Annotated in this window: 53 protein-coding genes and 1 tRNA gene (2 of these 54 only partly in view); 45 read left to right on the forward strand and 9 right to left on the reverse strand. The window is 54.4% G+C overall.

All coding sequences use genetic code 11. The annotated features are described in order from the left end of the window. Positions 1-261 carry the 3' portion of a deoxycytidylate deaminase gene (locus BQ2657_RS05955; RefSeq protein WP_075579803.1) on the forward strand. 192 nt of this gene lie to the left of the window's left edge, so 261 of the gene's 453 nt are visible here — the last part of the coding sequence; its start codon lies beyond the left edge, outside the window; it ends in the stop codon at positions 259-261. Between the two features lie 41 nt (positions 262-302). Here BQ2657_RS05955 and fliB read toward each other — a convergent pair whose 3' ends face one another. After that, positions 303-1172: a flagellin lysine-N-methylase gene (gene fliB, locus BQ2657_RS05960; protein ID WP_075579804.1), complete on the reverse strand. Its 870-nt coding sequence runs from the start codon at positions 1170-1172 to the stop codon at positions 303-305. A 163-nt stretch (positions 1173-1335) separates the two neighbouring features. On the opposite strand from fliB, the gene BQ2657_RS05965 reads away from it, so the two are divergent. From BQ2657_RS05965 to BQ2657_RS06010, 10 genes are all read left to right on the forward strand, one after another. Beyond that, on the forward strand, positions 1336-2316 hold the full coding sequence (locus BQ2657_RS05965; protein WP_075579805.1) for a 4Fe-4S cluster-binding domain-containing protein: 981 nt from the start codon (positions 1336-1338) through the stop codon (positions 2314-2316). Between the two features lie 84 nt (positions 2317-2400). Next, positions 2401-2967, forward strand: coding sequence for a chorismate mutase (locus BQ2657_RS05970; RefSeq protein WP_075579806.1), 567 nt, complete (start codon positions 2401-2403; stop codon positions 2965-2967). A gap of 9 nt (positions 2968-2976) precedes the next feature. Continuing rightward, on the forward strand, positions 2977-4434 hold the full coding sequence (locus BQ2657_RS05975; protein WP_075579807.1) for an SLC13 family permease: 1458 nt from the start codon (positions 2977-2979) through the stop codon (positions 4432-4434). 81 nt (positions 4435-4515) lie between these two features. Further along, the gene (locus BQ2657_RS05980; protein ID WP_075579808.1) at positions 4516-5337 is read left to right on the forward strand and encodes a zinc-ribbon domain-containing protein; all 822 of its coding nucleotides are present in this window, start codon (positions 4516-4518) and stop codon (positions 5335-5337) included. Between the two features lie 32 nt (positions 5338-5369). Continuing rightward, the gene (locus BQ2657_RS05985; protein ID WP_075579809.1) at positions 5370-8801 is read left to right on the forward strand and encodes a zinc-ribbon domain-containing protein; all 3432 of its coding nucleotides are present in this window, start codon (positions 5370-5372) and stop codon (positions 8799-8801) included. A 65-nt stretch (positions 8802-8866) separates the two neighbouring features. Then, positions 8867-9217: a hypothetical protein gene (locus BQ2657_RS05990; protein WP_075579810.1), complete on the forward strand. Its 351-nt coding sequence runs from the start codon at positions 8867-8869 to the stop codon at positions 9215-9217. A gap of 59 nt (positions 9218-9276) precedes the next feature. After that, positions 9277-9720 (forward strand): universal stress protein, encoded by a 444-nt coding sequence (locus BQ2657_RS05995; RefSeq protein WP_075579811.1) that lies wholly within the window; start codon positions 9277-9279, stop codon positions 9718-9720. A 13-nt stretch (positions 9721-9733) separates the two neighbouring features. After that, the gene (locus tag BQ2657_RS06000; protein WP_075579812.1) at positions 9734-10171 is read left to right on the forward strand and encodes a universal stress protein; all 438 of its coding nucleotides are present in this window, start codon (positions 9734-9736) and stop codon (positions 10169-10171) included. A 113-nt stretch (positions 10172-10284) separates the two neighbouring features. Continuing rightward, the gene (locus tag BQ2657_RS06005) at positions 10285-10722 is read left to right on the forward strand and encodes a universal stress protein (protein ID WP_075579813.1); all 438 of its coding nucleotides are present in this window, start codon (positions 10285-10287) and stop codon (positions 10720-10722) included. Positions 10723-10760: 38 nt separating this feature from the next. Then, on the forward strand, positions 10761-11195 hold the full coding sequence (locus BQ2657_RS06010; RefSeq protein ID WP_075579814.1) for a universal stress protein: 435 nt from the start codon (positions 10761-10763) through the stop codon (positions 11193-11195). A 121-nt stretch (positions 11196-11316) separates the two neighbouring features. On the opposite strand, the gene BQ2657_RS13610 is transcribed toward BQ2657_RS06010, so the two are convergent. The 4 genes from BQ2657_RS13610 to BQ2657_RS06030 form a co-directional block, all read right to left on the reverse strand. Further along, entirely contained in the window at positions 11317-12192 is an 876-nt protein-coding gene (locus BQ2657_RS13610) for an IS3 family transposase (protein WP_408607744.1), read from the reverse strand. Beyond that, complete coding sequence (locus BQ2657_RS13615; RefSeq protein WP_075578809.1) at positions 12159-12737, reverse strand: helix-turn-helix domain-containing protein; 579 nt, start codon at positions 12735-12737, stop codon at positions 12159-12161. The genes BQ2657_RS13610 and BQ2657_RS13615 overlap by 34 nt, the downstream gene beginning before the upstream one ends. Before the next feature lie 81 nt (positions 12738-12818). Further along, positions 12819-12904: transfer RNA gene (locus BQ2657_RS06025), tRNA-Leu, on the reverse strand. Positions 12905-12971: 67 nt separating this feature from the next. After that, positions 12972-13784, reverse strand: a complete 813-nt coding sequence (locus tag BQ2657_RS06030) for a histidine racemase CntK family protein (RefSeq protein ID WP_075579815.1) — start codon at positions 13782-13784, stop codon at positions 12972-12974. Positions 13785-14003: 219 nt separating this feature from the next. On the opposite strand from BQ2657_RS06030, the gene BQ2657_RS06035 reads away from it, so the two are divergent. After that, positions 14004-15179 (forward strand): copper amine oxidase, encoded by a 1176-nt coding sequence (locus BQ2657_RS06035; protein WP_075579816.1) that lies wholly within the window; start codon positions 14004-14006, stop codon positions 15177-15179. A 165-nt stretch (positions 15180-15344) separates the two neighbouring features. Beyond that, positions 15345-15887: a rubrerythrin gene (gene rbr / locus BQ2657_RS06040; RefSeq protein WP_075579817.1), complete on the forward strand. Its 543-nt coding sequence runs from the start codon at positions 15345-15347 to the stop codon at positions 15885-15887. A gap of 42 nt (positions 15888-15929) precedes the next feature. Here the strand turns inward: rbr and bioB are convergent, their stop codons facing one another. Then, on the reverse strand, positions 15930-16901 hold the full coding sequence (bioB, locus tag BQ2657_RS06045) for a biotin synthase BioB (RefSeq protein ID WP_198524520.1): 972 nt from the start codon (positions 16899-16901) through the stop codon (positions 15930-15932). A 115-nt stretch (positions 16902-17016) separates the two neighbouring features. Between bioB and BQ2657_RS06050 the strand changes: the two genes are divergently transcribed. After that, positions 17017-17295, forward strand: a complete 279-nt coding sequence (locus BQ2657_RS06050) for a thioredoxin family protein (RefSeq protein WP_075579819.1) — start codon at positions 17017-17019, stop codon at positions 17293-17295. A gap of 33 nt (positions 17296-17328) precedes the next feature. Here the strand turns inward: BQ2657_RS06050 and BQ2657_RS06055 are convergent, their stop codons facing one another. Both BQ2657_RS06055 and nadE read right to left on the reverse strand, forming a co-directional pair. Continuing rightward, positions 17329-17814: a QueT transporter family protein gene (locus BQ2657_RS06055; protein ID WP_075579820.1), complete on the reverse strand. Its 486-nt coding sequence runs from the start codon at positions 17812-17814 to the stop codon at positions 17329-17331. Between the two features lie 2 nt (positions 17815-17816). Next, positions 17817-19724: an NAD(+) synthase gene (gene nadE / locus BQ2657_RS06060; RefSeq protein WP_075579821.1), complete on the reverse strand. Its 1908-nt coding sequence runs from the start codon at positions 19722-19724 to the stop codon at positions 17817-17819. Positions 19725-19920: 196 nt separating this feature from the next. Here nadE and thrC point away from each other — a divergent pair, with 196 nt between their 5' ends. The 29 genes from thrC to cas2 all read left to right on the forward strand — a co-directional run bounded on the left by thrC (position 19921) and on the right by cas2 (position 54436). Continuing rightward, a complete protein-coding gene (gene thrC, locus BQ2657_RS06065) occupies positions 19921-21423 on the forward strand; it encodes a threonine synthase (protein ID WP_075579822.1) in 1503 nt (500 codons plus the stop codon). A 197-nt stretch (positions 21424-21620) separates the two neighbouring features. Then, positions 21621-23135 (forward strand): 4Fe-4S dicluster domain-containing protein, encoded by a 1515-nt coding sequence (locus tag BQ2657_RS06070; RefSeq protein ID WP_075579823.1) that lies wholly within the window; start codon positions 21621-21623, stop codon positions 23133-23135. A gap of 88 nt (positions 23136-23223) precedes the next feature. Further along, on the forward strand, positions 23224-23955 hold the full coding sequence (locus BQ2657_RS06075; protein WP_075579824.1) for a YebC/PmpR family DNA-binding transcriptional regulator: 732 nt from the start codon (positions 23224-23226) through the stop codon (positions 23953-23955). A 110-nt stretch (positions 23956-24065) separates the two neighbouring features. Further along, positions 24066-24563 (forward strand): crossover junction endodeoxyribonuclease RuvC, encoded by a 498-nt coding sequence (gene ruvC, locus BQ2657_RS06080; protein WP_075579825.1) that lies wholly within the window; start codon positions 24066-24068, stop codon positions 24561-24563. Next, the gene (gene ruvA, locus BQ2657_RS06085; protein ID WP_075579826.1) at positions 24560-25174 is read left to right on the forward strand and encodes a Holliday junction branch migration protein RuvA; all 615 of its coding nucleotides are present in this window, start codon (positions 24560-24562) and stop codon (positions 25172-25174) included. The genes ruvC and ruvA overlap by 4 nt, the downstream gene beginning before the upstream one ends. Then, positions 25175-26191 (forward strand): Holliday junction branch migration DNA helicase RuvB, encoded by a 1017-nt coding sequence (gene ruvB, locus BQ2657_RS06090; RefSeq protein ID WP_075579827.1) that lies wholly within the window; start codon positions 25175-25177, stop codon positions 26189-26191. Further along, complete coding sequence (locus BQ2657_RS06095; protein WP_075579828.1) at positions 26188-27507, forward strand: SpoIID/LytB domain-containing protein; 1320 nt, start codon at positions 26188-26190, stop codon at positions 27505-27507. Before ruvB ends, BQ2657_RS06095 begins: the two co-directional genes overlap by 4 nt. Positions 27508-27519: 12 nt before the next feature. Continuing rightward, positions 27520-28536, forward strand: coding sequence for a tRNA preQ1(34) S-adenosylmethionine ribosyltransferase-isomerase QueA (queA, locus tag BQ2657_RS06100; protein WP_075579829.1), 1017 nt, complete (start codon positions 27520-27522; stop codon positions 28534-28536). A gap of 10 nt (positions 28537-28546) precedes the next feature. Further along, complete coding sequence (gene tgt / locus BQ2657_RS06105) at positions 28547-29668, forward strand: tRNA guanosine(34) transglycosylase Tgt (protein ID WP_075579830.1); 1122 nt, start codon at positions 28547-28549, stop codon at positions 29666-29668. A 6-nt stretch (positions 29669-29674) separates the two neighbouring features. Then, a complete protein-coding gene (gene yajC / locus BQ2657_RS06110; protein WP_075579831.1) occupies positions 29675-30112 on the forward strand; it encodes a preprotein translocase subunit YajC in 438 nt (145 codons plus the stop codon). Next, positions 30112-30687 (forward strand): 5-formyltetrahydrofolate cyclo-ligase, encoded by a 576-nt coding sequence (locus tag BQ2657_RS06115; protein WP_075579832.1) that lies wholly within the window; start codon positions 30112-30114, stop codon positions 30685-30687. Before yajC ends, BQ2657_RS06115 begins: the two co-directional genes overlap by 1 nt. A 12-nt stretch (positions 30688-30699) precedes the next feature. Next, positions 30700-31953: a protein translocase subunit SecD gene (gene secD / locus BQ2657_RS06120; RefSeq protein WP_075579833.1), complete on the forward strand. Its 1254-nt coding sequence runs from the start codon at positions 30700-30702 to the stop codon at positions 31951-31953. Then, complete coding sequence (secF, locus tag BQ2657_RS06125; RefSeq protein ID WP_075579834.1) at positions 31950-32831, forward strand: protein translocase subunit SecF; 882 nt, start codon at positions 31950-31952, stop codon at positions 32829-32831. Before secD ends, secF begins: the two co-directional genes overlap by 4 nt. Positions 32832-33150: 319 nt before the next feature. Then, positions 33151-34098: a D-2-hydroxyacid dehydrogenase gene (locus BQ2657_RS06130; protein WP_075579835.1), complete on the forward strand. Its 948-nt coding sequence runs from the start codon at positions 33151-33153 to the stop codon at positions 34096-34098. A 120-nt stretch (positions 34099-34218) separates the two neighbouring features. Further along, on the forward strand, positions 34219-34608 hold the full coding sequence (locus tag BQ2657_RS06135; RefSeq protein ID WP_075579836.1) for a LapA family protein: 390 nt from the start codon (positions 34219-34221) through the stop codon (positions 34606-34608). 14 nt (positions 34609-34622) lie between these two features. After that, positions 34623-36971: a single-stranded-DNA-specific exonuclease RecJ gene (gene recJ, locus BQ2657_RS06140; protein WP_075579837.1), complete on the forward strand. Its 2349-nt coding sequence runs from the start codon at positions 34623-34625 to the stop codon at positions 36969-36971. Positions 36972-36975: 4 nt separating this feature from the next. Further along, a complete protein-coding gene (locus BQ2657_RS06145) occupies positions 36976-39198 on the forward strand; it encodes a RelA/SpoT family protein (RefSeq protein WP_075579838.1) in 2223 nt (740 codons plus the stop codon). A 7-nt stretch (positions 39199-39205) separates the two neighbouring features. Beyond that, on the forward strand, positions 39206-39655 hold the full coding sequence (dtd, locus tag BQ2657_RS06150) for a D-aminoacyl-tRNA deacylase (protein ID WP_075579839.1): 450 nt from the start codon (positions 39206-39208) through the stop codon (positions 39653-39655). A 16-nt stretch (positions 39656-39671) separates the two neighbouring features. Next, on the forward strand, positions 39672-40295 hold the full coding sequence (locus tag BQ2657_RS06155) for an MBL fold metallo-hydrolase (RefSeq protein WP_075579840.1): 624 nt from the start codon (positions 39672-39674) through the stop codon (positions 40293-40295). 12 nt (positions 40296-40307) lie between these two features. Beyond that, positions 40308-41372 carry an AI-2E family transporter gene (locus BQ2657_RS06160; protein WP_075579841.1) on the forward strand — a complete coding sequence of 355 codons (1065 nt, stop codon included), beginning with the start codon at positions 40308-40310 and terminating at the stop codon, positions 41370-41372. 53 nt (positions 41373-41425) lie between these two features. After that, complete coding sequence (gene hisS / locus BQ2657_RS06165) at positions 41426-42679, forward strand: histidine--tRNA ligase (RefSeq protein ID WP_075579842.1); 1254 nt, start codon at positions 41426-41428, stop codon at positions 42677-42679. Positions 42680-42700: 21 nt separating this feature from the next. Next, positions 42701-44497, forward strand: a complete 1797-nt coding sequence (gene aspS / locus BQ2657_RS06170) for an aspartate--tRNA ligase (RefSeq protein ID WP_075579843.1) — start codon at positions 42701-42703, stop codon at positions 44495-44497. Between the two features lie 225 nt (positions 44498-44722). Next, positions 44723-45751, forward strand: a complete 1029-nt coding sequence (locus tag BQ2657_RS06175; RefSeq protein ID WP_198524521.1) for a phosphate/phosphite/phosphonate ABC transporter substrate-binding protein — start codon at positions 44723-44725, stop codon at positions 45749-45751. Beyond that, positions 45748-46500 (forward strand): phosphonate ABC transporter ATP-binding protein, encoded by a 753-nt coding sequence (phnC, locus tag BQ2657_RS06180; RefSeq protein ID WP_075579845.1) that lies wholly within the window; start codon positions 45748-45750, stop codon positions 46498-46500. The genes BQ2657_RS06175 and phnC overlap by 4 nt, the downstream gene beginning before the upstream one ends. Next, on the forward strand, positions 46497-48014 hold the full coding sequence (locus BQ2657_RS06185; RefSeq protein WP_075579846.1) for a PhnE/PtxC family ABC transporter permease: 1518 nt from the start codon (positions 46497-46499) through the stop codon (positions 48012-48014). The genes phnC and BQ2657_RS06185 overlap by 4 nt, the downstream gene beginning before the upstream one ends. 127 nt (positions 48015-48141) lie before the next feature. Beyond that, positions 48142-49044 (forward strand): tetratricopeptide repeat protein, encoded by a 903-nt coding sequence (locus BQ2657_RS06190; RefSeq protein WP_075579847.1) that lies wholly within the window; start codon positions 48142-48144, stop codon positions 49042-49044. A 144-nt stretch (positions 49045-49188) separates the two neighbouring features. Beyond that, positions 49189-53097 (forward strand): type V CRISPR-associated protein Cas12a/Cpf1, encoded by a 3909-nt coding sequence (gene cas12a, locus BQ2657_RS06195; RefSeq protein WP_075579848.1) that lies wholly within the window; start codon positions 49189-49191, stop codon positions 53095-53097. A gap of 101 nt (positions 53098-53198) precedes the next feature. Next, positions 53199-54167: a type V CRISPR-associated endonuclease Cas1 gene (gene cas1, locus BQ2657_RS06200; RefSeq protein WP_143224844.1), complete on the forward strand. Its 969-nt coding sequence runs from the start codon at positions 53199-53201 to the stop codon at positions 54165-54167. Next, positions 54164-54436 carry a CRISPR-associated endonuclease Cas2 gene (gene cas2 / locus BQ2657_RS06205; RefSeq protein WP_075579850.1) on the forward strand — a complete coding sequence of 91 codons (273 nt, stop codon included), beginning with the start codon at positions 54164-54166 and terminating at the stop codon, positions 54434-54436. Before cas1 ends, cas2 begins: the two co-directional genes overlap by 4 nt. A gap of 457 nt (positions 54437-54893) precedes the next feature. Here the strand turns inward: cas2 and BQ2657_RS06210 are convergent, their stop codons facing one another. Beyond that, entirely contained in the window at positions 54894-55490 is a 597-nt protein-coding gene (locus BQ2657_RS06210) for a hypothetical protein (protein WP_075579851.1), read from the reverse strand. A 110-nt stretch (positions 55491-55600) separates the two neighbouring features. Between BQ2657_RS06210 and BQ2657_RS06215 the strand changes: the two genes are divergently transcribed. Both BQ2657_RS06215 and typA read left to right on the forward strand, forming a co-directional pair. Further along, entirely contained in the window at positions 55601-57208 is a 1608-nt protein-coding gene (locus tag BQ2657_RS06215) for an MBL fold metallo-hydrolase RNA specificity domain-containing protein (RefSeq protein ID WP_075579852.1), read from the forward strand. A 127-nt stretch (positions 57209-57335) separates the two neighbouring features. Further along, positions 57336-57671 carry the beginning of a translational GTPase TypA gene (typA, locus tag BQ2657_RS06220; RefSeq protein WP_075579853.1) on the forward strand. Its footprint extends 1485 nt past the window's final position, so the window shows 336 of its 1821 coding nt (coding positions 1-336); its start codon is at positions 57336-57338; its stop codon lies beyond the right edge, outside the window.

Raw genomic sequence — 57671 nt, forward strand, 5'->3', positions numbered from 1 at the left:
GTACCCAGCGGCCAGAACCACGAACTGTGCCGGGGCATCCATGCAGAGCAGAATGCGGTGATCCAGGCGGCGGTGAATGGGGTATCCACCCTGGGAGCCACCCTCTACTGCACCCATCAGCCCTGTGTGGTGTGTTCCAAGATCCTGATCAATGCCGGGATCAAACGGATCGTGTACGCCAATCCCTATCCGGACAAGCTGGCCCAAGAGATGCTCCACGCGGACACGTCCCTGGAGCTGGAAGAATTTCATAAGAAGTGAGACAAAAGGGGGTGCTGCACGTGCAGCACCCCCTTTTGTTGTCAGATCTGCTGCGACAGCAGCAGACCTACATTCTCCGTATCGTATTCAATCTGTTCGGACCAGCGGCGGGCGGCTTCCAGGGCATCTCCAGTACGGGCCGCCTGGAGGAAGATGAAACAGGTGCTTTGGCGGGCGTAGCGGGCCAAGGTTTCCATGCCATAGGCCGCTTCCTGATCCAGCTGCCGGTAGAAGATGAACTGATAGAGCCGGTCAAAGAAAGCCAGGGGAGCTTTTGCCCGGTAGCTCCGGTATTGTTCCAGGGCTTCCGGCAGGGCAGCCAGGAGTCTCTGGAGATCCTGGGTCCAGGCAGCATCGATGGGTTCTGTGACAGAAAGATCCTGAAGGATCTGGGTCAGTTCTTCCAGGGTCAGGTCCGGTGAGAAATGCAGTTCCTCTTCCGGCAATGCCTCCAGCCCCATTTCTGCCAGCAGCTCCGGAAAGGTCAGCTGGACACCGGTCTCTTCCTGGGTGAAGTGGAGAGGGCCTGGCAGGGCGGCTAGGATCTCGCAGGTCTTTTCGCAGCAGAGCCCGGTGCCACACAGGATGTATTCATACACATAAGTGAAGAAACGGGGATGGACAGTACAGATGTCGCACAGGGCATCTTCTCCCAGTTCCTTGATCACCCGGCAGAGTCCATCCGGATCCAGCAGATAGCAGTATCCCCTGGGATCCAGCTGGAAATGCCAGGTGTCTCCTTCTTTCACCATGGCCCGGCGCAGGTCCTGCCCCAATTTTCCCGGCAGCTGTTGGTAATATTCCGCCGTATCTGCATCGATGTCGATTTCCCACACTTGGCAGCAGGTATGGCGGCAGGCTCCTCCTTTGCAGCAGAAATCATTGAATCCTTCCGGAATGATGGAAATCATGGCTGACCGCTCCTTTTTTGTAGATGGAACCATTATAACACGGATGGGGCACTGAAAAAATTGGAACACTTTCACAGTTTATGGTAAAATATAGACTAGATTATTGTGAGAGTTTAGCTTTCGGCTCCAGGCGGGGCCGGAGTGGAAGTTCGAGGGGATTGTCATGATCAAAAGAGAAAAAAGTGCTGTAGAAGCGGCAGTACATCCATACAAGACGCGGACCGGCGGTGCGACCGTAACGGTTTTTGTACCTTACGACTGCAAGAACCACTGTCCGTTTTGTGTCAACAAGGAAGAATACGCCGATATGACCGGGTTCTCCCTGGAGGCCATCTGCCGCAGTATCGAAAAAATGGACGCGCTGACTCCCTACTGTGATTTTGTCTTCACCGGGGGGGAACCGCTGGCCAATCTGCATAGCCTGCAGGTCATGCTGGACAAGGTTTCGGAGACCCATAAGATCTATATCAATACCACCCTGCCGGTGAGCCGGGACCAGACGGAAGAAGAGGTGCTGGCCTTCCTGCAGAAGAACCGGAAGAAGATCACTTGTCTGAATATCTCCCGGCACATGCAGCATTATGTGGAAGAATCCAATGACGGCCTTTTGGCCAAGCTGCCAGTCCGGTTCCGGATCAACTGTGTGCTGTATAAAAAATATCCTAGGGAACAGCTGATTCCCTTTATGGAACGGTTCCGGAAGGTCCATGCTCCTTCCATCCAGTTCCGGTTCGATTATACGGAAACCACGCCGGAAAATCTGTACGATGAACCCCATGACCAGATCCTTCGGGACTTGAAGAAAGTGGCCTGCTATACTGGACTGGACGGCTGCCGGATGCGCTGCGGATTCCATTTCAAATACAAGGACCTGGAACTGGTATACCACAAGACCCTGCCTTACAGTACCATTGTAGAAAAGGATCCTAAGGACGGGGAAACCTATGCCATCCTTTACGATATCCTGATCAAGCAGAACGGCCGGATCGATTCCGATTGGGATGGTACGGTGATGGATGTGGATGCCTATGCCCACTGCAAATTCGAGCCCTATGACTTGAAATGGCTGGAACGAGTCCCAGCCCGGCAGGTGGAAGAAGAACAGGAGGAACTGCTGGGAGCAGAACCTTGTACGGCAGTATAAAAGAAAGGGCTGTTGCGTTAGCGACAGCCCCTTTGCTATAATAGATGGAAAATCTGAGAAGCAAGGTAGAAAGGAAGAAAAATCATGAAATTGGAAGAAGTGCGCCAGAAAATCGATGCCATCGATCCTCAAATCAGAGAACTGCTGATGGAACGGCTGGACTGTTCCCGGCTTGTGGCCGAGACGAAACAGGCTGCCGGGGAGACCAATATCTACCGCCCGGACCGGGAGCAGGTGATCCTGCAGAAACTGTCCCAGGGGGTGCCGGAAGACCGGCTGCCCGAATATCTGGCAGTGGTCCGGAAAATCATGGAAACCAGCCGGATGTACCAGTATGGTATGCTCTTTGACTGGAATCCCCAACTGTTCGCTGAACTGGCCAAAAATATCGAGATCCATCCAGGGGGGACTCGGGTGGTGGTCCGCCTGACCCGCCCTGATCAGCCCAATGCCATGAGCAGCATCCTGAACATGGTGGGGGATTACGGCTATAATATGCAGTATATGGAGCTGCTCCATTTCAACAAGCCGGAAAAGACCGTTACGTTTGATCTGACCATCTTGGGGGACCTCAGCGAAACCAATATGCAGAAACTCATGTTCCAGCTGTCCAAGGAAAGCCAGGATTTCCAGATCCTGCGGAACGAATAAGGGGAAAACATGACAAAATCACAAAAAGATCTGTTGTGGCTGATCCTTTCCCTGGCGGCAGGATTCGCCGTCAGGCTGCTTCCGGCACCGGCGCCTCTGACCCAGGAGGGGTTGGCCGTACTGGGGATCTTCCTGACTTCCCTGATGATGTGGATCACCATTTCCATCGACTGGCCCAGCCTGATCACCATTTTCCTTTTGGGCTTCCTGCCCCATTTCGGTTTCGGGAACACCCTGAAAGGGACCTTCGGGAATACCACTGTGGCCTTCCTGCTTTTCACCTTCATGCTGGTGTACCCGCTGTCCAAGACCCATTTCGTCCGGCGCTGCACGGTGACCTTCATCACCAATGCCATTGCCCGCAGGGGCCCTTGGTCTTTTGTCAGCTTCCTGTTCTTTGCAGTGACCTTCATGGGGCTGTTCATTTCTCCTTCAGTGCTGTTCGTGGCTTTCATGCCCTTCCTGGAAGATATCTTCCAAGTACTGGAACTGAAGAAGGGGAGCCCTTCTGCCAATATGATTATGCTGGGGACGGCTTTCTGCATCAGCCTGTCCTCTGGGATGACGGCCATCGGCCATGTATGGCCCACCATGGCCATCGGCTATTATACGGCGGCCACCGGACGGGATGTGAACCAGTTCCAGTACATGGCCATGGGAATTCCGGCCGGGATCCTGCTGGTGGTGCTGCTGCTCCTGGTGTTCCGGTTCGTTTTCCGGCCCAGTGACATCGGCACCATCGAACCAGGGAAAGCCATGAGCCTGCGGGGCAGGGTCCCCCAGGCCGATACCCAGGAAAAGATCATCCTGGGGACCATGGCCCTGACGGTGCTGCTGTGGGTGGGTCCCAGCCTGGTGAAAGGCTTCGATCCAGGACTGTACAAGATGGTCAGCCGGTGGACCACGGCTATGCCGCCTCTGTTGGGCTGCATCATCCTGTTCATTGCCCGCCACCAGGGAGAACCCATCATGAACTTCAAAGAGGTCATGACCAAGGGGGTACTGTGGGCGTCCATCGTCATGACAGGAGCGGCTACCATGTTGGGGTCCGCCCTGACCCACAATGAAATGGGCATCAAAGCCTGGCTCAGCGGAATGCTGGCACCCATTGCCAGCGGGCTCCCCGTACTGGGGCTGATTTTGTTTTTCTTTGCCTGGTGTGTGGCAGAGACCAATTTTTCTTCCAATATCGTGACCACCACGGTGGTCAGTGCTGTGGCCCTGTCTGTTTGCCAAGCTCTGCCTGCCGGGACGGTTTCGGTGGGAGCCGTGGTCTGTCTGATCGGTTTTGGAGCTGGGATCTGCAATATGACACCTGCAGGCCAGTCCACCATCAATACGGTGGCCATCGGGTCCGGCTGGACCACGGCCAAAGATATGTTCATCTGGGGCGGTGTGTTCGCCCTCCTAGCCATCCTGGTGATGACCTTCGTAGGCTATCCCATCGGGTCGGTGATTTTGGGGTAGTGACGGAGCTGTTGCGTATGCAACAGCTCCTATTTTTTTGCTATAATAAACAGGATAGGAAAAGATGGGAGGTTGGAAAGGATGATCAGATTCTGTCCTCATTGCGGGAAGGAATTGGAGCCAGGGGTACGGTTCTGCCCTTCCTGTGGGAAAGAGGTTCCGGAAATAAAGAGCAAAAACGTGGGGGGAGCCCAGCCGGCTGCACCGGCCGGAGGGAAATCCCCTTTTGGTGCCAGGAACAAGCTGGTAGCCGGTGGGCTCATCGTACTGATCCTCTTGGGGGGAGGGGCTTTTTATCTCCAGCAGCAGAAATCCCGGGATGCTTCCCAGGCTGCAGCCATAGCGGCCCAGGAAGCCAGCCAGGAAAAGAAGGAAAAACCAGCGGACAAGCAGGAAACCAAAGATCCCATCGCTGCCATCCAGGGGACCCTGGATCAGGAAGGCCTTCCAGGGAAAGTGATGGCCACCTCCTATGGCCATGATCCCCATGGCAGCCTGAGTTTGATCGGGGGCAAGGGACGCCGTCTGCTGGTCATCGATGAAAAGAATCACCAAAAGGCGTTCGTGGATGCCACTCCCCAGCTGTACCGTTTCATCGACAACCGTACAGGCAGCCAGCCGCCAGTGACCTTCCAGATGCGGGTCCTCAATGAGAAGCCTGGAGATGATGAAAAGGAAGGATACTGGGATGGGACCAGCCATGTGCTCCCCATCTATGCCCAGTACTCCTTTGATGGAGAGGGCCGGGTGGTCCCGGGGATGCTGAATACAGGACGGGGCGGACGGCCTTCCCATTACCATGATTATCTCAAGGAGCAGCGCCATGTGGACCTGGCCAACCTGGTCCTGACAGAAATGCAGGCCCTCCACGAAAATGCCGCTGCCCACAATATCAAGCTGTAAACTTCCAATCCGGATGGAGAAAGGATGATCCTATGTTTTGCATGAACTGCGGCACCAAACTGCCGGATAACGCCAAATTCTGTTATAACTGCGGAGCGAAGATCCCGGAAGGCTTGGGACCGGAGGGCGCGGCCATCCCGGAAAGTCCAGAGCCATCGGCGCCTTCTGTTCCGGAAAGCACTGCTCCAGCAGAAGCCGCAGCAGCTCCGGAGGAAGCTCCTGCAGCTGCGGAAAATGCCCTGCCGGCGGCCACCCAGCAGGAAACCCTTCCGGAAGTCCCAGGCAGCCATTTCACGGTGCTGGGAACCTATCAGGTGGAGCTGCCCCGTGCCACGGCGCTGTACAACCAGCTGTGGGCACCTTTTAACCGGGAAGGGCTGTGGGCGGCGGACCGGGCCCAGGATGAACTGGAGGAACACTTGAAGGAACACGAAGTGGAAAATCCGGTGGATTTTTCTTCCCAGCTGCTGGGGTACTGCCTGACAGCCTGTGATCCTTTTTTTGAAAAGGCGGTGGACCTGCTCCTGGAATATGGTATTGATTATGTCACCAAAGAGGATCTTCGCAACAAACTGGCAGATAAGATAGGAAAAACGGATCTGGTCCAGGCCATGCAGGCGGATCAGGAAGCCATCGAGGCATACCAGCATGAACTGGCGGTGGAAGCCCAGGCCAATAAGGCCAACTGGCAGGGCGGAGGTTTTGGCATCACTGGGGCGGTGAAGGGAGCCATCAAGGCCCAGATGCTCAATACGGCCCAGGACGCCCTCAGTTCTCTGGGAAGGAGCATCACCGGAAACACTTATTCTGCCCGGCTCCAGCGGTTCATCCGGCAACGGAGCAGCCAGCGGGATTATCCGGCTATGGCCTGGGATTTCATCAGCGGGATCTGCCGGTATGACTTGTTCGCCTTGGTCCACAGGATGCTGGTAGACCAGGGCAGTATCCCAGCCACCCACTTTGAGAGCCATAAGGCCGACAGCCGGCGGAAAAATCTGTTAGAACGGTTTGCCGGGGGAAAAATCACTCAAGAAGAGATGATGGAGGGCTTCTGCCGTTGCTTGGAAATCACCGGGGATTCGCTGCCCGTCTATGAACAGATGATCCTCCTGGATCCGGAAGCGGCCAGGGATGTGTTCCAGATGGCGGCGGCAGAAGGGTATGAACTGTCCTTGGCCCGCCGGATCAGGGACGAATATATCGACAAGCAGGAAATCGTGAAGAAGTTCCAGTTCCCGGACTGGATGCCCCAAAATCTTCCCTTGACCATGTATCCCGTCTATGGCCCCGGCATGCTGGAAGCCACGCTGATCCTCCTTCGTGAAGCCCCAGGAGATTTCGATAAAAACGCTGATGGCAGGGTGGATATCGCCCTCATAGGGACCCCGGATCATTATTGGATCCCCTCTTGGGCGGAACAGGTGGATTTCTGGGGCATGGAAAAATGCTGTGCCGTCCTGGAACTGGAACAGCCGGGAAAGACCGATTGGGCCGGCCAGGGCGTCCATTTCCATCTGGTGGATTTTGCCGGTAAAGCCGGGGACTGGGCAGAACAGGAGCAGGCGGAAAAACTGCAGGAAGCCCAAAAAGCCTTGGGAGCCGGGAAAAAAGAGGAAGCCCTGGCTGCCTTCGATGCTGCCCGGGAACTGGGAAGCGGCGAAGCTGCCTATCAGGCTGGCCTGCTCTATCAGGAACAGGAACAGGAAGAAGCGGCAGAATGGGCTTTTGTAGAAGCTGCCGTGCTGGAAGAACAGGAAGCCGCTTGGCAGGTGTACCAGATGCTGAAGGAAGTCAAGCCGGAACAGAGCCGGGTCTTCCTGAAACTGGCAGCGGAGGCGGTCAGGAATCTGGAAATCGACGAGAAGTATACCGAAGCCATCGCTTGGTACCGGAAGCTTGCGGAAGAAAAAGACGGGACAGCCTGTCTCCGTCTGGGCTGGATGGCCAGCCAGGGCGAGGGCGTGGAAAAAGATGCCGGAAAAGCCGTGGAATGGTACGAGAAGGCCGTGGCATACGGCTGTGAAGATGCCAGGAAGAATCTGGGGGAACTGGCCTTTTCCCTGGGACAGCAGGCAGAAGAAAAAGCCGGGAATGGAACTGGGAATCAGGCCTTCCAAGACAGAATGCTGGCTCTGGAATATTACCGGAAGGCCCAGGCTCAGGAACAGGATGGGGCCATGGAAAAAGTCAGGGACCTATCTCTGGCTCTGGGCAAAGAAAGGGAACAGGGGGGCCAGGATCAGGATGCCCTGGCTCTTTATGAGGAATCCATGGAACTGGGCAGCCAGGAAGCCCGGATCCAGGCCGCCCGTCTCTGCGTGGATCCCCAAAAGGAGACCTATGACCTGGAGCATGCCCTGGATTGGTACCGGAAGGCAATCCGGGAATCCCCACAGCCGGATGCCATACAGGAAGAATGGGACGGCCGGAAGGCACAGGTGCCTTTAACAGACCGGGTGGCCTGCCTGAGCAAAAAGGTAGAACAGGACAAAGATGATTTCTCGTACTATTATATGGGGAATGGGCTTTCCGGTCCTCTGGATAATGCCATGCAGGCCTATGGGAGCAGTGGCGGTGTCCAGCGAGACCAGGTGGTGCTCCTCTGCGATTCCACTCATTCTATCCTGTGGGGGAAAGGAGAGCAGGGGTTCCTGATTACCAGGGACGGGCAACTGGTGAGTTCCCAGGGAATCCGGATCTCCCTGGATCAGCTGGGGACGGTGGAATGTAGTGGTGAAGAAATGGCGGAAGCCGCTTCCGGAACAGTGCTGGCCCGATTCAAGACACAGGATTTGGGGGATCAGGATTTCTGCAGTTTGCTTAATGAAATCGTCTTGCTGCCCCATCCAAAAAAACGGGCACCGGAAATGCCTCCTGCCCAGCCTGTGGCCGAACCGGCAGAACCGTCTGAAGACCTGCAGGATCCCGGATCCGGGAAGGCTGGAGTGTGTCCTCAGTGTGGCGCTTCTTTGAAGCCAGGGGCCTTGTTCTGTGGTCAGTGCGGGAATCCTGTGGCTGCCCAGGAGGCTGCAATAAAAGAGGATCAGGGGGAGGCTGGAAATGGTCGCAGGGAAGCCATCTTGGCTTTCTGCCGGGAATTCCCAAAAAAGATTTCTGGCCGTCCCTTCTATTTCCGCTGTATTCCCGATATCCCGGAGAAGAAATTGAGTAACGCCATGGCAAGCTATGGGACCCAGGGCGGCATCCGTCCGGAGGATGTACTGGTGCTCTGTGACTGTACCTTGTTCGGCAGTGCCAAAGAGGGCTTCCTGCTTACTGCAGACCGTCTGGTTTCCACTACAGGGAGCTTTGCCCTGGAGGAATGTGAGAAAATCATTCCTGCCAAGGGAACTTTTGACAGCAAAGTCATCCTGATGCCCCAAGATGTGGTGATCGCCGATATGCCCCCCAGCGACGAACAAACGCTTTTTGTCCAGTTTTTCAACGAGATCGTAAACAAATGAGATGGGGCACTCTCCCAAGAAGCTCGTACTGCTGACTGGAGATCTACTAGAAAGGTTATGGTGATATGGAATTTTTTCTTCTTGTCCTGCTGCTGACACTGGTATCTTTTTCCATGGCGGTGCTCTGCTATGGCCTGACCCTGCGGTTCTTCAACGGATCCAAATTAGCCCGGTACATCCTGACGCCCCTTCTGGTGGTAGGGTGGGATTTCCTGGTAGTGATCCAGGAACAGACCCTGCGCTGGGTCTTGGGCCTTTTGCCCATTGCAGTGGTGGGCATCCTGTTCCTCTATGCCCGGAAGAAGTATGCGGAGGATCCGGAACCCTTGGAACTGGCCCGGAAGCAGAACGGGTTCACCATGGACCGGAAAATGCGCCGGTACCAGAAAAAGAATCAGAAAAAAAGCAAAAAATAAAGGGATTTTCTGGAAAATGGCGAATAATATCCCTAAAGAGCAAGGAAGGGGATGAGGATATGTTCCAGAAAATCCTAGTACCGGTAGATGGGTCGAATTCGGCGTGGAAGGCGCTGCAAACGGCAGCTGCGTTGGCTGAGCGGTTCCAGGGAGAGCTTCGGGTGTTTACCGTGATGGAACCCTACAACAGCCTCAGCCTGTTCCAGATCACACTGGATGAAAACCTGATGGACCGTAGCAACCGGGAGATGAAAAAAGCCAGTCTGGCAGTGCTGGATATGGCAAAAGAGAAACTGCAGGAATATGGTTTCAAGGGAAAAGCTTCCTTTGAAGAAAGCGAGGGCAATCCGGCCGAACGGATCCTGGAAAAGAGCAGGGAGACGGACTGTGATTCCATCGTCATCGGCAGCCGGGGGCTCAGCGGGATCACTGAATTCCTGCTGGGGAGTGTAAGCTCGAAAGTCTCCCAGTATGCGGCTGTACCTGTATTCGTGGTGAAATGAAGGGGGAGATTTTATGTTCCAAAAGATCTTGGTACCGGTAGATGGTTCGAATACGTCCTGGAAGGCATTGGAAACGGCAGAATCCCTGGCCCAAAAGTATGGCGGGAAGCTGACCGTCATTACGGTGATGATTCCCTACGGAGTGGGCAATCTGCTCCAGATGTCTCTGGACCAGACCCTCATCGATCAGAACAATGCCATCATGAAAAAAGCAGGCTATGCCACTTTGGATATGGCTAAAGAAAAATTGCAGGGATATCAGGGTGACGTGGAATATCTGGAAGAAATCGGGAATCCGGCAGAACGGATCCTAGAAGTCTGCACATCCAAAGGATGTGATACCATCGTCATCGGCAGCCGGGGGCTCAGCGGCGTGGAAGAATTCCTGCTGGGAAGTGTCAGCAGCAAAGTTTCCCAATATGCCAAAGTTCCGGTAGTGGTGGTGAAATAAAAAATACGGCAGCAGCAGTAATTTTTCTAAATAAGAAGGGATTTACAGTCTTACGGTGAATATATCCTATAGGAAAAGGAAAAATGTAAAGGATTCACTTTGGAGGTGGTTGTATGTTTGAAAAAATCTTGGTTCCTGTAGACGGTTCTGAAACGTCCTGGAGAGCACTGGCAGAAGCAAAGGAACTGGCAGAGGCCTTTAAAGGGGAACTGCTGGTGGTCAATGTGATCCAGCCTTACAACAATTCAGCCATGCTGGTGGTTCCTCTGGATCAAGCTACCATCAGCCAGGGGAATGAAGAACTGACCAAAATCGGCAACAGTGTGCTGGATACGGCCAAGGAAAAACTGAAGGGATTCAAGGGGACGGCTTCCTATGATCTGGAAGTGGGCCATCCTTCCGAACGGGTCTTGGCGGTCTGCAAAGAGAAGAAATGTACAGCCATCGTCATCGGCAGTCGGGGACTCAGCGGTATCGCTGAATTCTTCCTGGGCAGCGTCAGCTCCAAAGTGTCCCAGTATGCTGATGTTCCTGTCTTGATTGTGAAGTGAAGTAACGGCTTTCAGTGCCGGCAGAAGGAGGAGTCCTTATGATCAACAAAATCCTGGTTCCTGTGGATGGTTCTAAGATTGCCCTCCGTGCCCTGGATTTCGCCATGGAAATCGGCGGCAAATTTGGGTCGGATATCATTGTCATCAACATTGATGTCCCTTATGATCTGAGCCGGATCAAATCTCCCCGGAAAGACAAGAACGGCAATCCGATCCCTGTAGAGGCGGCTGTTCCTACTCCGCTGGAAGAAGCGGAAAAAGAGGCCAAAAAAGTATCTTATGAACGGATCACTTTCAAAAAGGTCGTGGACATCGACCCGGCGGAACGGATCTGTGCCGAGGCTGAACGGGATGAAGTGGACCTGATCGTCATGGGGAACCGTGGCATGGGTGTCCTGGCAGGGTTCTTCCTGGGCAGTGTCAGCACGAAGGTATCCCAGAGTGCCAATTGCCCGGTGACCATTGTGAAGTAAGACAAACACACTGACCACAAACTCCAAAGGATGTAATAAAAAGAGGCTGCGGCGCATCATGATGTGACCCCAAAAAGTTAGACCTTAGTAACGAGATGGTTTTTACTGTCTCGTTACTTTTTTATGCTGCCAGCAAAGAAAGCCTGTATTGAACAGGACTTTTCCAGCCCAGTTTTTCCTTGATCCTTTGTTCGTTATAGTATTTGATGTATCGTTCGATAGCGGCTCTTAGTTCTTCGTAGCTGTAGTAGATCACTCCATAATACATTTCCTGTTTCATTAAGCCGAAAAAGTTTTCCATTACAGCGTTATCATGACAGTTACCCTTTCGAGACATGCTCTGAAAAATTCGTTCTTTTTTTAGTTTCCTGGTATAGGCCTTCATTTGGTATGCCCAGCCCTGATCGGAGTGAAACGTTCTTCGATATGGACAATCAGCAGTAATTTCGATTGCTTCAGCTTGAGCTTCCAGTATGCTTTCAGCCGAAGGACGTTTGGCTATTCCATAGCTGATGATTTCATCATCGAACATGTCCAGGAAAGGATCCAGATAAAGCTTGTGCAGGGTCAGATGTCCCTGTGTATCTACTTCATAATATTTGAATTCTGAAGTATCGGTCGTAATCTTCTGATGTGGGATATTCGTCTCAAAACGACGATGTATTCTATTCGGAGCAATGGTCCCTACCTTACCCTTATAGGAACTGTATTTACGGCTTTTCCGGGTAAAGGATGTTACCTGAAGGCTCAGTTTCTGCATGATACGTTGAACTTTCTTCTTGTTCACGCAAATCCCTTGATTCTTCAGCTCACCGGTCATGCGCCGATATCCATAATCTTTATGCTGGCTGCGGATTTCCTGTATTTTGTCCTCTACTTCCTGGTCTGGATTCACGCGGTCAAACCGTTTCTGCCAGTACATATAGGTCGCTTTGGGCATTTGAGTATAGGAGAGAAGGTCTTTCAATTTGAATGATCTTCGGAGACTGGAGATGATTTTCGCAACTCTCTCATTTTTGCTTCGTCCTCTAAACGCAGTCTCCTCAGTTCTTTTAAAAAAGCATTCTCTATACGGAGTTTAAGATTTTCATCCTCTAACTCCTTGACATGTTCCACACTGATGTCGACCATCGGCTGCTGAACCTGGGTATCTGTTTTTTTTGTTTGAGATTTGTTCAAAGTTCTCTTCCTGCCTTTTTTATGTGACCGTAAAGCATCTGGTCCCGCAATTCTAAATTCATTGACCCATCTGGCAATCATTGATGGGTTGTTGATCCCTACTTGAATTGCTAGTTCCTGATATGAGATTTCATTTGTTAAGTAAGACTCTACCACAGAAAGTTTTTCTTTGAAAGAGTATATTTTTTGAGAGCGGGATCTTTTCAGTCCATCATCACCAAATGCCTTGTAAGCAGCAACCCACTTTAGCAGCTGGCTGCTACTTGCCATCCCATATTTACGTGAAATAGAAATACACCCTTCGTCACTGTTCAAATATTCCAGTACTATTTTTTTCTTAAATTCATAGCTGTGTTTTGCCATAAAAAACTGACCCTCAATTGTTAGATTTTTGGTCTAACAATTGGGGGTCAGCTCACGCAACAGCCTCTTTTGCTTTTTTAATGGTGCCGAAGGCCGGACTCGAACCGGCACGCTTTGAGGGCGCTTGATTTTGAGTCAAGTGCGTCTGCCAATTCCGCCACTTCGGCAAGCGTGATGGATATCACAACAAAATTATTCTAGCATGGCTGGCTTCTCTTTGTCAAGCTGCAGATTTTACAAATCCACGTCCAGCACAATTTCTTCTCCAAGCTTGACGGGGCCGCCAATGGCAAGACCGGTGATGCGTCCCTCTTTCCAGTCCGCTTCGATGTCGATCCGGCCGCCGGGCTCCTGGAGAGCGGCCGCCAGGGACCGGTTCTGGCGCAGGGCCAGGGCGGCTGCTACTGCGGCGGACCCGCTGCCACAGCTTTTTTCCCGGTACAGGGTCCCAGTGGACGAAACGTATACGATGGGCAGCACCTTCAGGGTGCTGATCTCCACCAGCATCAGCCCGTAGGCTTCCGGTTCTTTGCCCCGGGAAATTTCCCGCTGGAGAGAATAGAACAGCTGCTCCTGGTCCACTTCCTCCACGTTCAGGGTGAAATAGATATAATGGGTGATGCCGGGCAGGACCACTTCCTGGCACTCCACACTTTCCCGTTCATAAGAAAGATTGATTTTCTTCATCCCCAGAGGGGGCGCCAGCTGGACACTGGCTTCGAAAATGCCTTCCCGGACTTTTTTTGCCTTTACGGCAAGAGGAGTGGGGCAGCCGCTGCAGGTGACCTGGAAAGTCCCTTCTTTTTCCCCTGAGAGAAGGAGCCCGTAGGCGCCGGCGGAACGAGTGGCATTTCCGCAGAATTCACCACCCATCATTTCCACCTGGGGCTGGCCTTCTTTTAGGGAAAGGCAGCCGATCTGTTCCACAGAGGGATCCAAGGACAGGAGTTTCTGGTTCAGGGCTTTGCGGATTTCCGGGGCTACCGGGTCCAGTAAAAATAAGGTGATGTTGCCGCTGGGGTCGGCCTTGATGGTTCGGATTTGCATAGGCAACTTCCTTTCTTCATAGACGATTATATAGCGAATACTTCCAATTCTCTCATAATTGAATCTTATATTTTATATTATAGCGATGCACAAGGCTTTAGACAAGAGAAAATACTTGACTTTTAGGTAATTTCTGAAAATAAGTAATCGATAGGTGTTTTGTGTTAGAATAGACATTGCGTCAATCAAATCAATTCGTTTTTTGTGGAGGGGCAAGCGTTGCATTATCGTAAATTTCTCAAATACTGGCTGTGTGCCGGGTTGGCCCTGCTGTTCCCCCTGGGGGCGCAGGCTTCTGTACAGGATCTTGCCTGGCAGGACGGGGTCCCGGCCTACCAGGAAGTCAAGGGCTCCATCACCCACGATGGGCCGAAACTGATCTTTTCAGACAGCCCGGAAATGGTGGGAAAAACGGGCATCATGTACCGGGATACGGTGGAGGGCCCTGTACGGCTGTTTTTCCATCATGTGAATGATACCCGCACGGACAAACGGCTGGCGGTGCTCCTGCGCCGGACCACCCTGCGGCCCAGCCAGGTGGCTTTTGGCAGGACCGGCATCTCCCGGCCCAATGAAGATTGGTTGGAGGCAGGGAAAGAAGCCCAGGAGCGGTATTACAGTTCGGTGCCCAACGGCCGGAAATTCCTGCTGAACGGACCCAGAGACATCCTGAACAACGGGAAAGGGTACATCCTCCATCCCCAGGAACTGGTCACCGGGATCGTGGACCTGACCTTCGACAAGCCGGTGGAAGTGTCCTTTATCATGATGCCCGTGGAGGCAGATCCTCGGATCTCTGCAGAAGTGTATTCCATCCTGCCCCCCGATCAAGGGGGCCATGTGCTCCGGGGCACCTTTGAAGGAGCCAATGCCCATGTGACATTGGCGGAATCTTTTGATGCGGATGCCGGGGTGATCTGGGGGATGGAACTGGCCGATGACAGCAAAGACCTTTATCTCCGGGGGACCGATGTGACCCGGAATGCTCCAGTGGTGAATTACGGGAACTATGGCGTCATGTATGATGTGAACTTCCGGACCCACGGAAAGAATGCCACCCAGCTGCGGTTCAATCCTTACGGAGGACCTTACGCCGGGGAAGGGATCCTGGCGGTGGAAGGGGAAACAGCCCGGTATCTGCGGATCCCGGAAAGCAGTCTTTCTTTTGGCTGGGACCATGATGGAGAGACCATGAAACTGGGGACGGTGCCTCCGGGCAAAAGCGGTTCCTTTTATTTTTCGCCGCCTGGTTCTTCCAACCTGCCGGTGCGGATTTTCTGGGAAGGGGAGGCTGGGAGCCGGCTGGAAGAAAAATCCGGCAAAGTACGGACGGCGGAACAGATCCTGGCGGAACGGCTGGCTCGGAAGGAACATAAAGGAAATAGCACTAAATGAAAATAATTATTAAAAAGGCTTGACTATTTTCTAAGTTTGTTGTACCATAAGGATGTCAAGAAAAGCAAACAACATCTGAAGGGAAACAAAGAGCCGTGCGTGCGCTGCACAGCCGTTCCCACACAGAGGCCCCTATGGGGAAAAGAAAAAGAGGAGGATTTGACAATGGCTGAGTTGAAAGGTTCTCAAACTGAAAAAAACTTATGGACTGCATTTGCGGGTGAATCCCAGGCATACAACAAATATGGCTATTATGCCAGTGTAGCCAAGAAGGAAGGATACGAACGGGTAGCCCAGAACTTCCTGGAAACTTCCGGCAACGAAAAGGAACATGCCAAGATTTGGTTCAAGGCTCTCCATGGGGGCTCCATCCCTGATACGGTGGAAAACCTGAAGGATGCTGCTGCCGGCGAAAACTATGAATGGACGGAAATGTACAAAGAATTTGCAGAAACCGCTGAAAAAGAAGGGTTCAAAGACTTGGCTTACAAGTTCAAAGCTGTGGGCGCCATTGAAAAGCACCATGAAGAACGCTACAGAGCCCTGCTGAAGAAAGTGGAAGACGGGACCATGTTCCAGCGCAGCGAAAAGACCGTTTGGATCTGCTCCAACTGCGGCCACATCGTGGAAGCCGAAAAGGCTCCGGAAGTCTGCCCGGTCTGCGCTCATCCCAAATCCTATTTCATGGTCAACTGTGAATGCTTCTGAGCATAAAAAAAAGGCCCCGTTGCGGGGGCCTTTTTTTTATGCTCAATGGTTGGTCAGTCCTAGTTCTTTCAGCATTTCCATATCTTCCTTGATGGTGGTGCCGCTGGTGGTGAGCATATTGCCGGTGATGGAGGCGGAGGCTCCGGCCAGGAGGGCGGTGGCCCCGTTCTGGGGCAGCAGCTTCCGCCCGGCAGCCAGACGGATATTGGCGGTAGGGTTGATGAACCGGAAAATGGCAATGGTCCGGAGGATGTCTTCCGCCGGCAGGGGCTTGCGGCCTTCCATACCTGTGCCAGGAATGGCCATCAGCGCGTTGATGGGAATGGATTCGATTCCCAAGCTCTGGAGGGTGAAGGCCATATCCAGTCGGTCCTGCCAGGTTTCTCCCATGCCGATGATGCCTCCGGAGCAGACGCACATCCCTTCTGCCTGGGCAGCTTTGATGGTGCGGATCCGGTCGTCAAAGGTGTGGCTGGTGCAGATCTGGGGGAAGTACCGGCGGGAGGTCTCGATGTTGTGGTGGTAGCTGGTGACCCCGGCTTCCCGGAGGCGGCGGAACTGTTCCCGGCTGATGATGCCGTGGGAGGCGCACAGGTCGATGGTCAGGTCCTTTTTCATGGCCCGGTAGATGTCCAGGGCCTTCTCGAAATCACTGCCGGTGAGGTCCCGCCCGGAAGTGACCATGGCGAACCGGTTGGCACCGGCATCCTGGTCGGCTTTGGCAGTTTTCATCACTTCTTCTTTGGAAAGGAAGCCGTATTCTTCACAGCCCGTATGGTGGCAGGCAGCCTGGGCACAATATTTGCAGTTTTCCCCGCAGCGGCCGCTCCGGGCGTTGATGATGGTGCAGAAATCCACATGGTTGCCACAGAAATGTTTCTGGAGTCGGCCGGCTTCCTGCTGGAGCTCTGCCAGGGGCTGGGTCAGCAGCTCTTGGACTTCCGGGTCCTCCGGCTTCAGCCGGTACCCTCCTATGATCCGATCGGTCAGTGCGCGCAGTGCTTCTATCTTCAATGATCTCATCCCTTCTGGTATAATATGGTTACCATTATAAAGAACCGGGGATTTGCGGTCAACTTTCTAAAATGTAAGGTTAACGTAAAACCGGGATCTGCAAAGGAGGAAAATCATGGAACTGCTTTTTATCTATATGGATGGCTGCCCTTACTGCAAACTGGCCGGTGAGGTGCTGGAAGATCTCTTTGCCAAACATCCGGAATACCAAAAGATTCCCCTGGTGAAGGTGAACGAGAACCGGGAACCGGAAAAATTGAAGGGCCGGAACTATTACTATGTCCCCACCTTCTTCTATGGGGAAGAAAAAGTTTACGAAGCCCAGCCGGGGGATGACCGGGAGAAGATGGAAAAGATCTTGGGTGATTTTTTCCAAAGAATCAGTGAGAAATGAAAATGAGGTGCTGCGTGAGCGGCACCTCATTTTTCATTCCATCAATATTTTCCGGCAGGTTTCGTTCTTCATGACCATCTTCAGCAGCAGGTTCCCCAGCACTGTGACGCTGAGGCATTCTCCGGCCCCGATGTAGACCATGGCTGCCCCCAGGGACAGATCTGGGGGCAGGGCCGCCAGTACATCCAGTTCAGCCCCGATCAGCACTCCATTGCTCACCACCGGGCACAGAGAGGCCAGGAGAGGATTCCTCATCCGGTGCATGGGCCAGATCCCCAAGAAAGTGGCCAGGGTGCCCAGGAGCATATCCGGCAGTCCGAACGGGCTCCCCAGGTTGGCCAGGAAGCATCCGGCCGTGAGACCGGGGATCCATTTGGGATTGTAGAAAGCCAAGAGGGTCAGACATTCGGAAAACCGTATCTGGATAGGTCCGTAGCTGAGCGGGGCCAGTCCCAGGGTGAGGGCGGCGTAGACCGCTGCCAAAAGGGCGTTCCGCAGCAGCCAAGTTTCCTTTCCCATCTTCAGGCCTGCCCTTTCAGCAGACGGGCTTTCAGTTCTTTGTATTTCCGGGAATAGAAAGGCTTCAGTTGGGCTTCCCGGTGGTCATAGCCGTAGGCCCGTTTGGAAATGGACAGGATGGGAGGCGCTTGGATCCGCTTGGCCACAGCCAGACCGCAGAACAGCTTCCACCACCGTTCCAGATCCTCGATGAAAGCCTGGGCGTCCGGGAACAGCTGTTCCACCAGGCCCTTTTCACAACCCAGATGTCCTTCCAGGGTCCCTTCCGCGTACCAGGTCAGGAGTTCTTCCGGAGAAGTCTTGTACCAGCTTTCCACAAAGGCTTGGAGCAAGTAATCATGGTAGGGATAGACCAGGGGATCTCCCCCTTTGCCCACGGTCTGGGCATCGGACAATTCCGCGCTGGGCTTGATCTGGAAGATCTCTTCCGGGATGACTTCTTTCTGGAATACGGCTTCATTGAGATAACGGCCCAGGGCATAGACTTGGTGCTTCCACAGATCCCCGATGAGGGCCAGGACCCCGGCGATATCTCCGTAGAAGGTGGCGTAGCCTACAGTCATTTCTGCCTTGTTGGAGTTGCAGGAGAAGCCCCCGCCGAAAATGGAAGCCAGGCCGGCCAGCACCCGGGCACCCCGGTCCCGGGCCTGGATGTTTTCTGTGGCAAAGGGCGTGACTTTCAGGTGGAATTCCTCGCCGGTGCCGTAGTTGTGGATGGGTGCGCTGTTGAACTGGAGGATGGTCTTGTCCACCACTTCTTGGATGGGAAGGATGGTGTAATGGGTCCCCAGGGCTTCCGCCATTTTCTGGGCCAGCCCTTTGGTCAGTTCCGAATTGTACTGGCTGGGCATATTTACCAAGAGGACGTTTTCCGGCCCCAGGATGTCCACGTAAAAGGCTGCGGTGACGGCGGAATCGATGCCGCCGGAAACCCCGATGGTCATTTTCCGGATGCCCAGCTGGTCCAAGAAAAGAGAGGCTCCGTACCGGAGCGCGGTATAGACGGCCTGGGCATCGGTAAGGGCGGGCTGGAGCCCCCTTTCTCCTTGGAGCAGCCCCGTATCTGGATCCCAGAGGCTCACCAGCAGGTCTTCTTGGAAAGCCGGGGAATCAGTGATCATTTCTCCCCGGGCATTGTACATGCAGCTGCAGCCGTCATAGGTGAACACGTTCTTGCCGTTGTTCTGGATCCCCACGTTGTTGCAGTAGGCCAAAGGGATGCCGCAGGATCTGGACTGGTGCACGAACAGCTCATGGCGCTTCCGGTTCTTGTGGAAAGTATAGGGGGAGCAGGAAAGGTTGCAGAGGATCTGGGCCCCATTTTTCTTCAGCAGTTCCGGTACATTATAATAGTAGTTTTCTGTCCAGCCGTCTTCGCACAGGAGTACTCCCAGTTTCACTTCCCGGCCTCGGATGGACACCGGGACCGGTTTTACCAGGTCTTCGATGGTCACGTTCCGGCCCAGTTCCGGCAGCAGTTTGGCGATGCTGTGGAAGTACCGGCTGTCGTCGAATTCCCGGTAGTCCGGCAGGGAGGTCTTGCTGATGAAGGGATAAGGCAGGCCGCCCTGGAGCAGCTTCCCGTCCTGGGCTACAAAGGCCGCGTTGTATTTCCGGATCCGGCCGTCTTCATTGACTTTGTCCGGGTCGGTGGCGATGTTGCCGAAAATCACGCAGATCCCTTCACTGGCGGCGATGATCTCTTTTCCCCAGGCTTCACAGTCCCGGAGAAAGGCACTCTGCTCCCACAGGTCTCCCAGCAGGTAGCCCGGGACCATCAGTTCCGGCAGGAGCAGGATATCCACCTGGGCTCCACGGGCTCTGGCGATGGCATCCAGGGCCTTGCGGGTATTGGCTTCCGGATTCCCCGGCTCTACTTGGATTTGTGCACAAGCAATTTTGATGTCCATTTGTTTCTCGCTCCATAAATTGATATAATGAATCAATAACTGCTTCCATTATAGCAAAAGGGGACAGGATAGGAAAGACGGGGAGCAGGGCCGTCGTGAAAATACGAACAAAGCAAAATCTTCGTCTGTAAATGTTGCATATATACAGCGCATATGCTATGATACCTTATGCGATATGCAGAAAGTAGGGGGGACTATGTTATACATTAGCACAAGAGGGAAAACGGATATGGTGAGCTCGGCTCACGCGATCTCCAATGGACTGGCGGCAGACGGAGGACTTTTTGTTCCGAAAGAATTCCCGCCCATCAGCCTGGCGGAAATCGATGCCATGCGGGAAGCTCCGTACAGCGATCGGGCTCTGACGGTACTGGCCCGGTTCCTGACGGACTACAGCGAAGACGAACTGCGGAACTGTGTGGAAACGGCGTACAGCAAGGACCGTTTCGGGGATTTCCCGGCACCGCTGCACCTGCTGAAGGACAATCTGGATGTACTGGAACTGTGGCATGGCCCCACTTGTGCTTTTAAAGACATGGCCCTGCAGATCCTGCCTCTGTTCCTGACTAAAGCGGTCCAGAAGACTGGGGAACAGAAGAAACTGGTGATCCTGGTGGCCACTTCCGGAGATACTGGGAAAGCGGCCATGGCCGGGTTCGCCGATGTGCCGGAAACGGAAGTCATCGTGTTCTATCCCCAGGAAGGGGTCAGCGATATCCAGAAGCTCCAGATGGTGACCCAGAAAGGGGACAATGTCCATGCCGTAGCTGTGGAAGGGAACTTCGATGATGCCCAGACCGGGGTGAAGATCCTGTTTGGCAGCCAGCCTCTGGCCCAAGAACTCCAGGAACACGGGTGTGCCTTCTCTTCCGCCAACTCCATCAACTGGGGACGCCTGGTGCCCCAGATCGTGTACTATTTCAGTGCCTATGCAGATGCGGTGAACAGCGGCCGGATCGAAAATGGGGCACCGGTGAACTTTGCAGTGCCCACGGGGAACTTCGGAGACATCCTGGCCGGTTTCTATGCCAGACTGATGGGCCTGCCGGTGAACAAGTTCATCTGTGCTTCCAACAGCAACAATGTACTGACGGACTTCATCAATACTGGAGTCTACAATCGGAAACGCCCCTTCCATAAGACCATTTCGCCTTCCATGGACATCCTGGTTTCCAGCAACTTGGAACGGCTGCTGTTCGAAGAGACAGGCCATGATGCGGCTCAGGTAGCAGAATGGATGAAGGAATTGAACGAAAAGGGCGAATACAAGATCGGCACCGAGCTCCAGAACCAGATCCTGAAGGACTTCTTCGGCACCTGGGTGGATGAAGTGGAGACCCGGGAGACCATCGGAGATGTGTACAATAACTATGGTTATGTAATGGATCCCCATACAGCGGTGGCTTACAAGGCCATGGAAAAATACCGGCTGATGACCGGGGACGAGACCTACAGCATCGTCCTGAGTACTGCCAGTCCCTTCAAGTTCAACGATGTGGTCCTAGCTTCCATCGATCCGGATACCTACGAAGGGAAGGAACTGGATCCCTTTGTGGCCATGGAAGACCTGAGCAGAGTGGCCAAGCTGCCCATTCCGGCCAGCATGCAGGAACTGCCCAAGCTCCAGAGACGCCAGAGCGATGTAGTAGATAAGACCCAGCTGGAAGCGGAAGTGAAGAAGCTGTTAGGATTGGAGTAAAGAGTTACACAAAAGGGACCCGACAGGGTCCCTTTTGTTATACCTGACATAAGAAAAAACCTATAGATAAGTGTAACTTTTGTGTCAGTTTCATTTAAAAATATACAGTTCCCAGCTTATTTTTTTGAGCAAAGTATGGTATGATAGAAGGCATATAGATTGATCGATTTTTTATATGATTCAAAGGGGAGCAAGAAATGGAAGTCACTGTTATTACAAATATCAGACGGAAAGTGCTGACCATGCTGTCGAAAATGGCTTATGACGGGAACCTGCCGGACCATGTCTATGACATCCTGCAGATCGTCAACGAGAATACTCCCAGGACCCGCTGCTGCGTCCACAAGGAACGGGCGGTCTTGAAGGAGCGGATCTGTGTGGCCCTGGGTGTAGATACAGATATGAACATCATCGAGGCGGCCAACAAAGCCATTTCAGAACCGGTGGATCGGACCCAGCATGTCATCGCTGTGCTGCCGGAAGGCTGTTCTGCCTGCCCGGTGAACAAATATATGATCACCGATGTGTGCCGCCGCTGCCTGACCCACCGCTGCATGAACGGCTGCCCCAAGAAGGCCATTTCTGTGTACCAGGGCCGTGCCCACATCGATTATGATATGTGCGTAGAATGCGGCAACTGCAAACGGGCCTGCCCCTACGGCGCTGTGGTGGAAATCGCCCGTCCCTGCGAAAACGCCTGCAAGGTCCATGCTCTCCATACCGGCGTGAACAAGAAAGCGGAAATCGATAAGAACATCTGCGTGGAATGCGGGGCCTGCCGGGGTGCCTGCCCCTTCGGCGCCATCGAGGAACGGAGCCACATCGTCCAATTGATCCAGGCCATCAAGAGCGGCCAAGAAGTGGTGGCCCTCCTGGCTCCTTCCTTTGTGGGCCAGTTCGGACTGAAGGTGCATCCAGGCCAGATCGTCAAAGCCTGCCAGGAACTGGGGTTTGCTTCTGTGAAGGAAGTGGCGCTGGGAGCCGATATGACCACCATCTCTGAAGCGGAAGAATTCCTGGAAAAGGTGCCCACCGGCAAACAGAAAGTCATGACCAGCTCCTGCTGCCCGGCTTTCGTGGCTACGGTGAAACGCCATGCCCCGGAATTGGCAGACTGTATCTCCGATGCGGTGTCTCCCATGGTGGCCCGGAGCAAACTGGAGAAATACAAGCATCCCGGTGCCCTCACCTGCTTCATCGGTCCCTGCATCGCCAAGAAAGTGGAAGCCCGGGAACATCCGGACGAAATCGATTTCGTACTGACTTTCGAAGAACTGAAGTGCATGATGGACAGCCAGGACATCGACCCGGCCAAATGCGAAGAGGCCCCTTTCCATGCCGCTTCTTCCGCCGATGGCTGCAGCTTCCCCCAGGCGGCCGGCGTCAGCAATGCCGTCAAGGATTATGTCCGGGACAACCATCCGGAAGTGGATGTGGACTCTCTGAAGAGCCTCTACTGCAATGGGCTGGATGAATGCCTCCAGGCTTTGAAAGATGTGGAAGCCGGCAAGCTGGATATCCAGTATCTGGAAGGGATGGCCTGCCAGAAGGGCTGCCTCAACGGGCCGGGGGCTCTTACGGAACCAGGCCTCACCCGGGTGCTGCTGAAACGCTTTGCAGATACTACCCAGGCAGACAGCGCCGGCAAGATCGAACAGGCCATGGATGGCGTGAAGAACGTGGACATGGAACGGGTATATTTGCGCAAATAAACAGAGTGTGATAAAATAGCCGGGTATGAGTACGTTGAAACGAGGGCTCTTACCCGGCGTTTTCGAATTTATGTAGGAGGAATCAAGAATGTCAGGACATTCCAAGTGGGCTAATATCAAATTCAAAAAAGGCAAGGCTGATGCGCTCCGTGGGAAGATCACCACGAAGATCGGCCGTGAAATCACGATTGCTGTACGCATGGGCGGTCCTGATCCTACTGGCAATATGAGACTGAAGCTGGCTTTGTCCAAAGCCAAGGCCAACAACATCCCCAAGGACAACATCAAACGGGCCATCGCCAAGGGCCAGGGTGCTACCGAAGGGTCCAACTACGAACAGATCACTTATGAAGGATACGGCCCCGCTGGGGTGGCCATCATGGTCAGCGCCCTGACGGACAACCGGAACCGGACGGCTGCCGATGTGCGCCACGTGTTCTCCAAAGGCGGGAACATGGGGGAATCCGGCTGCGTAGGCTGGATGTTCAAGAACAAAGGGGTATTCACCGTAGAAAAGGAAGGGGCTCCTTCTGAAGACGAAGTGATGGAAGTGGCTCTGGATGCCGGTGCGGAAGATATGGAAACCACCGATGATGCCTATGTGATCACCACGGCTCCGGAAGATTACGATGCCGTGGAAAAGGCTCTGGCTGATCACAACATCGAAGTGGCCATGAGCGAGCTGTCCCTGATCCCGGACAATACTGTTGCAGTGGCCGGGGAAGATGCAGAGAAGGTCCAGAACATGATCGACGCGTTCAATGATCTGGATGATGTGCAGGACGTTTATACGAACGCTGACCTGCCTGATGAAGAATAAAGGGAACTGCTGTTGCTGCTGAACAGTCATCCCAGGAGTACATATGGCCGGCCAGCTGGGGAAATGTTCCCTGGAGGCCGGCCTTTTTCACCATAAGGAGGGAATTGTCTATGCTGGCATTGGGTATCGACCCGGGTACGGCGATCTGCGGCTACGGGCTGGTGCGGCTGGAACGGAGCCGGCTGATCCCCGTCCATTATGGAGCCGTCTTTACGGATAAGGATATGCTGCCAGAACGGCGGCTGAACAAGATCTATGAGGAGCTGACGGAACTGATCCAGCGCTTCCGGCCGGATTTCATGTCCGTGGAAAAGCTCTTCTTCAACCGGAATGTGACCACGGCCATTGCCGTAGGGGAGGCCCGGGGCGTCATCCTGCTGACGGCGGCCCAGGCCGGCATCCCGGTCTACGGATATACGCCCATCCAAGTGAAGCAGGCCATCACCGGGACCGGGCGGGCCAACAAGGAACAGGTGACCTATATGGTACAGAAATTGCTCCATATCGAGGAAAAACCCAAACCGGATGATGTGGCCGACGCCCTGGCCATCGGCATCACAGGGCTGAACTTCATCCGGGAACAGGAACTGCGGGAGAGAATGCGATGATTGGATTCATTACCGGACGGGTGGACCATATTGGAACGAATTTCTGCCTGGTGGATACCCAGGGAGTGGGCTACCGGATCTTCCTGAACACCGGGGACCTTTCCCGGATCCAGGTGGACCAGAAGGTGAAGATCTATACCTATCTGTCCGTACGGGAGGATGCCCTCCAGCTTTTCGGCTTCCTCTCCTACGATGCCTATTCCCTGTTCACCCAGCTGATCACCGTCAGTGGCATCGGTCCCAAGATGGCCCAAGGGATCCTTTCTGCCTCCAAGGTGGATGCTTTCTATTTGGCGGTAAAGAACCGGGACCTGAAGTTCTTGACCAAGCTGCCGGGGATCGGGAAGAAAACGGCGGAACGGCTGCTGCTGGAACTGAAGGACATGACTGGGCCGGAAGGGCTGGAAGAGGAAGGAACAGCAGGCGGCTATGAGGGAGATGTGCCGGATGATGACACCACGCCCCTGGGGGCTGTGGCCGAAGGGCTCAGCTATCTGGGCTACACCCAGGGGGAAATCGCCCAAGTACTGAAGAAACTGAAAGTGACCGCTGACAGCAAGGCAGAAGACCTTTTGAAAGAGGCACTGCGCCTGATGGCCAGGAGGAGTTAAATGGAAGATACCAATCGCGTGATCGCCGGGCACGAACAGGAGCAGGACGGCTGGCAGTACAGCCTGCGCCCCCGGCGGCTGGCGGAATACATCGGTCAGTCCAAAGTGAAACGGAACATGGAGATTTTCATCCAGGCAGCCCTGAAACGAAAGGAAGCCCTGGACCATGTGCTGCTCTATGGACCGCCGGGCCTGGGAAAGACCACCCTGGCCAACATCATCGCCAACGAACTGAATGTGAACATCCGGATTACCAGCGGGCCGGCGCTGGAGCGGCAGGGAGATCTGGCAGCCATCCTCACCAACCTCAGCGACAGCGATGTATTGTTCATCGATGAAATCCACCGGCTGCCCAAGACCGTGGAGGAAATCCTCTATTCGGCCATGGAAGACTATGCCTTGGACATCATCATCGGGAAGGGACCGGCTGCCCGGAGCGTCCGGCTGGATCTGCCCCGGTTCACTTTGATCGGGGCCACCACCCGGATGGGGTCCATTGCGGCTCCGCTCCGGGACCGGTTCGGAGTGATCTGCCATCTGGAATTCTATACTCCGGAAGAGCTCCAGATCATCGTGGAGCGGGCGGCGGAGATCCTGGGGGTTTCCATCGAATCCGACGGAGCCTATGAAATCGGGCGCCGGAGCCGAGGGACGCCCCGGGTGGCCAACCGGCTGCTGAAACGGGTACGGGATTTTGCAGAAGTGGCTGGTCATGAGGTAATCACCCGGGACGTATGCCGGCATGCCATGGAACGGCTGGAAATCGATGATTTGGGCCTGGACCAGAACGACCGGCGGCTGCTGCAGAAGCTGGTGAAGGATTTCGGAGGCCGTCCGGTGGGGGTGGATACCTTGGCAGCTTCCCTCAACGAAGAGACCGAGACTTTGGAAGATGTCTATGAACCCTACTTGATGCAGCTGGGCATGCTCCAGCGGACCCCCAAGGGCCGACAGGCCACCTTGGCGGCCTATCAATATCTGGGGGTGCCTTATCCCACGGAGGATGGAAACAAATGAAGAAGACCCTGGGGATTTTTCTCTGCCTGTTCCTGCTGCTGTGCCAGAGCCTGGCCTTGGCGGCAGGGGGAGGCCCGAAGCTGCGGGTGGGACTGGCGGTGGATCAATTCTCCGCCCAGATCAGTTCCTCCGGCAAGATCAAGGTGGTGGAGCCGGGCGGACGGACCACAGTGCTGCAGCCAGGGAGCCACTTCATCAGCGTGAAGAACGGAAGCCTCTATGCGGACCAGAAAAAACTGGGCAGCAGCCAGGTATCCCTCTTGGCGGCTGATGCCAAAAATCCGGTGCTGGTCCACCAGAAAAAATACCGGGGAGCCTTGACCGTACTCCTGAACAGCGGGAAAAAGAATCTGACCCTGGTGAACACCCTGCCTCTGGAACAGTATCTCTATGGGGTGGTGGCCAAAGAAGTGCTGCCCCTGTGGCCGGATGAAGCCATCAAGGCCCAGGCAGTGGCCGCTCGGAGCTTTGCCCTCTACAGCCTGGACCACGGGAAATATCCCAATTTCGACATCCGGGCCAACGAACTGGGCCAGGTGTACGGCGGGATCAGCGCCGAGCACGCCAATACTACGAAACTGGTGGATGCCACCAGCGGGGTGGCTGCCCTCTATGAGGGGGAACCCATCCAGGCGGTGTTCCACAGCAGCGGAGGCGGCTATACGGAAGCGGCCAGTGCCGTCTGGGGCAAGGACATCCCCTACCTCCAGGCGGTGCCCGATTACGACCAGGATTCCCCCAAATTTTCCTGGAACCGGGTCTTCACCAAGGTCCAGCTTACCCGGCTCCTGAGCCAGGGCGGCTATGAGCTGGGAGATCTCCAGGGCATCCGGCTGTCCGCCCGGACAGCACCACCCATGCGCTGGACCCCGGACCGGGGGACCTCCGGCCGGGTGAAGCGGATGACCTTCGTGGGTTCGAAGAAAAGCATCACCCTCACAGGGAGCCAGGTCCGGTCCCTGTTGGATCTGGATAGCGCCCTCTTTGATATCCGGATCGGCCTGGAACGGCCCAAAGAATTGGATGTGACCATCACCAACGGCTATGGCTATCCCATCGGGAAGAAGACCATCCCCATCAGCGGGGACAAGAAATCCGGCACCGAGGGGGCCAGCGTGGGAGACATGCGCCTGTTCACCAATGTAGACGGGGAAAAGGTGATCTTCACCGGCAACGGGTTCGGCCACGGAGTGGGCCTCAGCCAATGGGGCGCACGGGGCATGGCCCTCCAGAAAAACAAACGGGGAAAGTACAATGATTACAAGACCATCCTGTCCCATTACTACCAGGGGATCACGGTGAAACAGGTCTATTAGGAGAGAAGAAAGATGGAAGTTACTGATTTCGATTACGATCTGCCAGAGGAACTCATTGCCCAGACACCGGTGGAGCCCCGGGATTCTTCCCGGCTCCTGGTGATGGACAAAAAGACCGGGGAACTGGAACACCGGCATTTCTACGACTTGCCGGAATACCTGAAGCCCGGGGACCTGCTGGTGTTCAACGATACCCGGGTGATCCCGGCCCGGCTCCACGGAGTGAAGACTACGGGAGCCCATGTGGAAGTATTCCTGCTGACCCGGAAAAATGCCACGGACTGGGAAGTGCTGGTGAAACCGGGCAAGAAGCTCCAAAAAGGAGCCCAGATCAAATTCAGCGAGGAACTGAGCTGTGAGATCCTGGACACCACGGATTTCGGGGGCCGGATCGCCCGGTTCCACTATGAAGGGATCTTCGAAGAAATCCTGGACCGGCTGGGCGAGACCCCGCTGCCTCCTTACATCCACGAAAAGCTCAAGGACAGCGAACGCTACCAGACCGTGTACAACCGGGAACGGGGCAGCGCTGCTGCTCCCACTGCTGGGCTCCATTTCACCAAGGAACTGTTGAAGAAAATCAAAGATATGGGCGTGGAGGAAGTGTTCGTCACTCTCCATGTGGGCCTGGGGACCTTCCGTCCGGTGAATGAAAGCCGGATCGAGGACCACAAGATGCATCGGGAATTCTACACCGTCTCACAGGAAGCTGCTGATGCCATCAACAAAGCCAAACGAGAAGGACGGCGGATCATCGCTGTGGGCACCACTTCCGTCCGGACCTTGGAAAGCGCCGGGGCCAGCGGAGAAATGAAAGCCGGGGGCAGCTGGACCAGCATCTTCATCTATCCCGGCTACCAGTTCCGGTTCGTAGATGCCCTGGTCACCAACTTCCACCTGCCCCAGAGCACCCTGATCATGCTGGTGTCCGCCCTCAGCTCCCGAGAGAACATCCTCCATGCCTATAAGGTGGCGGTCCAGGAAAAATACCGGTTCTTCAGCTTTGGCGACGCCATGTTCATTCATTAAAGGAGATAAAATGCATTCCGTCTATTTCGAACTCATCAAGGAAGACCCCCGGAGCGGGGCCCGGCTGGGGAAACTCCACACCCCCCACGGGACTTTCGATACCCCCATGTTCATGCCGGTGGGGACCCAGGCTACGGTAAAGACCCTGACCCCGGAAGAGCTGTACGCCATGCATTCCCAGGTGATCCTGTCCAATACGTATCATTTATTCCTCCGGCCGGGCACGGAGCTGATCCGGAAAGCCGGCGGCCTCCACAAGTTCATGAACTACCAGCGGGGGATGCTCACCGACAGCGGCGGTTTCCAAGTGTTCAGCTTGGGAGAGATGCGGAAGATCACCGAAGAAGGGGTGATGTTCCGGTCCCACCTGGACGGTTCCCGGCAGTTCCTGAACCCGGAAGTGGCTACCAAGGCCCAGGAGGACCTAGGAGCGGACATCATCATGGCTTTCGATGAATGCATCCCTTACCCAGCGGACCACGCCTATGCCAAACAGTCTACGGAACGGACTACCCGCTGGGCCCGGCGGTGCCTGGAAGCCAAGACCCGAGAGGATCAAGGGCTCTTCGGCATCATCCAGGGGGGCATGTACCCGGATCTGCGGGAATACAGCGCCAAGGCCATCACGGATATGGATTTCGCAGGATTTGCCATCGGCGGCCTGTCCGTGGGAGAACCCCATCCCCTGATGTATGACATCCTGGATAAGACCACCCAGCATATGCCCAAGGACAAGGCCCGGTATCTCATGGGGGTGGGTACCCCCGACTGCCTGGTAGAAGGGGTGAACCTGGGGGTAGATATGTTCGACTGTGTGTATCCCACCCGGGTGGCCCGGAACGGCACCGCCATGCTCCCTACCGGACGGCTGGTGGTGCGGAACGCCCAGTACGCCGAAGACTGGCGGCCCATCGATGAACACTGCGACTGCTACACCTGCCGCCATTTCAGCCGGGCCTACATCCGCCACCTGTTCAAGGCGGAAGAGATCCTGGCCCTGCGGCTCTTATCTATACATAATCTCCATTTTCTGCTAAAATTTGCAGAGGATATGAGAACAGCCATCGCTAACGATACGTTCCCGGAATTCCGGGCAGCGTTCTTAGAGAATTATGAAACCACAAGGAGGTAATTTTTGATGGAAAATCTGCTTCAAATGGCCTGGCCCTTCATTCTCATGGGTGTGATCTTCTACCTGATGATCTACCGTCCCCAGAAACGGGACCAGAAGAAACGCGCTGAAATGCTGGATTCCCTGAAGGTGGGCACCAACATCGTCACCATCGGCGGCATCCTGGGCACCATCACCAAGGTCTATGAGGACAAGATCCGGATCAAAGTGGCAGAAGGGGTGGAAATGCACATCCGCAAGACAGCCGTGGGCGGTGTGATCACTTCCGCTTTCGACAAGAAGAACATCCGGAAGGCTGCTAAGAAGGAAGAGGCAGCCAAGAAAGAAGAAGCTGCCAAGAAGGAAGAAGCCCCTAAGGCGGAACCGGAAGCCAAACCGGCAGAAACTCCGGAAGCACCGGCAGCAGAAGCCCCCAAGGCTGAAGGGAACGGAGAAGGAAAATAATGGATAAGAAAACAGCCCGCCAGGAAATCAGGGAGAAAATCCAGAAACTGAACCAGCGGGAAATCCATAAATACAACCGGGAGATCAACAGCCACATCGTCAACAGCCGGCTTTTCCTGGAAGGGAAAGTGATCATGGGCTACCTGGGAGAACCGGGGGAAGTGAACATCGATCAGTCCCTCCAGACAGCCCTCAACATGGGCAAGACCGTGTGCGTGCCCCAGATCCTGGAAGGACCGGGGGAGATGGCGGCGGCCCGGCTGGTGACCTTGAAGAAGCTGGGGCGGGACCGTTACGGCATCCGTACGCCCCAGGAACCGGTGGAAACCATCGCCCCGGAAGACATCGACCTGGTGCTGACGCCCGGTCTGGGCTTTACCGCCCAGGGCGAACGGCTGGGCCGGGGAGCCGGGTATTACGATCGTTTCCTGCCACGGTGCACCAAAGGGGTTCCCATGGCAATCGGGTATGAGGTGCAGGTCCAGAAAGAGCTGCCCACCAATGCCCATGACGCGAAAGTCCGTTATCTGTGTACGGAAAAAGGACTGCGGGTATGCAAGAATAACGGAAAATAAGGAGGAATCGTTTTGGAGGGTAAAAATCGGGTCAAGCTGCTGGTTTCAGTGCTGGCCATCGTGATTGCATTTGCCGTATTCATCAAGCCTCTGGCCAGTACGGTAAAACAGGGCCTGGACCTGCAGGGCGGCACCCATGTGGTGCTCCAGGCCCAGGAAACGCCGGAAAGCAAGGTGGATGACGACGCCATCAACCGGTCCATCCAGATCATCGAACGCCGGGTCAATGAACTGGGCCTGACGGAACCGGTGATCCAGCGCCAGGGCAAGGACAAGATCATCGTGGAACTGCCCGGAGTGAAGGATCCGGAACAGGCCATTGCCATGCTGGGCAAGACGGCTATGCTGGAGTTCAAGGACATGGAAGGGAACACCGTCCTCACCGGGAAAGATTTGAAAGATTCCAAAGCCAGTGCAGACCAGAGCGGCCAGCCGGTGGTCACGCTCCAGTTCAATGAAGAAGGGGCGAAGAAATTCGCCGACCTGACCGCCCGGAACGTGGGCCGGCAGATTGCCATCCTCCTGGACGGCAACGTGCTCACCGCTCCCCGGGTCAGCGAACCCATCACTGGGGGCAATGCCCAGATCACCGGGTCCAAGGACGCCAAGGAAGCGGAACATTTGGCCATCCTCCTGCGCAGCGGCTCTCTGCCGGTGAAGCTGGAAGTGGTGGAAAACCGCACCGTAGGTCCTACCCTGGGCCAGGACGCCAAGGACGCCAGCATGAAGGCTTTTGCCATCGGGCTGGCCGGGGTGTTCCTGTTCATGCTGCTGTATTACCGCTTGGCAGGGCTGGTGGCGGATATCGTCCTGCTGCTCTATACCCTGCTGCTCCTGGCGGTGATGAAGGGACTCAATGCCACCTTGACCCTGCCGGGGATCGCCGGGATCATCCTGTCCATCGGGATGGCCGTGGATGCCAACGTACTGATCTTTGAACGGTTCAAGGAAGAAATCCAGGCCGGAAAGACCCTCCGGGCGGCTGTAAGTTCCGGTTTCTCCCGGGCCTTCACCACCATCCTGGATTCCAACGTGACCACTCTCATGGCTGCGGCAGTGCTGTTCTATCTGGGCACCGGCCCCATCAAGGGCTTTGCCGTGACCTTGGCCCTTGGGGTATTGATCAGTATGTTCACGGCAGTGACGGTGACCAAGTTCATCCTCAGTGCCTTCATCGGCAGCAACTTTACAAAGAACCCGGCCTGGTTCGGTGTCCGGGGATATCAACCGAAAGAAAAAAACGGAAAAGGGGAGGCGGCACGATGAATAAGTTTTCCATAGTCAAGCATGCCAAGATCTTCTTTTCCATCACAGCCGTGGTGCTGATCGTGGGGATCGTATCCATGTTCACCCGGGGCTTCAACCTGGGGATCGATTTCACCGGGGGCAGCATCCTGGATATCAAGTTCGACCAGCCGGTATCCGTGGCCCAGGTCCGGACCGTGCTCAGCGACCATCAGCTGGGCAGCAGCGTGATCCAGCTGGGCAGCAGCGACCAGCAGGTGGAGACCAGCCAATCGGTGCTGATCCGTACCGGGATCATCAGCGACAGCCAGCGGGTGGAAGTGATGAACGACCTGACCGGCCGCCTGGGGAAAAATGAAGTGCTCCGGGTGGAAAACGTGGGCGCTACCGTAGGCGGCGACCTGGTGAAATCTGCCATCGGGGCGGTGGTCCTCAGCTGGGTGCTGATGATCATCTATATCACCATCCGGTTCGAACTGCGCTTTGCCCTGGCCGCCATCGTGGCCCTGATCATCGATGTATTGGTGACCCTCACCTGGTTCTCGGTGCTCCACCTGGAAATTGATTCTTCCTTCGTGGCAGCTCTTCTGACCGTGGTCGGGTATTCTGTCAACGGCACCATCGTGGTGTTCGACCGGATCCGGGAAAATCTCCATACCCATCGCCGGAACGAAAGCATGGGGGATTTGGTGGATGCCAGCATCTGGCAGACCATGACCCGGAGCGTGTACACCACCCTGACCACCTTGTTTGCGGTGGTGGCCATCTTCCTGTTCGGGGGAGAGACCATCCACAACTTCTCCTTCGCCATGCTGGTGGGCTTCTGCAGCGGGTTCTACACCTCCACTTTCCTGGCCGGGAGCATGTGGCTGTTCTTTCGAAAAAAACTGAGGAGATAAGGCGGCAAGGCGCCTTATCTCCAGATGGAAGTCAGGAGTCTGGAGTCGGAAGCCTCAGGTTAGGACCTGGCTTGATTGGCCAGGTCCTTTTTATTGTGTAAAACCGTAGGGGCGCAGGCCTGTCACACTGCTGGATGAACGAACTATCGGCGAATCTGTGGGTTCCCTGGCGTGGAGTTCCTACGGTACCGATTTACACATTCAAAAAATTTGCCTGCAAGTTTTCTCCATGGACTTCCGACTTCAGACTCCGGACTTGAGCCGCTGTGCGGCTCTATAGCTGCGGGCCAAGCGCCCGCAGCGGAAAGGACCTGATACTATGAAAATCGCAGTGCCCATGTATGTACGGGAAAAGGATAAAGCAGTCTTGGAAGCAGCGGCACCCGGAGCGGAGTTCGTTTATGGGAAGGATGCGGCGGCTCTCCAGGGAGCGGAAGTGATCATCGGCAACGTTTCTCCTAAAAAGCTGGCGGGGCTCACGAGCCTAAAATGGCTCCAGCTGAATTCTGCCGGAGCCGATGCTTACTGCCGGCCGGGGATCCTGGCCCCTCAGGTGCAGCTGACCAACAGCACGGGAGCCTACGGCCAAGCCCTTTCGGAACATATGCTGGCCCTCCTCCTGTCCCTCCAGAAGAAGCTGTACCTGTATCATCAGAACCAGCTCCAGCACCAGTGGAAGGATGAAGGAGAAGTGACCAGTCTGGAAGGAGCCACCGTAGTGATCGTAGGCTTTGGGGATATCGGCCGGGCTTTCGGGCGTCTGTGCCGTCTCCTGGGAGCTCATGTGATCGGCATCCGGCGGCATCGGGGTGCGCTTCCTCCAGAAGCGGACGAAATGGGCACCCTGGAAGATCTGCCCCGGTTCCTGGCCCGGGCAGATGTAGTAGCCAGCGTGCTCCCAGGGACGCCGGAAACCACCCATCTGTATGATGGGAAGCTTTTCCAGGCCATGAAGCCCGGAGCTTTCTTCCTCAACTGCGGCCGGGGGAATGCAGTGGTCCAAGAGGACCTGGCCCGGGCTCTTACGGAAGGGCATCTGGGCGGGGCAGCCCTGGACGTGACGGACCCGGAACCCCTGCCTGCGGACAGCCCATTGTGGGATGTGCCCAATCTTTTGATTACCCCCCATATCAGCGGGGAACATCACTTGGCCCAAACCTGGGATAAGGTGGCAGCCATTGCTGCCCGGAACCTGAAGCATTACCTGGCCGGCGAACCTCTGGAAAATGTGGTGGACCGGGAAACAGGGTATAAGAAGAGCATATAAGGAAGGGGCTGTTGCGCATGCAACAGCCCCTTCTTTTTCTTTCCGAAATGCGATATAATAATACATCACGCTATTGTCGAACCGATATACCCTGGAGCCGGACAGAAAGGATGTGCTCATATGCTGTATGTAATCCTCATGGGAATCATTGCTCTTTTGGTAGCGATCTTCGCCCTCCAGAATGCCATGGCGGTGGAAGTCAGTTTCCTTTTCTGGCATTTTTCTATGAGCCTGGCCCTGATCATCCTGGGCTGCCTCCTGGCAGGGTTTTTCCTGGCCAGCTTGTGGACCCTGAAAGTCAAGGCCGGCCATTATATGAAGGACCGCAGGCTGAAAGAGCAGCTGCGGCAGCTGGAAGATAAAAAAGCGGACTGGGAAGCGCGGCAGGAAAGACAGCCCCGCCGCCCGGTGCCCCATATGGACCTGCCTCGGACGGAACACAAGGGAAAAGCCTATGACCCGTCCCAGGACCAGGAGCCCATCATCAAGCCCTTCCGGCCAAAAGAATAAGGGACAGGAGAAATATGATCTATTCGAAAATCAAGAACCTTACTGGGGAGGAAACGGACCAGATCCAGGCACTCAGCCGGGAAATGGGGGTTTCTCCCCTCCTGGCCGGAGTCCTGGTGCGCCGGAACCTGACGGAACCGGAGCAGATCAAAGAATTCCTGAAGGGGAAAAAACAGCCCTATTATGACCCTTTCCTGTTAAAAGATATGGACCGGGCAGTGGAACGGATCCTGAAGGCTCTGCAGCAGGGCGAACCCATGACCATCTACGGGGACTATGACGTGGATGGTACATCGGCCAGCTCCCTGCTGTATTTGTTTTTGCAGGCCCGGGGAGCCAAAGTGCAGGTCTATGTGCCCCGCCGGGATACGGAAGGGTATGGACTGAACCGTCCCGCCCTGGAAAAAATCGCCGCCTCAGGCACCCGTCTGCTGATTACCGTGGATACGGGCATCAGCGGCGCCCGGGAAGTGGCGGAGGCTCCCAAGACCATGGATATCATCATTACGGACCACCATTTGGCTCCCCGGGAACTGCCTGCTGCCTTGGCGGTGGTGAACCCCAACCAGCCTGGGGACGGATATCCTTTCAAAGGGATCGCCGGGGTGGGAGTGGCTTTCAAATTGTGCCAGGCTCTGGAACAGAAGCTCACCGGGAACCCAGGATTTTACTGGGAGGACCTGATCGAATTGGTGGCTCTGGGCACCGTAGCGGATATGGTGCCTCTCCGGGATGAAAACCGGGAAATCGTCCGGAAAGGCCTGGCCAAAATGCCCCACAGCCCTCTCTGTGGCCTCCAAGCCCTGCTCCAGGTGACCGTGGCTCCCGGCAGCACAGTGAACAGCGGCACCATCGGGTTCGGCCTGGGTCCCCGGATCAACGCCGCCGGCCGGCTGGATGACGCCATGACGGCGGTGCATCTCCTGACGGCCCAGGATCCGGAAAAAGCCCGGGAACTGGCGGCAGAACTGAATTCTGCCAACCAGGAACGGCAGGCCCTGAGCCAGAAGATCTTCGAAGAGGCAGAGCATCAGATGGCTTCTTTGGGCAGCCCGGAATGGGGCATCGTCCTGGGAGAGGAAGGATGGCACCCCGGTGTCATCGGCATCGTGGCCTCCCGGATGACGGAAAAATACCATCTGCCTTCGGTGCTCCTTTCCATCAGCGGAGAAACCGCCAAAGGATCCTGCCGGAGCATCCCGCCCTTGGACTTGTACCAGGCCCTGGACCGGTGCCGGGACCATCTGGTCCAATTCGGCGGCCATGCCCAGGCAGCCGGACTGACCATGAAGACGTCGGAGATCCCTGCCTTCCGGGAAGCTTTTGCCAAGACAGTGGCGGATATGCTGGATCATCAGCCCTATGAGCCGGCAGCCGTGCCGGATTATTTTGTGCCGGAAGGAAGGGAAGTGACCCCGGAAGCTGTCCAGGAACTGACGGAACTGGAACCTTTCGGAGTGGGGAACCCAGCACCGGTGCTGGGATTTGCCAAGGCCAAGATCCAGGAAGTCTCCCTGTTGGGCCGGGAACAGAACCATCTGAAGTTCCTCCTGGAACAGGGCGGTTTCCATTATAAGGGCCTCCTTTGGCAGGAAGGGCCCCGGTTCCATTCCTTTTATCCGGGAGAAGTGGCAGCCATCGCTTTTTCTCCCCGGCTGAATACTTTCCGGGGCGTCACCGCGGTGGATCTGGAAGTGTCGGCAGTAGAAGCACCGTACACCATTATTGACTGGCGGCATGAGAACCGGAATAAAGAGACAGAGCTAAATAATATTTTACAAAAAGATAAAAAGACGGTAGTATATGTAGAGGATAGTGTTGCCCTGCAGCAGAAATTCCCGGGAATCCATAGTCTCCGGTACGGAGAACCTCTTCCCGGAGATGTCCATACCGTTGTATTCTATGACGGCGGGGCGGAAAAGGTCCTGACACCGGAAAAATTCCCTCTGGGAAAGGATCAGCAGGGCCGGCTGTACCTGATGTACGGCCGGGAGGATCTGTTGGCTCGGCGGGATGCCCTCCGCCGGAAGTACCCCGACTTGGCTGGGCTGCGCTTCTGCTATGCGGCCATCCGGAACCTGATCCGGCAGCAGGGCGCCTGCCAGGAAGCCCGGCTGCTCCGCTTGACCACCCGGGAAGGGTATGGGATCAGCCAGGCCATCCTCGATATTTTTTATGAACTGCATCTGTTCACCCGGGAAGCCGGATTGGTTTCCCTAGGGGAAACAGGACACAAGAATATGCAGGATTCCAAGGGGTTCCAGGCCCTCCAGGCGGCATACGACGCCCGTTTCCAGGAACTGAACCGCAGCTGGAAGCTGCAGCCGGCAGAAATCGCCGCGCTTTGGACCACAGGAAGGTGAGACAATGGAACAGCTCGATGATAAGCCGATCAGTGCGGAAGAATTCTACGCCCGCATCGGCAAATATTTGACCCCGCGGCAGGTGGAATTCGTCCGGGAAGCCTACAACTTCGCGGCGGAAGCCCATGCCAAGCAGAAACGCGCTTCCGGGGAACCCTATATCATCCATCCTCTGGGAGTGGCTACGATCTTGGCTCAGCTCCAGATGGACGATGTGACGCTGGCCGCTGCCTTCCTGCATGATGTGGTGGAAGATACGGATGTGACCTTGGACCAGCTGGAGGACATCTTCGGCCGGGAAGTGGCCATGCTGGTGGACGGGGTCACCAAACTGGGAAAGATCGAATACATCTCCCGGGAAGAACAGCAGGTGGAGAACTACCGGAAAATGTTCCTGGCCATGGCCAAGGACATCCGGGTGGTCTTGATCAAACTGGCGGACCGGCTGCACAACATGCGGACCATGAAATACATGCCGGTGAACAAGCAGAAACGGATCTCTTCGGAAACCCTGGAAATCTACGCGCCCTTGGCCCACCGGCTGGGGATCTACGCCATCAAATGGGAATTGGAAGATCTGGCTTTCCGGTACATGGAACCCCAGCATTACTATGAATTGGTGGAACAGGTCAAGATCAAGCGGCACGAACGGGAAGCCATGGTCCAGGAAGCCATGGACGAACTCCGGAAGCTGTGTGAGGAAGCCGGCATCAACTGCCAGATCCAGGGCCGCCCCAAGAGCTTCTACAGCATCTACAAGAAGATGCAGCGGGACCATAAGACCATCAACGAAATCTACGATCTCCTGGCCGTCCGGGTGCTGGTGGATACGGTGAAGGACTGCTACGGGGTCCTGGGCATCGTCCACGGGAAATGGAAACCCATCCCGGGCCGGTTCAAAGATTACATCGCCGTGCCCAAATCCAACGGCTACCAGTCCCTCCATACCACGGTAGTGGCTTCCAGCGGACAGCCCCTGGAAATCCAGATCCGGACCTTCGAGATGCACAAGGTCTCGGAATACGGGGTGGCAGCCCACTGGCGGTATAAGGAAAGCGGCGGCTCCAAGATGCCCAGTTCTTCCGATAAGAGCGTGGATGCCAAGATGGCCTGGCTGCGGCAGCTGCTGGAATGGCACAAGGATATGCGGGATCCCCATGAATTCGTGGATACCGTGAAGATGGACGTGTTTTCCGACGAGGTGTTCGTGTTCACTCCCCAGGGGGATGTGCTGGACCTGCCGGAAGGCTCCGTCCCCATCGATTTCGCCTACCGGGTCCATACCGGAGTGGGCAACAGCTGCGTGGGGGCCAAGGTGAACGGAAAGATCGTTCCCTTGGATTACCACCTGAAGAACGGGGACATCGTAGAGATCATCACGTCCAAACAGTCTCCCGGCCCCAGCCGTGACTGGATCAATATCGTGGGATCCAGCCAGACCAAGAACAAGATCAAGCAGTTCTTCAAAAAGGAACGGCGGGAAGAGAACATCGTCAACGGCCGGGAAATGCTGGAACGGGAATGCCGGCGCCTGGGCTACGATGTGAACACCATGCTCACCCCGGACAACCTGAAGGAAGTGGCTTCCCGGTGCCATATGGACGGCAGCGTGGAGAACCTTTTGGCAGCCTTGGGATATGGCGGACTGATGGTCAACGGGGTCATGGTGAAATTGGTGGACCTGTACAAGAAGGCCCAGCGCCAGACCACCACCAAGAACCTGTCCCAGCTCCTCAGCGAGCTGAAGCCCAAGACCGTGAAGACCCATAAGGGCAGCCACGGGATCCTGGTGAAAGGGGAGGACGACATCATGGTGAAGCTGGCCAAATGCTGCAATCCCATCCCTGGAGACCCTATCGTGGGCTACATCACCCGGGGCCACGGGGTTTCCGTCCACCGGGCGGACTGCCCCAACGTCCTTTCCAATACGGAAGATCCCAACCGGATGATCGAAGTCTCCTGGAATGTGGATACGGACGTGGCCTACAAGGTGGTGCTGCGGCTGACGGCCGTGGACCAGCCCGGCGTCATGGCCAATATCATGACCGTGGCCAGCGAGACCAAGGTGAACATCAATTCCATCAATGCCCATACCAATCCCAACAAGACGGCCTATGTGGACATGGGGCTGGATATCAGCAGCCTGGACCAGCTGAACTACATCATCGGCCGGCTGCGCCGGATCAAGGGCGTCTATAAAGTGGACCGGAAAGTGTCCGGAATGTGAGGCAGCCATGAGAGCAGTGGTACAGCGGGTCAGCGCAGCTTCTGTCACGGTGGAGGGCCGGAAAGTGGGCACCATCGGGCCGGGACTGCTGGTCCTTCTGGGCGTGGCCCGGGGAGATACAGAAAAAGACGGGGAATACCTGGCGGAGAAATTGGCCGGGCTCCGGATCTTTGAAGATGAAGAAGAAAAGATGAACCGGTCGGTGGCCCAAATCGGGGGCAGCATCCTTCTGGTATCCCAGTTCACCCTGTACGGGGATGTGCGCCATGGCAGGAGGCCTTCCTTCACCCAGGCGGCTCCGCCGGAAGAAGCCAACCGGCTCTATGAAGACCTGGCCCAGAAGCTCCGGGACAAAGGACTGACTGTGGAGACCGGACAGTTCCAGGCCCATATGGAAGTGTCCCTGGTGAACGACGGGCCGGTTACCATCCTGCTGGACAGCGGGAAAAGTTTTTAGGAGGAAATAGAAAACCATGAAAATCTATCGGGTGGTCGTTGGACCGATCCAGGAAAACTGCTATATCATCAAAAACGAAGCCAACAACGAAGGCATCATCGTGGACCCGGGGGATGAAGCCGACCGGATCATGGATGCGGTGAAGAAGGCCGGCATCGAGAAGGTGCCTGCCATCTTCCTCACCCATGGCCACGGGGATCATATCTCCGCCCTGGACGAAGTGAAGGCTGCCACCGGCGCCAAAGTCTATATGAGCCGGGAAGATGCTCCCATGCTCCGGGTATGGAACAGCAGCCTGTCCTATTCCACCAACCGGGACAAGAAATTCGATCCCCCCGATGCATTTTTCACCGATGGGGAAAAACTGACAGCGGCCGGCTTGGATTTCACCATCGCTGCCACACCGGGCCATACCCGGGGCGGGGTGTGCATCATCGGAGACGGAGTGGTGTTCTGTGGGGATACGGTGTTCCTGGAAAGCATCGGCCGGACGGACCTGCCCGGGGGATCTTATGACGCCATCCTGGACTCCATCAAGACCAAGCTGCTGGTGCTGCCCGATGATTACAAACTGCTGCCCGGCCACGGACCGGCCACCACAGTGGGCTGGGAACGGCGCCGGAATCCGTTCCTCCAGTAAGGTCGTGAGCGCATGATGGAAGTGCAGCAAAGACCCAGGGGACTGGTGGCCAAACTGCTGGCAGGCCTTTTGGGGTTCGGTGTGTTCTATCTGCTGGGCCACTGGTTCCTGCCGGTGTTCCTGGCCGTAGGGATGAGTTTTTTGCTCTATCCCATCGTAGACCGGCTGGAACGGCTGAAGATCAAGGGACGGCCCTTTCCCAATACCCTGGCGGTATTGATTTCTTTCCTCGTATTCGGACTGTTCCTCTATGCGGCGGCCAATGTGCTGATCGTCCCCTTGGTGACCCAGGTGAACACCCTGCTGAAAGCCATGCCAGGCTTGGCGGCCAAAGCCAACGAAAGCATCAGCCTGTTTTTGGGCAGCGAAGCCCAGAAGCTGCCGCCCAACACCCGGGAAGTGCTCCAGCAGGCGGCCAGCAGCCTGAGCAGCTACATCATGGGCCTGTTGAAGGACATGTTGGCTTCCACGGTCCAAGCGGCCAAGAGCCTGGTGAGCCTGGCCCTGGTCCCCTTCCTCAGCTTCTACTTCCTGAAAGACTGGCGGACCCTGAAGAAAATGGTGGTGGGGCTCTTCGCTTATGAAAAGCAGCCTCTGGCGGATCGGGTGCTCACGGACATGGGGCACATGCTCTGTGCCTATGTGGACAACATGTTCAAGCTCTGCTTCGTAGCGGCGGCCTGTCTCACTGCCGGGAATTCCATCCTGGGCGTCCAGTACACCTTGGTGCTGGGGTTCCTGGCCATGATCAGCGAGATGATCCCCCTGGTGGGATCGGTGGTAGGGACCCTGGCGGCGGTATTCATCGCCCTGCTCCAGAACCCGTCCCTGGCCTTGAAGGTGCTGATCCTCTATCTGGTGTACTATCAGATCGATGCCCAGGTGATCATGCCCAATCTCATGGGTCACAGCATCACCCTGCATCCGGTGCTGATCATCCTGGCCGTGATGATCGGAGGCCAGATCGGCGGCGTGGCCGGGCTGATCTTCGCCGTCCCCGTCCTTGCCATCATCAAAGTACTCTATGGGTATTTCTGGCATGCGGGGGAGAAGAGTCCGGTTGATAAAAACCAATAAACTGTGTTAAAATTAATAAGTTCAAACAAGTCGTGTGGACGGAGGGGATTTTTATGTTAACAGGGGCACCGCGTGGTACCAAAGACATTCTGCCGGGCACCATCAATGGCTGGCGGTATGCTGAACAAATCATTCGTGAAGTTTGCCGGGAATTCAATTATCAGGAAATCAGGACCCCGATCTTTGAACATACCGAACTGTTCCAGAGAGGCATCGGGGATGGGACGGACGTGGTGGACAAGGAAATGTACACCTTTACGGACCGGAGCGGCCGCAGTCTGACCCTGCGCCCGGAAAACACCGCTTCCGTAGTCCGTTCTTTCGTGGAAAACAAGCTGTATGCGGAACCCATGCCGCTGAAGGTGTTCTATATCGGACCTATGTTCCGGTATGACCGTCCCCAGGCTGGGCGCATGAGACAGTTCCATCAGTTCGGGGTGGAAGCCCTGGGGGCAGAATCCCCTGTAGTGGATGCAGAAGTCATCCTGCTGGCCCTCACCGTGCTGAAACGGTTCGGCCTGAAGGACCTGAAACTGAAGATTAACTCTGTGGGCTGCCCCAACTGCCGGCCCCAGCACCGGAAGCTGCTCCAAGACTACTTCCGTCCGCACTTGGACGAACTGTGCGAAGACTGCCAGAGCCGGTTCGACCGGAGTCCGCTGCGGATCCTGGACTGCAAAGTGGATGCCGATAAGCCTTTCATGGCCGGTGCACCGAAAATCACCGACAGCCTGTGCGATGACTGCCGGGCCCATTTCGAAACCGTGAAGAAACTGCTGGACGAAGCCGGCGTGGAATATGAAGTGGACAGCAACCTGGTCCGGGGGCTGGATTACTACACCAAGACCGCTTTCGAGATCCAGTATTCTCCCCTGGGTGCCCAGAGCGCAGTAGGCGGTGGCGGACGGTATGACGGCCTGGTGGAAGAACTGGGCGGCCCCAGCACCCCCGGCGTAGGCTTTGCCATGGGTCTGGAACGGATCCTCTTGGCCCTGGAAAAACAGGACCTGCTGCCTTCCGGGAAGGAAGCCATCGACATCTTCGCCGTGATCCCCGATGAAGGGGGCGTGGCTGATGCCTTCCGGGTGATCACTGCCCTGCGGAACCAGGGACTTGTCTGCGATATGAACTTGGTGGAACGGAGCATGAAGGCCCAGATGAAGCAGGCCAACCGGGAACAGGCCCGTTTTGCCCTGATCTTCGGGGAAGAAGAACGGTCCAGAGGGGCTGTCACCGTCCGGAACATGGCGGACAGCAGCCAGGAAGAAGTCTGCTTCGGAGCTTTGGAAGCCTATTTCAACAAATAATGACCAGAGGTGTTGACAAGAATGAGTATGGAACGCAGTCATCATTGCGGTGACTTGAGAAAAGCAGATGCCGGCAAGACGGTTACCTTGTGCGGCTGGGTAAGCAAACGGCGTGACCACGGCGGCATCATCTTCATCGATCTCCGGGACCGTCACGGTCTGGTGCAGGTGGTCATCGACCCGGCCCATGACGAAAAAGATTTCCACAAGGCCGAAGGGGTCCGCAGCGAATACGTGCTGCAGGTCAAAGGCCTGGTGCGGGAACGGAGCGCAGAAACCGTGAACCCCCACCTGCCCACCGGGGATGTGGAAGTGGTGGTGAAGGACCTGAACGTACTGAATCCTTCCAAGACTCCGCCCTTCTATATCCAGGATGGCATCGATGTAGATGAAAACGTCCGTCTCCGCTACCGGTATCTGGATCTGCGGCGGCCGGAAATGCAGCAGAACCTGATCCTGCGCCACCGGGTGACCAAGGCGGTCCGGGACTTCCTGGATAAACAGGATTTCCTGGAAATCGAAACCCCGGATCTGATCCGGAGCACTCCGGAAGGGGCTCGGGACTACCTGGTGCCCAGCCGTGTGAACCCCGGCAAGTTCTATGCACTGCCTCAGTCTCCCCAGCTGTTCAAACAGCTGCTGATGATTGCGGGGATGGAACGGTACTTCCAGATCGCCCGGTGCTTCCGGGATGAAGACCTGCGGGCCGACCGTCAGCCGGAATTCACCCAGCTGGATATGGAAATGTCCTTTGTGGATCAGGATGACATCATGGCCCTCACCGAAAAGCTGATCGCCTATGTGTTCAAGGAAACTCTGGGCGTGGATGTGCCCGTGCCCATGGCCCGGATGACCTGGGATGAAGCCATGGACAAATACGGCAGCGACAAACCGGACCTGCGGTTCGGCATGCAGCTGATCAACATGAATGAAGCCCTCCAGGGGACCCAGTTCAAGGTGTTCAAGGACATCATCGAAAAGGGTGGCCTGGTGAAAGCCATCAACGTGAAAGGCTACAACAAGATCCCCCGGAGAGAACTGGACGGCCTGGTGGAATTCGTAGGCATCTACGGCGCCAAAGGCCTGGCCTGGATCATCGTCAACGATGACGGCACCATCAAGTCTCCTATTGCCAAATTCTTCTCCGACGAAGAAATGCAGCGGATCCTGGCTGCCGGCAAGGCGGAAAAAGGCGATGTGCTGCTGTTCGTGGCTGACCGGAAACCTTTGGTGGTAGCCGCTGCTCTGGGCGCCCTGCGTCTGGAAATGGGCAAGCGCCTGGGCCTCATCGACAAGGACAAACTGTGCTTCACCTGGGTGGTGAAGTTCCCCATGTTCGAATACAGTGAAGAAGAACACCGCTATGTGGCCATGCACCATCCCTTCACCGCCCCCTGCGATGAAGATGTAGACAAGCTCCTCACCGATCCCGGCCATGTGTATGCCAAAGCCTATGACATGGTGCTGAACGGGGTGGAAATCGGCGGCGGTTCCGAACGTATCCATCGGGAAGATATCCAGAAGAAGGTCTTCGAAGCCATCGGCCTGACCGATGAACAGGCCCAGGAGAAATTCGGCTTCCTGCTGAAAGCCTTTGAATTCGGAGCACCTCCCCATGGAGGTCTGGCCTTTGGCCTGGACCGTCTGGTGATGCTCATGGCCAAACGGCCTTCCATCCGTGACGTGATCGCTTTCCCGAAATCCCAGAGTGCCATCGACCTGATGTGCCAGGCACCCAATATGGTGGACGAAAAGCAGCTGCGGGAACTCCATATCCGGAGCACCGTGGTGAAGAAAGAAAAAGAAGAAAAGAAATAAATCCGGTCTGCATGTGGGATGAGGGGGAGCGCCCTGATCCTGCTTTGCGGAAGGACGCAACAGGGACCGGGATGCGAGGGAGCCCGTGGGCCGGGCTGAGAGGGTACCCAAGTACCGACCGCCGGAGGGAGGGGTCCCTCTGCCGCATCCTGGGAACCGTACAAAAATCGGCTGTCGCCAAGAAAGCGGCAGCCGATTTTTGTGTGCATGAAAGGAGAACGTACCGTGAAAAATTGGAAGAAGATGGTGGGGGTGCTGCTGGCCGGGGCCCTGGTGCTGGGCGGCTGTGGCGGCACGAAAAAGGAACAGGCGGTTGGGAGCAAGACCATCCCGGAACTGAAGATCGCCATTTCTCCTTATCAAGATGCGGATACCCTGCGGACCAAGACCGAGCCCCTGGGGAAGATGCTCCAGACCAAACTGAAGGAAAAGGGCTATGAGGTGCAGAAAATCACCCTGAATGTGGGCACTTCCTACAATGCCGTGGGGGAGGCACTCAGTGCAGGCAGTGCTGATGTGGGCTTCATTTCCGGAGCCACCTATGTGCTCTGCGACCGGGATGTGGATGTGCTGCTGACGGCGCTCCGGGAAGGCATCGACAAGGACACCACGGATCTTTCCGTATGGAACAACGGCCAGCCGGACAAATTCACCAAAAACCTGGTGAAGTATTATCGCTCCGCCCTGGTGGTGGGGCCCAGCCCCAAGGGACAGGCTCTCCTGGCCAAAGTGAAGCGGGGAGAAAAGCCCACTTGGGAGGAACTGGACAGCCTGAACTGGGCGGTGATGAGCCCTGCCTCTGCTTCTGGGTACCTGTATCCTTCCCTATGGCTGAAGGAAAACTACGGGAAGACCCTGAAAGACCTGTCCCATGTGGTCCAGTCCGATTCCTATACCACTTCAACGGCTCGGCTGGCTTCCGGCCAGGTGGATGTGATGGTGGCCTATTCCCATATCCGGGCCAAAATGGAAAAAGATTGGCAGGTCAAACTGGGGGGGACCGGGTCCATCTGGGATCAGACCGGGATCATCGGGGTCACGGGGAAGATCTTCAATGATACGGTGAGTGTGAGCAAGACCAGCAAAGTGATGCAGGATCCGGCCTTCCGCAAGGCACTGGGAGAAGCCCTGATCGAAATCGGGAAGACAGAAGAAGGGCTGAAGGTGCTGAAGACCATCGGCCACAAGGGCTATGACTGGGCCCAGGCCTCCGATTACGATGGAGAACGGAAGATCCGGAAGGAACTCCAATGAACCCGACGGTACTGGAATTGAAAGCCGTTTCCCAAGCCTATGAAAAAGGACATCCCATTCTCCAGGGGGTGTCCCTTTCCGTACCCCAGGGTTCCTTTGTTTCCTTGATCGGCCCCAGCGGTGCCGGGAAGACTACCCTGCTCCGGCTGTTCAATGGCATGGTACGGCCGCTCTCCGGTGAAGTATGGGTGGAAGGCCGCCGGTTCGACACCTTGAAAGGGAAATGGCGCCGGCAGGTCCAGCAGCAGGTGGGGATGATCTTCCAGGATTTCTGCTTGGTGGAAGAGAGCAGCTGCCTGGAAAACGTACTTTGCGGGGCCCTGGGACGGATCAGCCTGTGGCGGGCCCTGTGGGGAAACTTCCCAGAACGGGAAGTGCAGAAAGCCCGGCAGGCTCTGGATCTGGTTGGGCTGGGCGGACGGGAAGATACCTTGGCCGGCAGCCTTAGCGGGGGTCAGAAACAGCGGGTAGCCATTGCTAGGACTTTGGTCCAGGAAGCGTCCGTCATCTTGGCCGATGAACCGGTGGCTTCCTTGGATCCAGGGACGGGAAAAGCCATCCTGGAACTGCTCCGGCAGCTGCAGGAAACCCAGGGGCTTACCGTGGTGATGAACAGCCACAATGTGGAGCAGGCCATGGCATTTTCCCAGCAGGTGGTGGGGCTCCGGCAGGGCCGGATCCTGTTCCAAGGGCCGGCGGATGTCTGGGATGAGGAGAAGCTCCGGGGATTGTACAGGAGGGACTCATGACCCAAAGATACCAACCGCGGATGGGATGGATCCTGCTGCTGGGGCTGACGGCCGGATCCCTGGCAGAAATCGGCTGGGATCCGGCATTACTGGGAGAACGGGGCGGCCGGTTCTTTGATATTGCCCGGGCCATGCTGCCCCCGGATTGGGGATTTTTCCGGGAGGCAGCTGGGCCTCTTCTCAGCACTGTGCGCATGTCCCTGGCAGGTTCTTTCCTGGGCAGTTCCCTGGGCCTTTTGGGAGCTGTGCTGGGCAGCCGTTGGACCAATCCCCATAGCTGGATCCGGATCCCTTTCCTGTGCGCCATCCAGCTGCTGCGGACGGTGCCGGCCTTGATCCTGGCTCTTTTGTGCACCTTCCTGGTGGGACTGGGGAGCCTAGCCGGTACTTTAGCCCTGACCCTCAGTACCTTTGGGGTGATGACCCGGCTGGGATATGAAGATATGGAAACATTGGACTGGAAAACAGCCCGAGCCCTGGAAGCCTCTGGCTGCGGCCGGGGAAAAGCCTTCTGCCGGGCTCTCCTGCCCCGGCTGCTGCCCGGGTATCTGACCAACGCTCTGTACCTGTGGGAATCCAATGTGCGCCAAGCGGCCATCTTGGGCTATGTGGGAGCCGGGGGCATCGGGCTGCTGCTGAACCAGCAGCTGGCCTGGCGGGACTATGGCCGGGTGGGGACCTTGCTGGTACTGCTCTACGGTGCGGTGCTGGTGTCGGAAAGTCTCAGTGAAGCCCTGCGGAAAGTCCTGAGAGGCCAGTGGAGGCTCCGGTCTTGGATGAAAAAAGGCCTGAGTGTCTTGGGACTGCTGCTGCTCCTGGGTTCTCTGGGAACCTTGGAACCAGCAGGAAATGGCGGCATGGGTGCGGCCCGGGCCATGCTGGAGGGACTTTTGGAACCGGATCCTTCCCTGCTGTTTTCTCTGGAAAAAGATGCTGTACCCTGGCTGTTGGGAGAAACCTTCTGTATGGCTTTCCTGGGGACCTTGGGAGGGGGCTTGGCGGCTGGGTTCTTAGCTTTGGCATCCAGCTTCCGGTTCCTGCCAGTGGGGGCCGCTTTGGTGCCCCGGCTGGTCCTCCTGGGCATCCGTACGGTGCCGGTCTTTGTCTACGGCCTCATGTGGCTCCGGGTCACTGGGCCCGGGCCTTTTGCCGGTACCCTTACTTTGCTGGTGTGCAGCATCGGCCTTTTGGCCAAACGGTTCCAGATCGGGCTGGATAGTACGGACCCACGACCTTTTGCTGCCAGCCGGGCCATGGGTACCGGGTGGGCTGCCGCCTTCCGATGGACGGTCCTGCCCCAGCTGAAAAAAAGCGGAGCGGCTGCCCTGCTGTACAGACTGGACGTGAACCTTCGGGAGGCTTCCATCTTAGGCCTGGTAGGAGCTGGAGGCATCGGCACCCCGCTGATCCTGGCTCTCCAGCAGTACAAATGGCAGGAAGCCGGCGCCTTTCTTTGGGGCATGGCTGCCTTGGTGCTGGCGGTGGAATGGGGAAGTGAAAGATGCAGGAGATGAAAAGCGGCTTACTGCTTTTCATCTCCTGCATCTTTTTACCGTCTACCAACCGATTCCTGTCCCCAAATTTCCCCAGATCTTTTGTTATACTGGAAGAAAAGAAATCCCATTATAGGAGGTACGGGCCATGGAGAGCAATATGGAACAAAGAGGGATGCAGGCAGGGGAAAAAGGAATAGGGAGGGAAGAGACAGGGGAACTGGACCGGCTGTTCCTGGACCTTCCGCCCCGGGAGGCTTATCCTCTGATCCTGGCGAAAGCCTGGGAAGGCAGCGGCCGGGCTCTGCTACTCCTGGCTCTGTATCTGGACGGGGGATATGGGACCTTCTTCTTGGATCAGGGTCAGGCCCGGGTTTATGCTTCCGCTGCTTCCCAGGCCGGAGATCCGGTGGCCCCTGCCTTTTGCGCACTGAAAGACTTGCCCAATGTGGGAGAATCCGTCCGGGTGTTTGTCCGGCAGAGAGAAAAGATCCGGGCCCTGGCAGCAGAAGGAGACTTCCTGGCCCAGTACTATCGGGGTATCATGTACGCCTACGGGGAAGGAGAGGACCCTTCCTATGAAGACGCTCTGGCCTGGTTCGAGCAATCCGCTGCCCAGGGTTTTGCGGCCGCCCAGCTGGCCATGGGTTCCTTTCTCCGGTTGGTGGATGGGGGGAAAAATGGCAGCTGGCGGGAGAAGCGGCTGGAATGGTATCGAAAAGCTGCAGCAAAAGGCCATGCAGAAGCCCAGCTCCGCCTGGCCCAGGAATACCGGCTGCGCTGCCATGACCTGGACCAGGCCAGGATCTGGTACGAAAGAGCCGCCCGCCAGGGCCATCCCGCTGCCTGTGAGATCATGGGGACCTTCTGGGAAAATGGATACGTAGGCCGGGCAGACCCTGTCCAAGCACTGGCCTGGTACCGCAGAGCTTACCACAGAGGCAGCCGTACCGCCTGCTTCGCCATCGCCAGCCTGTACGAAGAAGGGCAAGGCGTCCCCCAATCCTGGCAGCAGGCGGCACTGTGGTATAAAAAATTTTGGGAAAGATAGGAATTGTACTGAAGTTTGGACAGGAAAGAGTGTATGATGGGAGTAGAAAATAAAAATTGATAGTTTGTCATTGTCAGAAAACTATGGTACTATCATTTTGGAAATGGGAATTGATAGATTTTTATAGAGAAAAGAGGGAATTGTATGGCTGCTTTTGATAAGTTTATCCATCAGTATCAGGTTTCGAAGACCCTGCGTTTTGCTTTGATTCCCCAGGGGAAGACTCTTGAAAACACTAAAAATAACGTTTTGCAGGAGGATGATGAACGTCAGAAAAATTATGAAAAGGTCAAACCGATCCTGGACCGTATCTATAAAGTATTTGCAGAGGAAAGCCTAAAAGATTGTTCTGTGGATTGGAACGACCTGAACGCCTGCCTGGATGCCTACCAGAAAAATCCTTCCGCTGATAAGCGTCAAAAGGTAAAAGCTGCCCAGGATGCACTCCGGGATGAAATCGCTGGCTATTTTACCGGGAAACAATATGCGAATGGAAAAAATAAAAATGCGGTGAAGGAAAAAGAACAGGCCGAATTGTACAAAGATATTTTTAGCAAAAAAATTTTTGATGGAACCGTAACCAATAATAAATTGCCCCAAGTAAATCTTTCTGCAGAGGAAACAGAGCTTCTGGGCTGCTTTGATAAATTTACCACTTACTTCGTCGGTTTTTATCAGAACAGAGAGAATGTTTTTTCGGGGGAAGATATTGCAACGGCCATTCCCCATCGGATCGTCCAGGACAATTTTCCAAAATTCCGGGAGAATTGCAGAATCTACCAGGACCTCATAAAAAATGAACCGGCACTGAAACCTTTGCTGCAGCAGGCTGCTGCTGCAGTGATGGCTCAGAACCCCAAGGGAATCTATCAGCCAAGGAAATCGTTGGATGATATTTTTGTGATTCCATTTTATAATCATCTGTTGTTACAAGATGATATTGATTATTTCAACCAGATCTTGGGAGGCATCAGCGGTGCTGCAGGACAGAAAAAAATCCAGGGCCTGAACGAAACCATCAATCTATTCATGCAGCAGCATCCCCAGGAAGCTGACAAATTAAAGAAGAAGAAGATTCGCCATCGGTTCATCCCTCTTTACAAGCAGATTTTAAGCGATCGTACCAGCTTTTCGTTTATCCCAGAGGCTTTTTCCAATTCTCAGGAAGCCCTGGATGGGATAGAAACCTTTAAAAAATCCTTGAAAAAGAACGATACCTTTGGCGCTTTGGAGCGGCTCATCCAAAATCTTGCTTCTTTAGACCTGAAATATGTTTATCTTTCCAATAAAAAAGTCAATGAAATATCCCAGGCTTTGTATGGGGAATGGCATTGTATCCAGGATGTGCTGAAGCAGGATTTTTCCCTGGAATCGCTTATCCAGATAAATCCGCAAAATTCTTCCAATGGATTCCTTGCCACTTTGACCGATGAAGGCAAAAAAAGAATCTCCCAGTGCAGGAATGTCCTTGGGAATCCGTTGCCTGTCAAATTGGCGGATGACCAGGATAAAGCACAGGTCAAGAATCAGCTGGATACGCTGCTGGCTGCTGTCCATTATCTGGAATGGTTCAAAGCGGATCCTGACCTGGAAACCGATCCGAATTTTACGGTTCCTTTTGAAAAAATCTGGGAAGAGTTGGTTCCTTTGCTGAGCCTTTATAGTAAAGTACGGAATTTTGTGACCAAAAAGCCTTATTCTACAGCAAAATTCAAGCTGAATTTTGCCAACCCCACATTGGCCGATGGCTGGGATATCCATAAAGAATCAGATAATGGAGCCTTGTTATTTGAAAAAGGAGGTTTGTATTATCTGGGGATTATGAATCCCAAAGATAAACCTAATTTTAAATCTTATCAAGGGGCCGAACCATACTATCAGAAAATGGTTTATCGGTTCTTTCCGGACTGTTCCAAGACAATACCAAAATGTTCTACCCAGAGAAAAGATGTGAAAAAATATTTCGAAGACCATCCCCAAGCCACTTCCTACCAGATTCATGATTCAAAAAAGGAAAAATTCAGACAAGATTTTTTCGAGATTCCCCGGGAAATCTATGAATTGAACAATACTACGTATGGTACGGGGAAAAGTAAATACAAGAAATTCCAGACCCAGTATTATCAGAAGACCCAAGATAAATCTGGATATCAAAAAGCCCTTCGCAAATGGATCGATTTTTCCAAAAAATTTTTGCAGACGTATGTAAGTACCTCAATTTTTGATTTCAAGGGGCTGCGTCCCAGCAAGGACTATCAAGATTTGGGGGAATTTTATAAGGATGTCAACAGCAGATGCTATCGGGTCACTTTTGAAAAAATCAGGGTACAAGATATCCATGAGGCTGTAAAAAATGGCCAGCTGTATCTGTTCCAGCTGTACAACAAAGACTTTTCCCCCAAAAGCCATGGTCTGCCCAATCTCCATACCCTTTACTGGAAAGCAGTTTTTGACCCCGAAAATTTAAAGGATCCGATTGTGAAACTCAATGGGCAGGCTGAATTGTTCTATCGTCCCAAGAGCAACATGCAGATTATCCAGCATAAAACCGGTGAAGAGATCGTAAATAAGAAACTGAAGGATGGGACGCCAGTCCCTGATGATATCTATCGGGAAATCTCTGCTTATGTACAAGGCAAGTGCCAGGGAAATTTATCTCCGGAAGCTGAAAAATGGCTGCCTTCAGTGACCATTAAAAAGGCTGCCCATGATATTACCAAGGACAGACGGTTTACGGAAGACAAATTCTTCTTCCATGTTCCCATTACCCTGAACTACCAAAGCTCGGGCAAACCAACTGCCTTTAATTCCCAGGTCAATGATTTCTTGACAGAGCATCCAGAGACCAATATCATCGGTATCGATCGGGGAGAAAGGAACCTGATTTATGCGGTAGTTATAACTCCCGATGGGAAAATCCTGGAACAAAAATCCTTTAATGTGATCCATGACTTCGATTATCATGAAAGCTTGAGCCAGAGAGAAAAACAGCGGGTGGCAGCCCGCCAGGCATGGACCGCCATTGGTCGGATCAAAGATCTGAAAGAGGGGTATCTGTCTCTGGTCGTCCATGAGATTGCCCAGATGATGATCAAATACCAGGCTGTGGTTGTACTGGAAAATCTCAATACGGGATTTAAACGTGTCCGTGGAGGGATTTCAGAAAAAGCCGTCTATCAGCAGTTTGAAAAGATGCTCATAGAAAAACTGAATTTCCTTGTGTTCAAAGATCGGGCCATAAATCAGGAAGGCGGGGTACTGAAAGCGTATCAGCTGACGGACAGCTTCACCAGTTTTGCAAAATTAGGGAATCAAAGTGGATTCCTGTTCTACATCCCTTCCGCTTATACATCTAAGATAGATCCAGGCACGGGCTTTGTAGATCCTTTCATCTGGAGCCATGTTACAGCCAGTGAGGAGAATCGGAATGAATTTCTGAAGGGGTTCGACAGTTTGAAGTATGATGCCCAATCTAGTGCTTTTGTCCTGCATTTCAAGATGAAGAGCAACAAACAGTTCCAAAAGAACAATGTGGAAGGATTCATGCCTGAATGGGATATCTGCTTTGAGAAAAACGAAGAGAAAATCAGTCTGCAGGGAAGCAAATATACTGCCGGAAAGCGGATCATTTTCGATTCCAAGAAAAAACAGTATATGGAGTGTTTTCCCCAAAATGAACTGATGAAGGCCCTGCAGGATGTTGGCATCACTTGGAATACGGGGAATGATATCTGGCAGGATGTCCTTAAGCAGGCGTCGACTGATACTGGGTTCCGGCATCGCATGATCAATCTGATCCGCTCCGTGCTGCAGATGCGCAGCAGCAATGGAGCAACCGGCGAAGATTACATCAATTCGCCCGTCATGGATTTGGATGGCCGTTTCTTCGATACCAGGGCGGGTATCCGGGATCTGCCGCTGGACGCAGACGCCAATGGGGCATACCATATTGCCTTAAAGGGAAGAATGGTCCTGGAGCGGATCCGCAGTCAAAAAAATACAGCCATCAAAAATACAGATTGGCTGTATGCCATTCAGGAAGAAAGAAACTGAAAAATGGAAGATGACTATCTGCCGATATTTTTTTGAATGATTTCATCTTTTGCCCGGTCTCCATATATTTTCATCAATTATATGGGGACCAGGCCCCCATTATGATGACAACCAAAGATTTTGAAGCCAAACAAATTATTTTTATTTTCCTGCAGCCTAAAGAAATCATTTCCTTTCAAAATGATAACATCCTCATAAAAACGGCTGACAGAAAAATCAAATATCAAATCACCTGTTATCGTATTTTTGCGTTATTTGTTGTGGGTCATTTTGTATTGACCAGTGGGTTGATACAACGCTCCCACAAATTTGGCTTTCCGATCTTTTTAATGACGAATGGGTTTAAACTCTATGAATCATTTGGAGGCCATATGGAAGGAAATATACTGCTGCGAAAACATCAGTATGAGTACCAGGGATTGGAGTTGGGAAAGCATATCCTGATGAATAAAGTGAAATGTCAGCGAGAAAATCTAAATCTCCAGCGGGACAAATCAGAAGAGCTGAAAAAGGCAATTGCTGCTTTGGATCGTTACATCAAAGAAATAGAATATTATCAGGGAAATTTAGAAGGCCTTTTGGGACTCGAAGGCTCGGCGGCCAGGATTTATTTTAAACAGGAGTTCAATAATGTCCAGTGGGGAGGGAGAAAGCCAAGGATCAAGAATGATTATATCAATTCGACTTTGGATATAGGATATACGGTACTTTTTAATTTTATGGATGCATTGCTGCGGATTTATGGATTCGATACGTATTGTGGTGTATTGCATCGGCAATTTTATATGCGGAAATCGTTAGTCTGTGATGTAATGGAGCCGTTTCGGGCTATCGTAGATCATCAAATCAGAAAATCCATTAATTTACAACAATGTGCTGAAGAAGATTTTCAACTTGTGGATCATCGGTATCTCTTGAAATGGAAGGAAAATCAGAAATATATTCAATTCCTGATGAAAGGAATCCTACAATACAAAATGGATATCTTTGTTTATGTCCAGCAATTTTATCGTGCATTCATGAAACAGAAAGACGCCAAGGATTATCCTGTATTTGAGATGATAAAATGATTATCTTGAGTTATGATATTGCAGATGACAGGCTGCGGAATCATTTTGCCAAGTACATCACAAAATTCGGACACCGCATCCAGTACTCTGTTTACCAAATTGACAACAGCAGCAGAGTGTTGGATAATATAATTAGTTATATCCAAGGCCACTTTGAAAAGAAATTTGGCCAGAGTGACAGCGTCTATATTTTTAAGCTGTCCAATACTTGTGAAGTAGTAAGGATGGGGTATGCTAAAAATGAAGAAAAAGATCTGGTCGTCTTTTGATTTTTGCAAACCTTCGTTTTACTTTGAAAAAAACAGTGAAAATCGTGGAAAATCACTTGGTACAATGGACGGGAACACTATATATTGTGGCAGACTCCAAGAAAAAAGCAATTTTTGATGGCTTAGGGGTCTAAAAGACCATATGAATTTCTACTTTCGTAGATCGATAGATTCAGCTCGTTGTTCAGCGTGTCTAAAAGACCATATGAATTTCTACTTTCGTAGATTCACTGGTCTGATATCAACCACCAAAAGTCTAAAAGACCATATGAATTTCTACTTTCATAGATGTAGATTGTAAGCGTGCATTGCAGGTTTTTTAGTCTAAAAGATTATATGGATTTCTATTTTCGTAGATACCATTATAGCGGTTCGCATTTTCCTCTATTTGCAAAATAGGGCTGTGGAATCACCGTGTCTTCGACGGTGATTTCCACAGCCCTTTCTTTAATTTTCCTCAATTATTCAACAAAACCCCTTTCAGTGCCTCACACAGCTCCATCCCCAGGGTATTGGGGCTCAGGGGATACCAGGAGGGATCCCCTGTTTTCCCGTGGCTGATTTCTTTTCCGAGGCCGTTGTAGGTGTATTGGTACAGATCGGCACAGACCCGCAGCCGTACATCGTATCGGCTCAACAGGAGGGTAGTCCGGGTACCGGTCAGGACCGTGCCTTTTTTCACCCATTTGTTCCACAGGGTCAGGATCCCGGTCTTTTCGTCGTACTGGATGCTCCGGGTATCGTAATAGACTTCATAATTGCTGTTGGCGCCGGCCAGGGTCCAGGCGGCCGTTTCGTCGGTGGGCGGCACTGGGGGCTGTTCTGCTGGAGCTGCTGGGGCTGCTGTGGAGTCGGCTGCCGAGGCTGTTCCAGAGTCTTTCCCTGTACCCTTCGCCGGTGCAGCCGTTCCGTCCGGGGCTTTGGCCTCTTTTGCTTCATTCGTTACAGAAACGGCCGTTGGAGAAACGGCTTTTTCCTTTTCCTGGGCAAAAAGCAGGGAAGGGAACAGGAAAAGAGAAACAAACAATATAGGAAGAAAAAGATTTTTTTTCATGAATGACATCCTTTCTGTGAATCCATGGCATTATTGTACCACATCGTGTTATACTATAGGTGAATTAACTGAAAGATTAAATTAAATCTTTTCAAAAGGAGGCAGAATCTATGAAAATCACCTTCTTGGGAGCGGATAAAATCGTCACAGGCTCCTGCCACCTGCTGGAAGTCAACGGGAAGAAGATCCTCCTGGACTGCGGCATGTTCCAGGGTCCCAAGCTGATCCGGGACCTGAACCGGCGGGAATTTGCCTTCAACCCAGGTGAAATCGATGCCGTGATCCTCAGCCATGCCCACATCGACCACAGTGGCCTTTTGCCCAAGCTGATCCGGGAAGGGTTCAAAGGATTCATCCACTGCACCCATGTGACGGAAGAACTCTGCGAGATCCTGCTGCCGGACTGCGGCCACATCCAGGAATCCGATGCAGAGATCGCCACCCGGAAAGGGCTCCGTGCCGGGAAGCAGGCGGTGGAACCTCTCTATACCGCCGATGACGCCTACCTGGCCCTGAAGCACTTCATCCCCCACGATTACGATGAAGACATCGAGCTGTACCCAGGGATCACCTTCCGGTTCCGGGTGGCCGGCCACATCCTGGGCAGCGCCCTGGTGAACCTGATGATCGAAGAGAACGGCAAGAAGACCAAATTGATCTTCACCGGGGATATCGGCCAGCCCAACGTGCCCATCCTGGATGATCCCCACCAGATTTCCGGGGCAGATTTCATCATCACTGAATCTACCTACGGGAACCGGCTCCATGAACAGGTGGACCGGGAAAAGGAATTGTGCGACGTGATGAAGGAAGCCCTGAGCCGGGGCGGCAACGTGATCATCCCCGCCTTCGCCGTAGGCCGTACCCAGGTGATGCTCTACTATTTCCAGAAACTCATGTCCAGCGGACAGCTGCCGGTGGTCCCCATCATGGTGGACAGCCCCATGGCCATCAAGGCCACCCAGGTGATGCTGTTCAACCCGGAGGAATACGATGAAGAAGCCCGGACCATCTTCAAGAAACAGGGCGGGCGGCTCATCGATATGCCCAATGTGAAATATACGGAAACGGCGGCAGAATCCAAGGCCATCAACGACATGCCCAGCCCCATGATCATCATTTCCGCCAGCGGCATGGCCGATGCCGGCCGGGTGCTCCACCATCTGAAACACAACCTGTGGCGGAAGGATTCTTCCGTGATCTTTGCCGGCTACCAGGCAGAAGGGAGCCTGGGACGGCGGCTCATCGACGGCGCCAAGAAGGTGAAGATCATGGGCGAAGACATCGCCGTGGGAGCCAAGATCTACAACCTCACCGGCTTTTCCGCCCATGCGGACCGGGACCAGATGCTGGCCTTCTATAAAGGGATGGAACGGAAGCCCAAAGCCTTCTTCGTGGTACACGGGGAATACGATGCGGCCAGCTCCTTTGCCCATCTGCTGAATACGGAACTGGGCACTGCCACCTACATCCCCAATTTCGGAGATGCAGCCATTATCGACGGCACCGACTGGCGGATCGAAGAGACCAAGGTCATCACCAGTGCACCGGCCATCCAGGCCATGCGGGATTACCTGCGGAACTTCGAAAAGGATTACCTGGTTTACAAGGGACGGATGGAACAGCTCATCACCCACGATCCCCGTCGGATCCCCGATATTCGGGCCAAGATGGACAAGATTCGCAAGTATATCGACGATGTGATGAAGACCCTGTAAATGAATTTGACATACGGATGGGAAAAGCATATAATAGGAAAGTCGAAATGATGTAGTTTACTTTGAGGATGCTTCTTTGACGGGCATCCTCTTGATTTATCTGGAAATAAGAGGGGATTGGGCTTTTATGATTAGAAATGATTTGCGTAACATTGCCATCATCGCTCACGTCGACCACGGCAAGACCACTTTGGTGGATGCCATGCTGAAGCAGAGCGGTGTATTCCGTGCCAACCAGCAGGTGCAGGAACGGGTCATGGACTCCAACGATCAGGAAAGAGAACGTGGCATCACCATCCTGGCCAAGAATACCTCCGTCATGCATGATGGCTGCAAGATCAACATCCTGGACACTCCGGGCCATGCTGATTTCGGCGGCGAAGTGGAACGGGTGCTGAACATGGTGGATGGCGTGCTGCTGCTGGTAGACGCCTACGAAGGCCCCATGCCCCAGACCAAATAC

It is taken from the genome of Acidaminococcus massiliensis, assembly GCF_900095825.1.
GTDB lineage: Bacteria > Bacillota > Negativicutes > Acidaminococcales > Acidaminococcaceae > Acidaminococcus > Acidaminococcus massiliensis.

Excerpts from the sequence above, each read along its gene's own strand:
- fliB (WP_075579804.1), bottom strand. The coding sequence starts at position 1,172 with ATGATTTCCATCATTCCGGAAGGATTCAATGATTTCTGCTGCAAAGGA.
- BQ2657_RS05965 (WP_075579805.1), top strand. The coding sequence starts at position 1,336 with ATGATCAAAAGAGAAAAAAGTGCTGTAGAAGCGGCAGTACATCCATAC.
- BQ2657_RS05970 (WP_075579806.1), top strand. The coding sequence starts at position 2,401 with ATGAAATTGGAAGAAGTGCGCCAGAAAATCGATGCCATCGATCCTCAA.
- BQ2657_RS05975 (WP_075579807.1), top strand. The coding sequence starts at position 2,977 with ATGACAAAATCACAAAAAGATCTGTTGTGGCTGATCCTTTCCCTGGCG.
- BQ2657_RS05980 (WP_075579808.1), top strand. The coding sequence starts at position 4,516 with ATGATCAGATTCTGTCCTCATTGCGGGAAGGAATTGGAGCCAGGGGTA.
- BQ2657_RS05985 (WP_075579809.1), top strand. The coding sequence starts at position 5,370 with ATGTTTTGCATGAACTGCGGCACCAAACTGCCGGATAACGCCAAATTC.
- BQ2657_RS05990 (WP_075579810.1), top strand. The coding sequence starts at position 8,867 with ATGGAATTTTTTCTTCTTGTCCTGCTGCTGACACTGGTATCTTTTTCC.
- BQ2657_RS05995 (WP_075579811.1), top strand. The coding sequence starts at position 9,277 with ATGTTCCAGAAAATCCTAGTACCGGTAGATGGGTCGAATTCGGCGTGG.
- BQ2657_RS06000 (WP_075579812.1), top strand. The coding sequence starts at position 9,734 with ATGTTCCAAAAGATCTTGGTACCGGTAGATGGTTCGAATACGTCCTGG.
- BQ2657_RS06005 (WP_075579813.1), top strand. The coding sequence starts at position 10,285 with ATGTTTGAAAAAATCTTGGTTCCTGTAGACGGTTCTGAAACGTCCTGG.
- BQ2657_RS06010 (WP_075579814.1), top strand. The coding sequence starts at position 10,761 with ATGATCAACAAAATCCTGGTTCCTGTGGATGGTTCTAAGATTGCCCTC.
- BQ2657_RS13615 (WP_075578809.1), bottom strand. The coding sequence starts at position 12,737 with ATGGCAAAACACAGCTATGAATTTAAGAAAAAAATAGTACTGGAATAT.
- BQ2657_RS06030 (WP_075579815.1), bottom strand. The coding sequence starts at position 13,784 with ATGCAAATCCGAACCATCAAGGCCGACCCCAGCGGCAACATCACCTTA.
- rbr (WP_075579817.1), top strand. The coding sequence starts at position 15,345 with ATGGCTGAGTTGAAAGGTTCTCAAACTGAAAAAAACTTATGGACTGCA.
- BQ2657_RS06050 (WP_075579819.1), top strand. The coding sequence starts at position 17,017 with ATGGAACTGCTTTTTATCTATATGGATGGCTGCCCTTACTGCAAACTG.
- BQ2657_RS06055 (WP_075579820.1), bottom strand. The coding sequence starts at position 17,814 with ATGGGAAAGGAAACTTGGCTGCTGCGGAACGCCCTTTTGGCAGCGGTC.
- nadE (WP_075579821.1), bottom strand. The coding sequence starts at position 19,724 with ATGGACATCAAAATTGCTTGTGCACAAATCCAAGTAGAGCCGGGGAAT.
- thrC (WP_075579822.1), top strand. The coding sequence starts at position 19,921 with ATGTTATACATTAGCACAAGAGGGAAAACGGATATGGTGAGCTCGGCT.
- BQ2657_RS06070 (WP_075579823.1), top strand. The coding sequence starts at position 21,621 with ATGGAAGTCACTGTTATTACAAATATCAGACGGAAAGTGCTGACCATG.
- BQ2657_RS06075 (WP_075579824.1), top strand. The coding sequence starts at position 23,224 with ATGTCAGGACATTCCAAGTGGGCTAATATCAAATTCAAAAAAGGCAAG.
- ruvC (WP_075579825.1), top strand. The coding sequence starts at position 24,066 with ATGCTGGCATTGGGTATCGACCCGGGTACGGCGATCTGCGGCTACGGG.
- ruvA (WP_075579826.1), top strand. The coding sequence starts at position 24,560 with ATGATTGGATTCATTACCGGACGGGTGGACCATATTGGAACGAATTTC.
- ruvB (WP_075579827.1), top strand. The coding sequence starts at position 25,175 with ATGGAAGATACCAATCGCGTGATCGCCGGGCACGAACAGGAGCAGGAC.
- BQ2657_RS06095 (WP_075579828.1), top strand. The coding sequence starts at position 26,188 with ATGAAGAAGACCCTGGGGATTTTTCTCTGCCTGTTCCTGCTGCTGTGC.
- queA (WP_075579829.1), top strand. The coding sequence starts at position 27,520 with ATGGAAGTTACTGATTTCGATTACGATCTGCCAGAGGAACTCATTGCC.
- tgt (WP_075579830.1), top strand. The coding sequence starts at position 28,547 with ATGCATTCCGTCTATTTCGAACTCATCAAGGAAGACCCCCGGAGCGGG.
- yajC (WP_075579831.1), top strand. The coding sequence starts at position 29,675 with ATGGAAAATCTGCTTCAAATGGCCTGGCCCTTCATTCTCATGGGTGTG.
- BQ2657_RS06115 (WP_075579832.1), top strand. The coding sequence starts at position 30,112 with ATGGATAAGAAAACAGCCCGCCAGGAAATCAGGGAGAAAATCCAGAAA.
- secF (WP_075579834.1), top strand. The coding sequence starts at position 31,950 with ATGAATAAGTTTTCCATAGTCAAGCATGCCAAGATCTTCTTTTCCATC.
- BQ2657_RS06130 (WP_075579835.1), top strand. The coding sequence starts at position 33,151 with ATGAAAATCGCAGTGCCCATGTATGTACGGGAAAAGGATAAAGCAGTC.
- BQ2657_RS06135 (WP_075579836.1), top strand. The coding sequence starts at position 34,219 with ATGCTGTATGTAATCCTCATGGGAATCATTGCTCTTTTGGTAGCGATC.
- recJ (WP_075579837.1), top strand. The coding sequence starts at position 34,623 with ATGATCTATTCGAAAATCAAGAACCTTACTGGGGAGGAAACGGACCAG.
- BQ2657_RS06145 (WP_075579838.1), top strand. The coding sequence starts at position 36,976 with ATGGAACAGCTCGATGATAAGCCGATCAGTGCGGAAGAATTCTACGCC.
- dtd (WP_075579839.1), top strand. The coding sequence starts at position 39,206 with ATGAGAGCAGTGGTACAGCGGGTCAGCGCAGCTTCTGTCACGGTGGAG.
- BQ2657_RS06155 (WP_075579840.1), top strand. The coding sequence starts at position 39,672 with ATGAAAATCTATCGGGTGGTCGTTGGACCGATCCAGGAAAACTGCTAT.
- BQ2657_RS06160 (WP_075579841.1), top strand. The coding sequence starts at position 40,308 with ATGATGGAAGTGCAGCAAAGACCCAGGGGACTGGTGGCCAAACTGCTG.
- hisS (WP_075579842.1), top strand. The coding sequence starts at position 41,426 with ATGTTAACAGGGGCACCGCGTGGTACCAAAGACATTCTGCCGGGCACC.
- aspS (WP_075579843.1), top strand. The coding sequence starts at position 42,701 with ATGAGTATGGAACGCAGTCATCATTGCGGTGACTTGAGAAAAGCAGAT.
- phnC (WP_075579845.1), top strand. The coding sequence starts at position 45,748 with ATGAACCCGACGGTACTGGAATTGAAAGCCGTTTCCCAAGCCTATGAA.
- BQ2657_RS06185 (WP_075579846.1), top strand. The coding sequence starts at position 46,497 with ATGACCCAAAGATACCAACCGCGGATGGGATGGATCCTGCTGCTGGGG.
- BQ2657_RS06190 (WP_075579847.1), top strand. The coding sequence starts at position 48,142 with ATGGAGAGCAATATGGAACAAAGAGGGATGCAGGCAGGGGAAAAAGGA.
- cas12a (WP_075579848.1), top strand. The coding sequence starts at position 49,189 with ATGGCTGCTTTTGATAAGTTTATCCATCAGTATCAGGTTTCGAAGACC.
- cas1 (WP_143224844.1), top strand. The coding sequence starts at position 53,199 with ATGATGACAACCAAAGATTTTGAAGCCAAACAAATTATTTTTATTTTC.
- cas2 (WP_075579850.1), top strand. The coding sequence starts at position 54,164 with ATGATTATCTTGAGTTATGATATTGCAGATGACAGGCTGCGGAATCAT.
- BQ2657_RS06210 (WP_075579851.1), bottom strand. The coding sequence starts at position 55,490 with ATGAAAAAAAATCTTTTTCTTCCTATATTGTTTGTTTCTCTTTTCCTG.
- BQ2657_RS06215 (WP_075579852.1), top strand. The coding sequence starts at position 55,601 with ATGAAAATCACCTTCTTGGGAGCGGATAAAATCGTCACAGGCTCCTGC.